The organism is Serratia sp. MF1(2023) (genome assembly GCF_030954545.1).
In the GTDB taxonomy this organism is placed as follows: Bacteria; Pseudomonadota; Gammaproteobacteria; order Enterobacterales; family Enterobacteriaceae; genus Serratia; species Serratia sarumanii.
Map to the genome: position 1 here is coordinate 287,418 of NZ_JAVHUX010000008.1, position 57,671 is coordinate 345,088.

Here is a 57,671-nt window from a genome sequence, read left to right on the forward strand (position 1 = left end):
TCGGCGTTATCAAAGTTGAACGAGGTATCCGGCATCACGTAGAAACCGCTCAGCTGTTTGCTGTTGGCCGACAACAGACGTTCGGTCGCCAGGAAGATCCAGGGCGCATCGGCCCAAATGCGATCCTGCGCGTCCTGATACAGCTTCTGCTTCTCGGCGCGATCGGTGGTCGCCAGCGCGTCGGTCAGATCCTTGTCCACCTGCGGGTTGCTGTAGAACGCGGTGTTGAACTGCTTCGGCGGCGCCGCCTGGGTGGAGAACAGCGGCGACAGCGCCCAGTCCGCTTCCCCGGTCGAGGCCGACCAGCCGGTGTAGAACAGCCGCACACCGGTGTCCTTCACCCCGACGCTCTCCACCTGCGCCGCACGCTGCCCGGCATCCATCGCCGTCACCGTCACTTTCACCCCCACCTGCGCCAGCTGCTGCTGGGTGAACTGCAGCACCTTCTGCGCGGTGCTGTGGTTGTGGGAAGACCACAGCGTGGTGGTGAAGCCGTTCGGGTAGCCGGCCTCTTTCAGCAGCTCGCGCGCCTTGGCCGGATCGTACGGCCACGGCTTATAGCGGGCAGCGAAGTCAATGGCCGGCGGCACCGGCCCTTCCGCCGGCACCGCGTACCCGGCGAACGCCACTTTGATCAGCGCGTCCTTGTTGATGGCATAGTTCAGCGCCTGGCGCACCTTCGGGTTGTCGAACGGCTTCTGAGTGACATTCATGCTGATGTAACGCTGCAGGATCGACGGCGCGGCCACCACGTCCAGCTTGGCGTTGCCTTCCAGCACCTTGGCCTGCTCGTAAGGGATCGGGAAGGCGAAGGTCGCCTCGCCGGTTTGCAGCATCGCCGCGCGGGTGTTGTTATCCACCACCGGGCGCCAGGTGATGCTGTCGAGCTTCGGCAGCCCCGTCTGCCAGTAGCCGTCGAACTTCTTCACCTTGACGAAATCGGTCTGGTTCCAGGTGACGAATTGATACGGCCCGGTGCCGACCGGGTGGAAACCGATCTCCTTGCCGTATTGCTTCAGCGCCGCCGGCGAGATGATCGCCGCCGCCGGGTGCGCCAGGTTGTTGACGAACGCCGAGAACGGCGCTTTCAGCACGATCTTCACCGTATTGGCGTCCACCGCTTCGGTTTTGTCGATCATCTTGAACAGGTTGTAGCGCTTGAGGTGGCTGTCCGGGTTGCTGGCGCGATCGAGGTTTACCTTCACCGCCTCGGCGTTGAACGCGGTACCGTCGTGGAATTTAATCCCCTGGCGCAGTTTGACGGTGTAGGTCAGGCCGTCTTTGCTGACCTCATAGCTGTCCGCCAGCACGTTCACCAGCTTCATGTCCTTGTCGAAGCCGAACAGCCCCTGATAGAAAGACTTGGCCACCGCCTGCGACAGCGTATCGTTGGCGTCGTAAGGATCGAGGGTGGTGAAGTTGGAGGCCACGGCGATCACCGCGTCCTTCGCCGCCCAGACCGGGCCGGTTCCCGCCGCCAGCAGTACGGCGGCCAACAGCGCATTGCGTTTGAATGTGTGCTTCATGTCGCTTGTCTCTCCTGAGGTCTTTAAAAAGCACCGGCGATCGGGTGGCGGGCGACAAAGTGCCCGGCGCCAACCTGCACCAGCGGTGCGGTAACGGGTTCATCGCCCAGCGCGCGCACCGGGCTCGGGATCTCATCGGCCGGCAGCGGCTGCCGTTTGTGGGCGTGGGCGGGATCGGCCACCGGCACCGCAGCCATCAATTTGCGGGTGTAAGGGTGCTGCGGGTTATCGAACACCGCCTGCCGTGGGCCGATCTCGACGATCTGCCCGAGGTACATCACCGCCACCCGGTGGCTGATGCGCTCCACCACCGCCATATCGTGTGAAATAAACAGAAAAGCGATGCCGAACTCGCGCTGCAGGTCGAGCAGCAGATTGACGATCTGCGCCTGAATCGACACGTCCAGCGCCGACACCGCCTCGTCGGCGATCACCACTTTCGGGTTCAGCGCCAGCGCGCGCGCGATGCAGATGCGCTGGCGCTGGCCGCCGGAAAATTCGTGCGGGTAGCGGCGCGCATGCTCCGGCAGCAGGCCGACGCGCTCCAGCAGCCAGGCCACCCGTTGCTCCGCCTCGCGGCCGTGCATCACGTTGTGCACCAGCAGCGGCTCCATGATGGAAAAACCGACCGTCAGACGCGGATCAAGCGAAGCGTATGGATCCTGAAAAATGAACTGAATATCGCGCCGCAGGTGCTGCAGGGCCGGCCCCTTCAACTGATCTATCCGCCGCCCGGCGAAGGTGATGGTGCCGCTCTGGCTGTCCACCAGCTTCAGCAAAGAGCGCCCGGTAGTGGACTTGCCGCAGCCGGACTCGCCCACCAGCCCCAGCGTCTCGCCGGGGTAAAGATCGAAACTGACGTTTTCCACCGCGTGCACCCGGCGAGTGACCCGATTGAACAACCCGCCGCGCAGATCAAAGCGCGTGACCAGATGCTCCACATGCAGGATAGGCGCGGCGCCGGGCGGCACGGTATCCTGCGGCGCCGTATCCCCCTCTCCGCCCGGCAACGGAAACTTCGCCGGCAGCGGCCGATCGGCCATCGCCCCCAGCTTCGGCACCGCCGCCAACAGCGCCCGGGTATAGGCCTGCTGCGGCGCGGCAAACAGCTCGCGCACCCGATTCTGTTCCACCTGCTCGCCGCGGCGCATCACCAGCACCCGATCGGCGATCTCTGCCACCACGCCCATGTCGTGAGTAATGAAGATCACCCCCATCTGCATCTCCCGTTGCAGCACGCGGATCAGCTGCAGGATCTGCGCCTGAATGGTGACGTCGAGGGCGGTGGTGGGCTCATCGGCGATCAGCAGCGCCGGCTTGCAGGAGAGCGCCATGGCGATCATCACCCGCTGGCGCATGCCGCCGGAAAGCTGGTGCGGGTAGCGCCCCAGCACCTCTTTGGCCTCCGGAATACGCACCAGATCGAGCATGCACAGCGCCTCCTGGCGCGCGCTGCGGCGATCCATGCCCTGATGCAGGCGCAGCGATTCGGCGATCTGCTCGCCAACCGGAAATACCGGGTTGAGCGAGGTCATCGGCTCCTGGAAGATCATCGCCATGTCGGCGCCGCGCACCGTGCGCAGCGTGCTCTGCGAGGCCTGCGCCAGATCGAGCAGCGCGCCGTCACGCCGGCGCAGCGTCATGACGCCGCCGACGATGCGCCCGCCGCCCTGCTCCACCAGCCGCATCAGCCCCAGCGAAGTGACCGATTTGCCGGAGCCGGACTCACCGACGATCGCCAGCGTCTCGCCGCGATCGAGATCGAACGACAGGTTGCGCACCGCTTCCACGGCGCCGTCCGGTTGAGGAAAGCTGATGCTCAGATCGCGCACCGTCAGCACCCGCTGCGGCGACAATGACGGCCCGCCGCTGGCGGCGGGTCGAAGTAAAACGTCGGTCATGCACCCTCCCGGTGAACGCTTAGCGGTAAATCCCGACGGACGGCGCATCGCCGACATAGCCAAAACCGCGATACATCCCCTCGCAGTTGAACGGCAGCGCGATATTGCCGTGGCGATCGACGGCGATCATGCCGCCGCTGCCGCCCAGTGCAGGCAGCTTCTCCATCACCACCCGATCGCTGGCCGCCTGCAGGCTCAGATCGCCGTATTCGATCAGGGCGGAGACGTCATAGGCAGCCACACCGCGCATGAACATTTCGCCGGTGCCGGTGCTGGAAACCGCCACGGTGGCGTTGTTGGCATAGCAGCCGGCGCCGATAATCGGCGTGTCGCCTACTCGCCCGGCCTGCTTGTTGGTCATGCCGCCGGTCGAAGTGGCGGCGGCGAGGTTGCCCAGCGCATCCAGCGCCACCGCGCCGACGGTGCCGAATTTGCGATCGGGATCGAGCGGATCGCCGGCCTGCGCCGCGCCGTCGTGATCGAGCAATACCCGGCCCTGCTCCGCCTGGGCGCGGTGCAGCTGATCGAAACGTTCCTGGGTAAAGAAGAAATCGGGAGCGACCATTTCCAGGCCGTGGGCTGCGGCAAACTTCTCGGCGCCTTCGGCGGCAAACAGCACGTGTTCGCTATTTTCCAGCACCGCGCGCGCCGCCAGCACCGGGTTGCGGATGCGGCTGACGCCGGCGACGGCGCCGGCATCGCAGGTGCGGCCGTCCATCACGCAGGCATCAAGCTCGTGGGTGCCCTGATGGGTAAACACCGAGCCTTTGCCGGCGTTGAACAGCGGGCACTCTTCGAGCAGCCGCACCGCTTCGGTCACCGCGTCCAGCGCGCTGCCGCCCTGCGCCAGTATCGCCTGCCCGGCGGCCACGATCTCGGACAGCGCCTGAATATACTGCCGTTCTTTTTCCGCACTCAGCGCCGCCCGGGTAATTGCGCCCGCGCCGCCATGAATGACAATCACTGGTTTGCTCATTTGCCTGACACCCTGTGTTAATCCCGCCGTTGCGCAGCGAATAAGCTGAGCGCGGTATCATTATTATTCAGTCTTTTTCGACTCTATTTAGTCCTACAGTGGAAGTACAGCATAACGTCCACGTCCCGCTTTTAGCGTAGTCCGCTTAGACCGTTTCGCACCTTGAAATAGCTTATTGGAATAAAAACAGCAGGTTATAAAAAGCCGTAAACCGCCGATCGTACGGCCGAGATTATTGGTAATTCCGCGTGCGGAAATAGCGGCATGGCGTAAGGAAATAAACGTTCGCGCTGAATAACGCTTATTGCGGCGCCCGGCCTGCTGTTTTTTCCCCGGCCGGGCGCAGATGATCCGAGATTAAAAACCCGATCCGGGCTGCTGTAAAAAAGCCTCTTCTTCCGGCGTGCTGGTGCGCCCCAATATCGCATTGCGATGCGGGTAGCGGCCGAAACGATCGATGATCGCCTTGTGCCGAAGCTCGAACTCCAGCTGGTCGCCGTTATTGAGCTCGGTGTACAACACCAGCGCCTGCTGGTGGATTAGCGGCGATTCCGAATGCATGAAGGGCAGATAAAGGAAACCGCGCTGCTCGCGACTCAGCCGCTCGCACTCGCCACTGCGGATCGCCTCCTGCGCCAGGATCAACGCCATGCCGTCGCAGGCGAACGACTGCGGCGTGCCGCGGAACAGGTTGCGGCTGAACTGATCGAGCACGATCACCTCCGCCAGCCGCCCCTCGATGGTGTCGCGCCAGTGCGCCAACTCCCCCGCCGCCGCCGCGTGCCAGATTTCGCCGAAACGGCTGTGCAGCAGACGATCGAAATCGTCGTCCTTTTTGAACCACATGATCGGTTCGATCTCGTCGAACCAGAAGTCGATAACCTGTTTATGCATCATGATTCTCCTCTGTTTTACGCAGTTTATACCCGATCGCCCCAGCGCCGCAGTGCGAAAGATGGCGGGCATAACCCGTTCTCCCCCCCGGCGTTCTCTGCCATAATACCCGCACTTTGTCGCTATTTTAGCGCACCCTGATTACGGAGTTCCCTTTATGGATCATTGCCATACTTCCGATCTCATTTCCCTGGAGCAAGCGCTGGAAAAAATGCTCGGGCAGATCGCCTCGCTGCAGCAGACCGAATCCGTTGCCCTGACCGCCGCCGCCGGCCGCATCACCGCCGCGCCGGTGGTCTCGCCGCTCGACGTGCCGCCGTTCGCCAACTCGGCGATGGACGGCTATGCTGTGCGCCTCGCCGATCTGGCGGCCAATGCGCCGCTGCCGGTCGCCGGTAAGGCCTTCGCCGGTGCGCCGTTCGACGGCCAATGGCCAGCCAACAGCTGCGTGCGCATCATGACCGGCGCGCCGATCCCGGCCGGGGCGGACGCGGTAGTGATGCAGGAGCTGGCCGAGGTGAGCGACCAAGGCGTGCGTTTTACCGCGCCGGTTGAAGCCGGCCAGAATATCCGTCTGGCGGGTGAAGACATTCGCCGCGGCGCGAGCGTGTTGCCGGCCGGCGTGAAGCTGGGCGCCGCGCAGCTGCCGCTGCTGGCTTCGCTTGGCGTCGCCGAGGTGCAGGTGATGCGTAAGCTGAAGGTTGCGGTGTTCTCCACCGGCGACGAACTGCAGCCGGTCGGCCAGCCGCTGCAGGCGGGCCAAATCTACGACACCAACCGCTTCGCGGTGCGCCTGATGCTGGAACAGCTGGGCTGCGAGGTGCTCGATCTCGGCATTATCCGCGACGATCGCGATGCGCTGCGCGCCGCTTTCGAACGGGCGGACAGCCAGGCCGACGTGGTCATCAGCAGCGGCGGCGTCTCGGTCGGCGAGGCCGACTACACCAAACAAATGCTCGACGAACTGGGCCAGGTCAGCTTCTGGAAGCTGGCGATCAAACCCGGCAAACCCTTCGCCTTCGGCAAACTGGGCCACGCCTGGTTCTGCGGCCTGCCGGGCAACCCGGTTTCCGCCGCCCTGACCTTCTACCAACTGGTGCAACCGCTGCTGGCGAAGCTGGCCGGCCACAGCGACTGGCGCCTGCCGCCGCGCCTGCGCGCACGGGCGCTGACCCCGTTGAAGAAATCGCCGGGCCGCCTCGATTTTCAGCGCGGCGTGTTCCGCAGCAACGCCGCGGGCGAACTGGAGGTCAGCACCACCGGCCACCAGGGCTCGCACGTCTTCAGCTCCTACAGCCAGGGCAACTGTTTCATCGTGCTGGAGCGCGAACGCGGTTCGGTGGCGGTAGGCGAAACGGTGGAGATCGAGCCGTTCAACGCCCTGCTGAGGAGCTGAGCATGCTGCCGGAATTGACCGACGCCGAAGCGCTGCGCTACAACCGTCAGATCGTGCTGCGCGGCTTTGACTTCGACGGCCAGGAGAAGCTGAAGGCCGCCCGCGTGCTGATCGCCGGGCTGGGCGGGCTGGGCTGCGCCGCCGCGCCATATCTGGCGGCGGCCGGCGTCGGCCATCTGGTGCTGGTGGATTTCGACACCGTCTCGCTCTCCAACCTGCAGCGCCAGATCCTGCACCGCGACGATCGCATCGGCCAGAGCAAGGTCGCTTCCGCCAAGCGGGAACTGAGCGCCATCAACCCGCATATCCGCATCGACGCGATCGACGGCCGTTTGGAAGATGACGCGGTCGCGGCAGAGATCGCCGCCTGCGATCTGGTGCTGGACTGCACCGACAACGTGGCGGCGCGCGATACCCTGAACCGCCTGTGCCACGCGCAGCAGAGGCCGCTGGTTTCCGGCGCGGCGATCCGCATGGAAGGCCAGCTCAGCGTGTTCACCTATCAGCCGGGCGAGCCCTGCTACCGCTGCCTGAGCCGGCTGTTCGGCGACAGCGCCCTCACCTGCGTCGAAGCGGGCGTGATGGCGCCGCTGGTCGGCACTATCGGCACCCTGCAGGCGATGGAGGCCATCAAGCTGCTGGCCGACTATGGTCAGCCGCTGCGCGGCAAGCTGTTGATGTTCGATGCGATGAGCATGCAGTTCCGCGAGATGAAACTGCCGAAGGATCCGCACTGCGAGGTGTGCGGCGGGGAATGACGAATAAAAAAGGGCGGGATACTTCCCGCCCTGATGCGTTGCCGCGAGGGTTAGACGATGCCCTGGCTGCGCAGATAGTCTTCGTAGTTGCCGGTAAAGTCGATCACCTTGTTCGGGGTGATTTCCAGAATGCGCGTCGCCAGCGAGCTGACGAACTCACGGTCGTGGGAGACGAAGATCAGCGTGCCTTCGTACATCTCCAGCGCCATGTTCAGCGATTCAATGGATTCCATATCCAGGTGGTTGGTCGGTTCGTCCATCACCAGAATATTCGGGCGCTGCATCATCAGCTTGCCGAACAACATGCGGCCCTTCTCACCGCCGGACAGCACCTTCACTTTCTTCTTGATGTCGTCCTGGCTGAACAGTAAACGGCCCAGCACGCTGCGCACCGCCTGCTCGTCGTCTTTTTCCTGCTTCCACTGGCTCATCCAGTCGAACACGGTCAGGGTATCGTCAAACTCGTATTCGTGATCCTGCGCGTAGTAACCGATACGGGCGTTTTCCGACCACTTCACGGTGCCGGTGTCCGGCTGCGCGTCGCCCACCAGCGTTTTCAACAGGGTGGTTTTACCGATGCCGTTGGCACCCAGCACCGCAACCTTCTCACCCACTTCCACCATCAGGTTCAGCTTGCTGAACAGCGGGCCGTTGTCAAAGCCCTTGGTGAGCGCTTCCACTTCCAGCGCGTTACGGAACAGCTTCTTGTCCTGATCGAAACGGATGAACGGGTTCTGGCGGCTGGAGGCCTTCACTTCTTCCAGCTGGATCTTGTCGATCTGGCGGGCGCGCGAGGTGGCCTGCTTGGATTTGGAGGCGTTGGCGCTGAAACGGCTGACGAACGATTGCAGCTCGTTGATCTGCGCCTTCTTCTTGGCGTTGTCGGCCAGCAGACGTTCACGCGCCTGGGTGGCGGCGGTCATGTATTCGTCGTAGTTGCCCGGATAAACGCGCAGTTCGCCGTAATCCAGATCCGCCATGTGGGTGCAGACCATGTTCAGGAAGTGACGGTCGTGCGAGATGATGATCATGGTGCTGTTGCGTTCGTTCAGCACCTGCTCCAGCCAGCGAATGGTATCGATGTCCAGGTTGTTGGTCGGTTCGTCGAGCAGCAGGATTTCCGGATCGGAGAACAGCGCCTGCGCCAGCAACACGCGCAGCTTCCAGCCCGGCGCGATTTCGCTCATCGGGCCATAGTGCTGTTCCACCGGAATGCCGACGCCAAGCAGCAGTTCGCCGGCGCGCGCTTCGGCGGTGTAACCGTCCATCTCGCCGTAGGCGACTTCCAGATCGGCCACTTTATAGCCGTCTTCTTCGCTCATCTCCGCCATGCCGTAGATGCGGTCGCGCTCTTCCTTCACCGCCCACAGCTCGGTGTGGCCCATGATCACGGTGTCCAGCACGCTGTACTGTTCGAAGGCGAACTGATCCTGACGCAGTTTACCCAGGCGCTCGTTCGGATCGAGGAACACGTTGCCGCCGGTCGGCGCCAAATCGCCGCCGAGGATTTTCATAAAGGTGGACTTGCCGCAGCCGTTGGCGCCGATCAGGCCATAACGGTTGCCGCCGCCGAATTTAACAGAGATGTTTTCAAACAACGGCTTGCTGCCGAACTGCATGGTGATGTTGTTGGTGCTTAACACAGCGCTCGCTCTTTATACATAGGGAATGTGATTTGGCGCGCATTATGCCACAACGGGGTTAAGAGATCGCGGGAAGTTTTGGTGACATTTTGAGCGGTGACGACGAATGAGTCATAGTTGGGTTGAATAACACCGATAAAATTCACGGCGAGATTTCACGCAGCAAGCCGTACAATATTTGAAACCAATTCGCCAAATATATTAATTAAACTTAAAAATGACATTTATTCTCCTCAGAACTGCCCCAGGCACGAATAAATCGTATCTGTTCATCTTATGAAAATCATTAATACAGCCAATACGTCTCTATTTAATTCTAGTTTTTTCCGACTATCGCCACACATTCTGCTATACGCGACATTTTGTGACCGCCTTCTTAATTACCAAGGTTTTTTAGAGGATTAATGCGTTACAGCTCACTAAACCGACATGGCACATTCGTTCAGATAACAGGAAAAACCAAATTAAAACAATTAAATACAGGAAGATTTGAAAATCAAACCAGCGTTATCCCGCTAACTACTCTCATATTGCATATGATTGTACATACAAGTATATGTAAACGTGACGTTGCCGTTTTGTTGGCGTTTCGGGGCTCGGTTATCGCCGCCCCGGATAACGCCACCCCGGCCAGAAAATAATAACAACACACCGTCCACCTATCGCGAGAGACAACGATGAACACTGCTGAAAACGCATTGCCCAAAAGCCAAACGGCGGAGAAGGGCGCGGTAAATTACAAAGTCATTGTCGGCGCCAGCCTGGGCAACGGCCTGGAGATTTTCGACTTCACCGTCTACAGCTTCTTTGCCGCCATTATCGGCAAACTCTATTTTCCCAGCGACAGCGCCTACGGCTCCTTGTTGATGTCGGTGGCGGTGTTCGGCGTCGGCTTTATCATGCGCCCGCTGGGCAGCATGGTGCTGGGTGCCTATGCCGATCGGGTCGGCCGCAAGGCCGCCATGCTGATGACCATCGTGCTGATGGGCGTCGGCACCGCGCTGATCGCCTTCGCGCCCACCCATGCGCAAATCGGCGTTCTGGCGCCGGTGCTGATCGTGATTGGCCGCCTGATTCAGGGGTTTGCCGCCGGCGGTGAAGTGGGCTCGGCCACCACGCTGCTGCTGGAGTCGGCAGGGGCCAACCAACGCGGCTTCTTCGTCAGCTGGCAGGCGATAAGCCAGGGCATCAGCGCCCTGCTTGGCGCTTCTTTAGGCCTGGCGCTCACCTATTTTCTGCCGGAGCAGGCACTGTATGCCTGGGGCTGGCGCGTGCCGTTCATCATCGGTTTGTTGATCATTCCCGTCGGCATCTATATTCGCAAACATCTGGAAGAGACCTACAGTGGAGAGGCGCCGGCTCACGCGCGGCCGCCGCTGAATCCGGTATGGGATCTGGTGAGCAATCATGCCAAAGATCTGTTGCTGGGCGTATTGATCATCATGTCCGGTACCGTGATGGTCTACGTGGTGCTGCTGTATATGCCGACCTACATGATGCAGACCTATCACATCGCCGGCCCGACCGCCTACCTGTTCAGCTGTATCGCCTCTGTGGTACAGATCATCGCGGTCTATTGCGCAGGCCGTTACGTCGATCGGGTGCAGAACTACAAAAGGCCGCTACTGTTCTCCATTTTTGCGGCATTGCTCCTGATTTACCCGACCTTCTGGTTCCTCAGCGCCACGCAAACCCTGTGGCTGGCGATCGTTTTCCGCATCCTGCTGATCTGCGCGCTGGGCATCAACATGCTGTCGAGCACCATGCTGATCGTTTCGGCGCTACCGCGCCACGTGCGCGCCACCGGAACCTCGATGATCTACGCCTTTGGCGTAACGCTGTTCGGCGGATCGGCGCAGTTGGTCGTCACCTGGCTGCTGGACGTCAGCGGCAATCCGATGGCGCCGGCGTGGTACGTCACCGGCATGTTGACCGTCAGCCTGATCGCCACTCTGCTGTTCCACGAACGTCATAAAGAATAGCGCCTGCTGCCGAGCCGTGCGGCTATCGGCTGCCCGGCGCCGGCGTAATGCCCTGTTCCTGCAAGAGGGCAATAAACGCCTGCGCGGCGGCGCTGCGGTAAGCGCCTTTGCGCTGCAGCCATACCGCCTGCCGCACCGGCATGGCGTTGGCCAAAGCCACTTTTTTCAACTGCCGGTTCTCGCGCGCAATGGCGGCCGGCAACAGCGTAGCGAGCTGCCCGCGCCGCACGATCTCGACGATGGCGCCCAGCGCATTGGCCTCCACCGCCACCTGCGGGCGGAAACCCAGCTGCGTGCAGTAGCGATCGATAAACTGACGCGTGGCGAAGTCGCCGCTCAGCAAGGCCAGCGGCAGATGTTGCCACTCCGCCAGCGTCAGCGGCCGGCGATGAGACGCCAAGGGATGATCGGCGCCGACCATCAGTTCCAGCGTCTCGCTGAACAACGGCGCCGCTTCCACCTCCGCCGACTGCGCCATCTCGAAGGCAATGCCCAGATCCAGCCTATCCTGCGCCAGCAGCGCCTCCATTCGCTCTTGCGCCATCTCTTCAATGCTCAGCGTAATCCCCGGATAGCGGCGGTAGAAGGCATCGACCGCCGGCCCCACCAGATAGGCGGTGAACGTGGGGGTCATCGCCAGCCGCAAATGGCCGCGTGCCAGCGTCGCCACGTCATGGATCGCCCGCGCGCCGGCATCCAGATCCTGCAGCGCCAAGCGCGCATAGCGCATCCACGCCTCACCGGCGTCGGTCAGGCGCACGGCTCTGCCGCTGCGATCGAACAGCGGCGCTCCCAATGTGTCTTCCAGCTGCTTGATCTGTTGCGAAAGCGTCGGTTGCGACACGTGCAGCGCTTCGGCGGCGCGGGTGAAGTTGCCCTGTTCGGCAACGGCCAGAAAATAACGGATGTGTCGCAGCAGCATAACGCCCCAGCTATTAGTAAAACCTATAGTTTGCATTATAAATGAGTCTTAGACCCTATAGCCAGAAGCGTTCATCATGCCGCCATCGCATAACGACACCCAATGGAGAAACGGATGAAAGAGGTGATTGAAGGCTTCCTGAAGTTCCAGCGCGAAGCCTTTGTTGAACGCACGGCGCTGTTTCAGCAGTTGGCGACCCGCCAAAACCCGCGCACCCTGTTTATCTCATGTTCCGACAGCCGCCTGGTGCCGGAGCTGGTCACCCAGCGCGAGCCGGGCGATCTGTTCGTGATCCGCAATGCCGGCAACATCGTGCCTTCTTTCGGCCCCGAACCCGGCGGGGTTACCGCCTCGGTCGAGTACGCCGTCGCCGCGCTGGGCGTGGAGGATATCGTGATCTGCGGCCATTCCGACTGCGGCGCAATGACCGCCATCGCCACCTGCCAGTGTCTGGATCACCTGCCCACGGTCGCCGGCTGGCTGCGTTACGCCGATTCCGCGAAGGCGGTCAATCAGGCTTATCCGCACGCTTCCAAAGAGGCGCGGGTCGCATCGATGGTGCGCGAAAACGTCATCGCCCAGCTCAACAACATCAAAACGCACCCTTCCGTCGCCCTGGCGCTGGATCAGAGCCGCCTGACGCTGCACGGCTGGGTCTATGACATCGCCAGCGGCGCTATCGAGGCGCTGGACGGCGAAACCCGCCGCTTCGTGCCGCTCGCCACCCATCCCGAGGTGACCGCCACCCCGGCGCTCGCCCGTTTTTAAGTCAACAAAAGGAGCTAACATGACACACTCTCTGCATAACGCCGCCCCGCGCGCAGCGCTCACCGACACCATCATGGCCGCCAAGATCCGCCATAACCTGACTTTCGACGCGCTGGCGGAGGGCACCGGACTCAGCCTGGCGTTCGTCACCGCCGCGCTGCTGGGGCAGCATGCGTTGCCGGAACAAGCGGCACGCACCGTGGCGGCCAAGCTCGGGCTGGACGAAGAGGCGGTACAGCTGCTGCAAACCATCCCGCTACGCGGCAGCATTCCCGGCGGCGTGCCGACCGATCCGACCATTTATCGCTTCTATGAAATGCTGCAGGTTTACGGTTCCACGCTGAAAGCGCTGGTGCACGAGCAGTTCGGCGACGGCATCATCAGCGCCATCAACTTCAAGCTGGATATCAAGAAGGTCGCCGATCCGGAAGGCGGCGAACGCGCGGTGATCACCCTGGACGGCAAATACCTGCCGACCAAGCCTTTCTAATCTACCTCTGCGCCATCGCCTTCCAGGCCGCGCTGCCGTGCGCGGAAGTCGCCTTCCACAACGCGTTTAACGCCGAAGCCTAACCGTTGCCGGTGCCGTCATGGCGCCGGTTTTCAGTCCTGTTCGCCATAACGCCAGACGGTCATCCCTTCCTCTTCCGCCGGGGGAAAAAAGTACTGCGCCAGGCGCTCAAACTCCGCTTCGCTCAGGGCAAATGGGTGCTCGCCGCGCGCATTTCTCAGCGTTATCCGGCTCAGGCATTGCGCATGGCTGACGTCGAGAAAATGCAGACAGTGCGCAACGCCGGCCTCCTCCGCCAACGCTTTGGCCCAGCGCCGCCTGTCCGGCGTATTCATCGGGAAATCGAGCGCCACGGACCAGCCGCCGCGCAGCAGCTGAACGAGGTGCCCGCCCAGCGCCCGCCGCAACCGGTCGGAACAGCGCGCATAGTCTTGCAGGCTGGTCATCTCCTGCTCATACAGCGTCGCCAGCCACGCATCTTCGACCAGCAACAGCGTTTGCGGTTGCTGCGCCAAACGCTGCGCCAGCGTCGATTTGCCTGCGCCGGCCTTGCCACACATCAGGTGTAAAACTGCAGGGTAGGTTTTCATGACGTTCTCCGGTCGTTGCCGGAAGGGGATAAAAAAACCCGCCTGCCGGCGGGTTTTTATTGGCGACACACGCGCTATCCCACCCTTTGGAGAAGGGTGATAATAATTTGCGCGAATGGGCGGTAGGATTTTTTCATAGCTAATGAATATGACAATCGTGCGCCGTTGTCAATTCGCCGTCATCAATCCCTGTTCTCGCACAAATTCGGTGAATAAACTCACTTTCTGCTGCACATGCCGGCGCGTCGGGTAAACCGCAAAAACCTGATGCACGTCGGCAATCTGTTCAGGGAACAGCCGCACCAGCCTGCCGGCGGCGATTTCGGGATCCGCCACGAACGACGGCAGCGAACCGATGCCCAGTCCCGCCACCAGCATATCCCGCAGCATCAGGCTGTTGTTGGCGATCAACCGGGGAGTGAACGTCACGCTCAGGCTCTCCTCGCCGGCGGTGAACTGCCACTGCCCCGGCCTTTCCGCCAGGGAATAGGCCAGACAGCTGTGTCGCTGCAATTCATTCGGCGTTTGCGGCACGCCGTGCTGCGCCAAATAGCCGGGCGCGGCGCAAATTCGCTGGTGCACTTCACCCAGCGCCCGGGCGCTGAGGGAAGAATCCGGCAGCCGTCGGCGAATGCGCAAGGAAATATCGAAACCGGCCGCCACCACGTCCAATACCCTGTCGTCCAACGTCAGCTCCACCTGCAGCTGCGGGTAACGTTGCATAAACGGCGGCAGCAGTGGCGACAACACCGTCAGGCCGAACGAAAGCGGCGCATTGACCCGCAGCGTGCCGGAGACCTGCTGCGCGCTGGCGGCAACCGTCTGCTCCAGCGCGTCGAACTCGCCGAGCAACCGACAGGCTTCCTGGTAATAGAGCTGCCCGGCTTCGGTCAGGCTCATGCTACGGGTAGTGCGCACCAGCAACAGCGTCCCCAACCGGTTTTCCAACTGCTTAATCTGCTTGCTCAACGCCGCCGGCGTGATCGCCAGATCCTCCGCCGCCTTATAAAAACTGTTGCGCTCAACCACGCGACGAAAGGCGCGCATCGTCAGTAGCACGTCCATATTATGTCCTGATGGTTAATTATAAATTCAATAAAACACAGATTATTAACTTCAACAACCTCAGTAGACTTTATTCAACCGCCTCCCTGAGTGAGAGGTGAATTTAATCTACTGATAATCATGGAGTTAATAATGAAAAAGACCCTGTTCGCCCTGATGCTCGGCCTGAGCGCCGCCGCCGCCCCCGTCGCCGTCGCCGCGCTGGCGCAATCCCCCGCCGCCGACAGCCGCCAAGCGGGTTATGTGCAGCCGCTGACCGCCGAGAACAGCCTGTTGCTGTTGGTCGATCTGCAGGACATGTTCGGCATGACCATTTCCTCTATCGATCAAACCAACCTGGTCAATAACGCCGCCGGCATCGCCAAGGCCGCCAAGGTGTTCAACGTGCCGACCATTCTGGCCTCGGCCAACGCCAAAAGCTTCGCCGGGCCGGTATTCCAGCAGGTGACGCAGGCACGCCCGGACCTGCAGGTGTACGACCGCACCGCCATCAACGTCTGGCAGGATCGGCGCGTGGTGGATCTGATCAAACAATCCGGCCGCAAGAAAATCATCATCGGCGGGCTGTGGACCGCCAGCTGCGTGATGCTGCCGGCGCTGTCCGCCCTGGGCGAGGGCTATGAGGTTTATATCCTGTCGGACGTCACCGGTGACATTACGCCAGACAGCCAAAACAACGCCATGCAGCGTCTGGTACAGGCGGGCGCCACGCCCATCAACTGGGTGGCGTTGATGCTGGAATGGCAGCAGGACTGGAGCCGCAAAGCCACGGCGGGAGGCGTATTGCAGATCGCCCGCGACCACGGCGCCGCCTGGGGGATGGGCGCCAGCTACGCCGGGGCAATGAAGGTGGGCAGCGAAGCGAAATAACGGACGAAAGCCCGCCGGCGGCGGGCTTTCTTCAGGTGCGGTGATAACAACGGCTATCTTGCGGCGCCTGTTCGCGTCTCTCCAGCCCGTAGTCCCGCACCACCTCCGCCACCCGCAGCCGATACTGCGCCAGCACCTCGCCACGGCCGCGCGCCTGCGCCGCCCGGTGCTGCTCGAGATTGCGCCACTGCTGCACCGCCGCTTCGTCGCGCCAGAAAGAGAGCGACAGCAGGCGTGCAGGATCGGCCAGGCTTTGAAAGCGCTCGATGGAAATGAATCCGTCGATCTGCGCCAACAGCGGCTTCAGCTCCGCCGCCAGCGTCAGATAGGTATCGCGCCGCCCATCGGCGGCCTGCAGTTCAAAAATCACGGCGATCATTATCGTCTCCTCTCAACGGTAAAATTCCGGTACGCGCGCATTGTAAGAATGGCGCCACCGCACCGATTTCAACGCCCGCTCATCAATATCCAGCGAACACAGATGCGCCACGCCACAGCGCGCGATAATCCTCGCCCAGCGTTCGCCCGGGCAGCGGTGTGCCCCCGCGCCGAAGGCCAGTTCGCCGTCCGCGCCGAGCAACAGCAAGACGGTCTGCCCCACGCGCAGCGTATAACCGCCAAGCTGCGTCTCGCGCAAGACAAAACGGCGCGTGTTTTGGATAGGTGGCGTTAGCGCCCGCACCCGATCCAGCGCGGTGTCCACTTCACCGTTCTGCCGCGCCAGCAAATACGCCTGCCCGATCCAGCCCGCCGTCGCCTCACAGGCCTGAAACAGCAGACCGAGCGCATTGGCCAACTCAAGCCGGATGTCGCCAATCTCCCGCGCTAATGCCTGGCGCAGCACGCCCTTTCCCGTCGCCAGCCGGGCACAGAGCCGCTGCGCCGCCACAATGCCGTGCGCCAACTGCTGCGGCGTGCCGCCGGGCGCGATACAGCGGACAAAGTCCAGGCTGTCGTCGATAAGATGTTGCCATTGCGCTTCGGGCACGCCCAGCAATGCGCCGAGGGTGCAGACCGGCAATCCGTAGTTAAAGCGGGTGATCGCTGCCGCCTCGGGCGCTTTTGGCGCTAAACGCACCGCGCACTGTGTCGCGGTTTGCTGAATCAGGATATCGTCGCAGGAAGCGAACGCCCGCTGCAGCGCCGCCTTAAGCGTGCGGTGCTCCTCGCCGTCGCGCATCCGCGCCAGCCCGGCGAACAGCGGCGCCATCGGCGTCTCCAGCAAGGCCGTCGGCACCGGCTCATCGGCCGGCCGCACGCCGAGATCGGCATTGAGCAGCGCTTCCCTCACCCACTGCGGCGCCGCGGCCACCCAACATTGCCATGCGCTATCCCAGCTTAGGGGCGGCAAGGCGCGATAGCGCATCTGCGGCTCGGCGGCCAGCGCGGCGGCATAAGGACATACGGACATGGTTTTCTCCCTCGGTACCAGATGGCGATAATCACAGGTTAGCAATGGACGCGCAGTCATACTTCGTCTAACCTCGAAGTATGCATAACATCGACATCGAAGATCGTTTAGCGGCGCTGAGCGCCGCCATCGCCGACCGCACCCGGGCGCGCATGCTGTGCCTGTTGATGGACGGGCGCGCCTACACCGCCACCGAGCTCAGCGCGGCGGTCGAGGTCGCCCCGTCCACCGCCAGCGCGCATCTGGCGAAACTGCTGGAGCAGCAGCTGATCGCCTGCGTCAAACAGGGGCGCTACCGCTATTTTCGGCTGGCCGGTCAGCCGGTGGCCGAAGCGCTGGAAGGCCTGATGGCGTTGGCAGGCGTACCGCGCCCGTCGGTGAAAAGCAGCACGCCCACCACGCTGCAATATGCCCGCACCTGCTACGACCATATGGCGGGCGAGGTGGCGGTGAAACTGCACGATCGGCTGCATGCGCTGAACTGGCTGAGCGGTGAGGAAGACTACCGCTTAAGCGACGCCGGTCAGGCCGCGCTGGCGCGGCTGGGCGTCGATTGCTCCCCCGCCCCCACCCGCCGCCGCTTCGCCTGCGGCTGCCTGGACTGGAGCGAACGCCGCTCTCACCTCGGCGGCGCGCTGGGCGCCGCGCTGTTGGCCGCCTTTATCCACCGCGGCTGGATCGTTCGCCGGCTCGACAGCCGCGAGTTGCAGCTGACCCCTGCCGGTAAAAAAGCGCTGGCAGCACATTTTGAACTCACGGTGTAACCCGGCGGCGGGGTAGTTTTACTGCAATACTCAAGGGGTACGCTTAGGCCACCCCGCCAACCCGAGGAGTTTCCATGCTCGATTCCACCCAATTCCCGATCGTCAAACGCTGGCCGGCTCAGCATCCTGAAAGGCTGCAGCTCTATTCCCTGCCGACGCCGAACGGCGTCAAAGTGTCCATCATGCTGGAAGAGATCGGCCTGCCCTATGAGGCGCACCTGATCGACATCGGTAACAACGAAACCTGGACGCCGGAATTCCTGGCGCTGAACCCGAACGGCAAGATCCCGTCGATCATCGATCCCGACGGCCCCGGCGGCCGGCCGCTGCCGCTGTTCGAATCCGGCGCCATTCTGCTCTACCTGGCGGAAAAGAGCGGCCGTTTCCTGCCGCAGGATCCGGCGCAGCGTTACGAAACCATTCAGTGGGTATTCTTCCAGATGGCCGCCGTCGGCCCGATGTTCGGCCAGCTCGGTTTCTTCCACAAATTCGCCGGGCGCGAGTATGAAGACAAACGGCCGCTGGAGCGCTACAAGAACGAATCGAAACGCCTGCTCGGCGTGCTGGAAACGCGCCTGGAGGGCCGCGACTGGATCATGGGCGCGGACTACACCATCGCCGATATCTCGCTGCTGGGCTGGGTGCGTAACCTGATCGGCTTTTATGAGGCCCGCGAGCTGGTGGAGTTCGACAGTTTCCCCCGCGTCGCGCAGTGGCTGGAGCGCGGTCTGGCGCGGCCGGCGGTGCAGCGTGGGCTGGCTATCCCGGCGCGCGCGGCCTGACGCCAAACGGGGTGGCCGCCGGGCCATCCCGTCTTTCGCTGTCATAAAATTGTCATCCCCCTGTTCTACTCTCCTTACGTAACAATTTGATGTTATTTACATTGTTGTATTACGACAAGGAGCTTACCTCATGCAACCTGCTGTATCCCTGATCGCCGGCGCCGTGCTGTCCGCCCTGCTCTGTTCCTCCGCCATCGCGGCGGAAACCTCGGCCAATGTCGATGGCCTGACCGAGCGCGCCGCGCGCGGCACCCTCACCGAGCCGGGCGGCGCCCGTCGCCTGGCCGGCGATCAGACCGCCGCGCTGAAGGCGTCACTGTCGGACAAAACGGTAAAAAACGTGATCCTGCTGATCGGCGACGGCATGGGGGATTCCGAGATCACCGCCGCGCGTAACTACGCCGAAGGCGCAGGCGGTTACTTCAAGGGCATCGACGCCCTGCCGCTGACCGGGCAATACACCCACTACTCGCTGGACAAGAAAACCCACAAACCGGATTACGTGACCGACTCAGCCGCCTCCGCCACCGCCTGGGCCACCGGGGTGAAAACCTATAACGGCGCGCTAGGCGTGGACGTGAACGGCAAAGACCAGCCAACGCTGCTGGAGATCGCCAAGGCGGCCGGCAAGGCCACCGGCAACGTCTCCACCGCCGAACTGCAGGACGCCACGCCGGCGGCGCTGGTGTCGCACGTCACCTCGCGCAAATGCTACGGCCCGGAGGAAACCAGCGAGAAATGCGCCGCTAACGCGCTGGAAAACGGCGGCCGCGGCTCCATCACCGAGCAGCTGCTGAAAACCCGCGCCGACGTCACGCTGGGCGGCGGCGCAAAGTCCTTCAACCAACTGGCGAAAAGCGGCGAATGGCAAGGAAAATCGCTGAAGGACCAGGCGGCAGCGCAGGGTTACCAGTGGGTGAGCAACGCGGATGAACTGCAGGCCGTTACCCTGGCCAATCAGCAAAAACCGCTGCTGGGCCTGTTCGCCGACGGCAACATGCCGGTGCGCTGGCTGGGGCCGAAAGCCAGCTATCACGGCAACCTCGACAAGCCGGCGGTAACCTGCGAAAACAACCCGGCGCGCACCGCGGCCACGCCAACGCTGGCGGCGATGACCGAAAAAGCGATCGCGCTGCTGAAAGACAACCCGAACGGTTTCTTCCTGCAGGTAGAGGGCGCGTCGATCGATAAGCAGGATCACGCCGCCAACCCGTGCGGGCAGATTGGTGAAACCGTCGATCTGGACGAAGCGGTGCAAAAAGCGCTGGCCTTCGCCCGCGCCGACGGTAACACGCTGGTGATCGTCACCGCCGACCACGCGCACTCCAGCCAGATTGTCGCCGCCGACGCCAAAGCGCCGGGCCTGACCCAGACACTGACCACCAAAGACGGCGCGCCAATGACCCTGAGCTACGGCAACTCGGAAGAGGAATCGCAGGGGCACACCGGCACCCAGCTGCGCGTCGCGGCCTACGGCCCGCACGCCGCCAACGTGGTGGGGTTGACCGATCAGACCGATCTGTTCTTCACCATGCGCGATGCGATGGGCATCAAGTAACCACCTTGTGAATCCTGGCCGCCCGCAACGGCGGCCGTTTATTATTGGTTACCGATGCGTATTTGCAATTTAACCGCAATTATTGTGTGATAACGAAATAACGTTTAATTACGCGACAATTAACCCCTGAAAATAACGCGGTTATATGGCCTTACTCCCCTCTCTGTTTATTCCTGCGACAGCAACCGGCCTATTTTTGCTTATATTCATTTTTTTTAGTTACAAAAGTAGTTTTTAACATTCTCGCAAACAATAATACCCCGCCAGTAACGTGAACCGATCAATTTGCATCCGGACGGCCTGCAATAGTTCACTTTTCGTTAAAAACCCTATTAACAAAAAGGCATTATCGCTGCCTATCGGCTCACGCCGGGCGGTCGGCTTCACTATTTTCCAGGGTAACTCCCGCTAAATTCTTTCACCTGCAATGAGTAGAATTTACACACAAGAGATTTAATTCAATGAGAAAATTACTCGTCCTGATTTTCAGTCTCAGCCTGTTTAGCGTTACGCAGCAGGCGGCGGCTGAAGAGAAGAATAAAACCGTCGACGTGGTGTTGATCGGCGGCGGCATCATGAGCGCCACCTTGGGCACCTATCTGCATGAGCTGGAGCCGACCTGGACCATCGACATGTACGAGCGCATGAACGGCGTGGCGGAAGAGAGCTCCAACGGCTGGAACAACGCCGGCACCGGCCACTCCGCCTTCAGCGAAATGAACTACACGCCGGAAAAAGCCGATGGCACCATCGACATCAGCAAGGCGGTGAAGGTCAACGAGTCTTTCGAAATCTCTCGCCAGTTCTGGTCTTATCAGGTGAAAAACAATGTCCTGAAAGATCCGAAATCCTTCATTAACAGCGTGCCGCACATGAGCTTCGTGTGGGGCGACGACAACGTCAACTTCCTGCGTAAACGCTACGCGGCGCTGCAGCACAGCACCCTGTTCCGCGGCATGGAATACTCCGAAGATCCTGCGCAAATCAAACAGTGGGCGCCGCTGGTGATGAACGGCCGCGATCCGGCGCAGAAAATCGCCGCGACCCGCATGCCGCTGGGTACCGACGTCAACTTCGGCGTGATCACCCATCAGCTGGTTGACGCGCTGAGCACCAGCGACAAGTTCAAGCTGAACCTGAGCCACGAAGTGCGCGACATCAAGCGCAACGCCGATCAGACCTGGAGCGTGACCGTTGCCGATCTGAACCGCGACGGTAAAGAAACCACCGTTAACGCCAAGTTCGTATTCATCGGCGCAGGCGGCGCCTCCCTGACCCTGCTGCAGAAATCCGGCATCCCTGAAGCCGACGGCTACGGCGGCTTCCCGGTCGGCGGCCAGTTCCTGGTCACCACCAACCCGGCGATCGCCAACCAGCACCTGGCCAAAGTGTATGGCCTGGCCAGCGTAGGTTCGCCGCCGATGTCCGTGCCGCACCTGGATACCCGCATGCTGGACGGCAAGCGCGTGCTGCTGTTCGGGCCGTTCGCCACCTTCTCCAGCAAGTTCCTGAAGAACGGTTCGCTGTTCGATCTGCTGCACTCGCTGAGCACCTCGAACCTGATGCCGATGACCCACGTCGGTCTGGATAACTTCGATCTGGTGAAATACCTGGTCGGCCAGCTGATGATGAACGACGACGATCGCTTCGCCGCGCTGAAAGAGTACTTCCCGGACGCCAAGCAGGAAGACTGGAAGCTGTGGACCGCAGGCCAGCGCGTGCAGATCATCAAGAAAGACGCGGATAAAGGCGGCGTGCTGCAGTTCGGCACCGAAGTCGTCAGCTCTGAAGACGGCAGCATCGCCGCTCTGCTGGGCGCGTCACCGGGCGCTTCCACCGCTGCGCCAATCATGCTGCACCTGATGGAAACCGTGTTCAAAGACAAAGTGGCGACGCCGGAATGGCAGAGCAAACTGAAAGAGATCATCCCGTCCTACGGCCACAAGCTGAACGGCGATATCGAGATGACCAACAAGATCCGCGGCTACACCAGCAGCGTGCTGGGTCTGAACTACATTGAAGTGAAACCGGAAACCAACTGATTTTCCACTCGTTTCCTGCTGGAAAGGCCGCTTTATGCGGCCTTTCTTTTATCCCCCTGCGATTCAAAGAGCATTTTTGGTCACCTTTTTCCCCCCGGTTTATCCTTGCGTAACGGCGCACTCGCGCCTATTATCAAAGTATATTCTTGGATAATTAAGCTAAGTCACTGTGACCTGAATGTCGTTTTTGCGGGAGAACTAAAACCATGGATCGCGTCAATATCATTCACGATTTACTAGACTGGATTGAAACTCATCTGGACCAGCCGCTGCTGCTGGATAACGTCGCCGCCAAGTCGGGCTACTCCAAATGGCACCTGCAGCGCATGTTCCGCAGCACCACCGGCCACGCGCTCGGCAGCTATATCCGCGAGCGGCGCCTGTCGCAGGCGGCGCAGGCGCTGCGCTCCACCCCGCGTCCGATCCTGGATATCGCCCTGCAATACCATTTCGATTCTCAGCCTTCGTTCTCACGCGCCTTCAAGAAACAGTTCGGCAAAACCCCGGCGGTGTATCGCCGCACCACCCGCTGGGACGTGGCGGAATGGCCGGCGCAGCCGGTGGAAGTGGAGGCCGAGCCACGCCACGATGCCCCCACGCTGCCTCGTTGGTATGCAGGCAAACCGCCGGAAGGCGTTTGCACCACCTGGATGGGGCTGCGCTAAGCGATAACGCAAAAAAGCCAATGGATAAACCCCACTGGCTTTTTCATCGGAACGCGACTTAGTTGTACTCGATGGTAAAGGTGGCGGTCGACTTGATATTGCCGCCTTTAATCGTCGAACCGGTGCGATAGTAGCGAGCCTTCAGCGGCAGCGTTAAGGTATTGGCCTGGTTGGGAATGGTACGTCCGGCATTGACCGCATCGCCATTCTTGATCGGCTGGGTCGTATTGCCGGTCAACAGCTGGACGGCAACACCGGATGCTGTGTTGGCGCCAGGCTCGGATTTGATCACCCCAGGTGCATTGGAACCATCCTGCGTATAGTCAAAACGCACATTGACGATCCCTTGTCCCGCACTGCCTGGCAACAGATCCTCGCCAACGCCGCCAACGCAATTGATATTGATATCAAATGCTTTTTCACCCTGCGTTGAACCTACGCCGCCAAACGAGGCTGCAGTGACGGTATCCAGATTAACCACCTTGTTCTTGGAACCGCTGTCCACGTTGCAAGTCGATGTCACGATCGTCAGGCTGTTGGCGTCGACGATGGATTCCAGCATCGGCAACCCCTGACCGGAACCATCCATATAGTAAGTCGTGTACTTGCCTAGAACCAGTTGGCCGGTGCCGGTTTGCGCGGCGGTTTTCACAATGTCGATCTTAAAGTAACCACCATTCAGGTTGACGCTTGTATTACCCCGTAATGCCAACGTGTGGGGATAATAAGTACTTATTGTCCCCGCTTCACGGTATAAACGAATCCCGATACCTGGAATGTTGGTGCTCCAGACATTGCTGAAGCTCGTCCGGCTGCCCTGGAGGATCTGCCCAATCGCGCTACCGCCGTTATAACAACGACCATAACCGGAGACCGGGTTAATCGCGAACTGACCGGTGACCAAGGTGTCTCCAACCTGGCTGCTTGGCGTAACCAGCACGCGCCCAAGCTTCATGTTGATCACCTGCGCCTTGTAGCCATTATTAACGTAACAGGCGGCGTAAGCGCTCTGGCCGCCCGCCATCAGCAGTCCGAGCAGCATCAGGCATTTCGCTGGCGCTTTATTCAGCGGTGGAACACGCGTAAACTTTATCATTTGCAACTCGCTTCAATAATTTCGTAGTCAGTATTATTGCTTTGCGCCTTGGCGCTATAGCTGACAGAGCACTGCTGCGTTGGCTGTGTGCCCCACTTAATCTGCAACAAACCTTTCTTAGCTTCGGTACGCAAGTAGATACGACTGCCCTGCCCAACAATGCCGACCACCTGATTACGGGTATCCAGCACTTCAGCGCCAAACGGCAGCGCGTTGCCATCAGGGCCGAGCGCATGAATGATCAATGCCTGGCCTTTCGTTGTTTTGAATTCCAGCCGGGCAACCGCGCCGGCATATGGCGCAACCTGTTGGCTGCTGCTTTCCAATTCAACATCGCGCGACATGCCGCTCGGATCGAGCGTTACGCTCGTCATGCGATATGGTGCAACATAAGGAACCACGGCATAACCGTTGTCATCGATACGAACGCCTGGCGAGTTGGTCACAATCGCGCCGGCGGCGTCTGGCGCTTCCACCAGCACCATGGTCTGTCCGCGTTGCGGTGTCAGCGTGACGCCGCCGCTATGGGCAACCACGCTGCCCGATGCGCCGATCGACGACTGACGGTAATCTTTACCATAGCTGTAGGACCCGTTCATCGTGGCGAAACGGCTACGGTATTCACCGCTCACGCTGCTGTTGGTGCCGCCAGAGCGATCGTTGGCTAACGTAGCGCTATAGCTGATGTTGTTGTCTTCGCCGGTTGAACCATTCATGCCCACACGGCTGCTGTCGTAACCGTTGTCGGTGTAGCCCAGTGAACTGTTCAGGCTCAGGGTTTGCGAACCGACGCTGAATGGAATCGACAGTGTCAGGTAATAACGAGTCTCATCTCGGTTATACATATCCGAGGTACGCATGGCGGAAAGGCCATAGGTCACGCGACCATAATAGTTGTTATAGCCCACCTGGTACTGCTTGGTGCTCCCGCCACGGTTCCAGTAATCGCGTACCGAACCGGTGATGTACAAGGAACCGTAATTGTCGCCCAGCCCTTGGTTCAGCGTCAGTTGGTATTCGCTACGCTGGCGGTTAACCGCATCTGCGCTCAAACCCTTGCGCTCATTGTCACGGGAGTAGACGGCATCCTGCAAAGAGAGGTAGCCGGAAGTCGAATAGCGATAAGCGGCGATCGTGAAGTTGGTGTTGGTTTCGGTCATCAACTTGCTATAGCTGAGCTTATAACTCTGGCCTGATTGGTCGCCCTGCTTCAAGCGGGTATTGGACTGCGTGACATCCAGCGCAAATGCGCCAACCGGTGTCGCGACCGCGCTGCCCACCAGCACTGCGCCATAGCCATCGCTGACGATCCCGCCTGTGTATCCCGTAAGAATGTTGGTAAAACCGCGCTGATAAGTCGCCTGGAACATGTCGGGTTCCTTGCTTAAATTATCATCGCGTACTCGACCCGCAGTGATGGCATAACGCTGAATACCTGGACGAAGCATCTGCGCTACCGAAGCATAGGGAACGCTGAACTGGCGTTTGCTGCCGTCGGCCTCGTTAATGGTGACATTCAGATCGCCGCCGTAACCCGTAGGGTAGAGATCGTTGATGATGAACTCGCCCGGAGCGACGGTAGTTTGGTAGATCAGCTGGTTATTCTGACGCACTTCCACCAGGGCGTTGCTTTGCGCGACGCCACGCACAACCGGCGCATACCCGTTCAATGAATCAGGCAGCATGCGATCGTCCGTGGCGATCTGCACGCCGCGAAAACCGATGGAGTTGAAGAAATCACCGCTGGTGTAACTGTCGCCCAACGTCAGCATGCCGCGGATAGACGGCATTGCCCGCTGCGCGTAAGTTGCGGTGTTTTGCCAATGGGTGCTGTCGTTAGAACGCCAGTTCACGTTGGAATCGTGACGCAGCTGCCAACCCGCCACGTTCAACCCGGCATTCAACGTTAAATATGCATTAGTTGAATCGGAGTTGCTGCCGTTGGCAGAGCTGTGGGTATTGAACGCATTGAAGTTATACGACAGGCTGCCGGCGGTAATACCGCGATCCCAGAAGCGCGGATCGACATAACCGCGAGCGCTGCGGCGCAGCGCCGCCTGAGGGATGCTGATATCCATGCGCAGCGTACTGGTGTCCAAGCGGTAATAGGCTTCCGGCACCCATTGAGCCAGCGTTTTGCACGTCTCGGTATTAACGGCAGGATCCCCGCTCATTGTGGCGGTATCCACACCGAACTCATCCAACGACAGTAAGCTAAAACAGGTATCGGCGCTGTTTTTCCCCGGCACGTTTTTAAAGTCGATACTTTTTTTGCCTTTCCACTCGCCGTTCACATACACGTCGAGCGAATATTTTCCCGCCAAGATCGGGTTACCATCACGGAAGCGTGAAAGATCCACGCCCTGCGCTTCCCCAATCAGGAAGCTGCTGTTAAAAGTCGCTTCAACCGGTGCTGCCGGCTTTTTGCTATCGGCAACCCCCTCCGCCCAGGACGCCGCAGGGGCCGCCAGACAGAGCGCGCTACCGGTTAACAGCAGAATCGATTTATAATTGGACAGCGCCATTTTAACAGCTGCAGAGATAGGTAACTCTTTCATATAAAGCATTCCTTTACCAAATTAAGCTCGCCCTCTGAAATAAATTGCTCTGGGCCTGAGGCTCTGTTCCAAGAGTTACTTTTGCTTATTCTTAGTACGGGACACGCGTCCGCCAAAATCATTAATAGTGGTGTAGGCAATGTCAGCAATGCGCGTGCTGTCGCCGGAGAACGACAATGTCTTTTCCTGTCCGGGTGCCAGCATGTCGCCGTGCGGGGCCAACGGCACACGTTTTTGGTTTACGACGGCATTAATCTCGGTAAATGACACATAGTACGGCGTTGGGTTTTTCACGCTGACGCCCGCAGCGCTGAAGCGCCACTGCAGTTTTTCCGGCGCATCATTCGCTTCTCCCGCCAGACCGGTCGGTCGATACAGCAGTTTTACGCGGGTACGGAATGCCACCTGTAAAAAGTTTTCAGGTGCGCCATTGTTTGCCCCGGTTGGTGCTGGCGGGATCTCCAGTACGTTCAACCAGAACAAGGATTCTTTGTCTTGCGGCAAACTCGCCGTGGTCAATGAAACGCGCAGCGCTTGGCCGGTAGCCGGTTCAACACGGCTGATTGGCGGTGAAACGATAAATGGCGCTTTGCTGTTTTCTGGTGTGGTTTTTGCGTCGCCTTCATCAATCCAAGACTGAATAAGTGCCGGTGAAGCACCATTATTTGATAATTGGACGGTAACTTCCCGTTGCTTTCCCGGATAAATAATACGAGTACCGTTAATAATGACACTGGAAAAAACGCTGCTACTGAAAAGCATGGCGCTCAGCAATATGCTGTATTTTTTAAATGAGTTCTTCATTATCTTATCGCTACGGTAAGGGAAAACGGTGGGGGGCATAACTCCCCCACCCGAATAAGAATATTACTTAAAGAAATATTACTTACTGGTAAATGATGGTGTACTGAACGCTAGAAGTCACATCACCAGCGCCGGCAGCGTTGGTAGCGTAATATTCAGCGTAGTAGTTCAGGTCAGCAGAGTCGCCTTCGTTAGCAACGGTAACCCACTGGGAGTTATTCTGCGCACCATTAGCACCAGCAGCCAGGATAGGCAGGAATTGGTTGTTGCTGCCCAGCAGCTGGATCTGCACGTTAGTTGCAGCATCAGTCTGCGCCTGGTTGTTCAGACGGCCAGTATTGAAATCAACAGTAGCGCCCGGTTCGAAATAAGTAGCTACCTGGCCTTTAGAGCATTTGGTCAGGTTGATCGCGAACGGAGTACGGCCAGCAGTTGCGCTCTGAGTTGCCAGAGTAGAAGCAGAAACAGTTGGCAGAGTTACGGTGAAATCTTTACCGCCTGGGGTGCTGATAGTACAAGTTTGGTCAGTCACTTTACCGTTGAAAGTAATAGTACCGTCAGCAGCTTGAGCAGAGAAAGAAGAAATAGCAGCGGTGCTTACAGCCAATGCCAATACAGCAGACAGTTTAGAGATTTTCATATTTAGACTCTCGATGAATTAATACGCTTATAAAGTACATTCAGCGATGCTACTCCTTGTCAGGAATGAAGCCCGATGAATCCATTGCCGGACGAAATATAAACTAAGCATATTCTTAATGTTAAATCGTTTAAAACATTCATAAGGCCCCTCTTGATAGGAATAAACTATCGGCGAATACCTATCGATCGATGTTGACGATTCATATGAATAGGAATAATCTGTGTTTGGGAAAGCTGCAGAGTTCAAGATTTTGCATTAAGGCCTGAAAATCAGCATATTATCCCGAATATTTACATTTAGTAACAGATTGCGACATTTGGACTTTGGCACGAATTACGCGTTAAATGGTCTGTCGACACGCTTCGGCCATTCTGGCGCTTTAAATAAGAAATTTACCAATAAACCTGGAGTAACTTTCTTTTTAATCATTTAAAATCAACAAGTTAAATATCAATCCAAGGATTGGGAAATGAGCAGTTCTTTCAGAGAGAAAAATAACGGCATTAATTATGTTTTTCAGCCAATGTTCGCGAAATCGGGACAATTGCTGGCCGTTGAATGTCTGTCTCGCTTTACGTTTAATAGCGAATACGCTCATTTTTCTCCTGAACAGTTCTTTCGCCACGCCGATAGCGCCACCCGGATTGAGATTTTGATGGATCAGATCAATCTGATCGATAAATACAAACACTGGTTTCATGAAAACCAAGTGATAGCCACTTTGAATGTTGACGATTATTCTCTGCAATCGCTGGCGAATACTCACTTTGCCGAAAGAATTAATGCCATGCGCTGTATTCATTTCGAGATCAGCGAGAATTCAACCCGGCTGGTGAAAGATCGCGTGCACGGCGATCCGTCATTGAATAGTTATTCATTTTGGCTCGATGATTTTGGTTCTGGCTATGCGGGTTTTTCCGCGTTGTACAACAGCCAGTTCCGCTTCGTTAAGCTCGACCGTTTTCTGCTCTGGGACTTCATGAAAAAGTCCGGCGGCGAGGGCTTGATGCGCGCATTACTGCGCTTCTTTTACCTTAATCATTACAAGGTAATTATCGAAGGAGTTGAAACTCCCGAACACAAGAAATGGCTGGATGAAATGCCATATTACGCACTGCAGGGAAAGCTGTGGAAGGAATCCAGCATCAAGGATTTGAACTCGCTTCTTACAGCTGAATACTTTTAACTCGGTATTGGTGTTTGCCCTATGTCTAAAAACAACGTTCTTGTGATTAGTGAGTGTAAGTACAGCTATGTTGGCCTGTCGGTGCTGCTGAAGAAACACTACGGCGCGTACGATATCCGCCTGTTTTCCGATTTCATGCACGGCGGCGCCAAAGCAGAGAAGATCACCAAGCACGATATCGCGCTGATTTTCACCTCGCAAAACCTGGAGCAGAGCGTTAACGTGATCGAAAGCCTGGTGTCCCTGCACCAGCAGTACAACAGCAAAACGCGCCTGTTGGTGTTCTACGACGACGAGCGCGTGGTGAAACTGCTGTCGATCCTGGGAATTTCCGTTGAGTTGGTCTCTACCCGCATTCCGCTTTATTCGCTGCAGGAAAAAATCCAGCGGCTGTTGGAAAGCAAAGAACCGGGCGGCATCAGAGTGCAGAAAACCCGCGAGCTCAGCCCGGCGGAAAGCGACGTGATCTTCAATCTGCTGCGCGGCGACAGCCTGCTGCACATTGCGGAAAAGCGCGGCACGCACCCAAAAACCATCTTTTCGCAGAAATACAGCGCGATGAAAAAGCTGCGGCTGCGCAGCATGAGCACCATCTTCGTCGCCGGCAAATAAACATCCTGGCTTGTTGCGCGGTACGCCGCGCGGCAACCCGTCTCCCCTGCCGCTGCGTTAAATTAATGTAACAACCGGCGACAAAGCAGCAACAGACACACAACATCTCCTCCTGTTGGCTACGATTCGCACACGGATTATCCGTGAGTCATGTCGTGTGGATTAAAATAAACATCAGGAGATGTTATGAAGTCGTCCTTATTCAGCCGCTATACCTGCTTTGTACTGAGCATCTTGCTCACCCTGGCTTTCTTGATCATGATGCACAACTATCCGTGGTTCTGGCTGCCGGCCCTGGCCTGCGGTTGCCTGATGGTGTTGGGTATCTACGATCTCACCCAGCAGCGCCACGCCATCTGCCGCAACTACCCGATCATCGGCCGCATGCGCTTCTTTTTCGAGTTCATCCGCCCGGAACTGCGCCAGTATTTCCTCGAGCAGGATAATGAAGAGATCCCGTTTTCGCGCACCCAGCGCACGCTGGTGTATCGCCGGGCGAAAAACGAGATGGGCGACAAACCGTTCGGCACCCTGCTGGACGTCTACCAAACCGGCTATGAGTGCATCGGCCACTCCATGCGGCCGGTGGAAGCCGCCGACCCGACCAGTTTCCGCATCACCATCGGCGGCGCCGACTGCCGCCAGCCCTACTCCGCGTCGATCTTCAACATTTCTGCCATGAGCTTCGGCGCGCTCTCCGCCAACGCCATTCGCGCGCTCAACCTCGGCGCGGCCAAGGGCAATTTCTACCACGACACCGGCGAGGGCAGCATCAGCCGCTATCACCGTGAAAACAACGGCGATCTGGTGTGGGAGCTGGGCAGCGGCTATTTCGGCTGCCGCACCGCCGACGGCCATTTCGATCCACGGCGCTTTGCCGAACAGGCGCACAGCCCGCAGGTGAAAATGATTGAAATCAAGCTCAGCCAGGGCGCCAAACCCGGCCACGGCGGCATTCTGCCGGCGAAAAAGGTGGATGCGGAAATCGCCGCCACCCGCGGCGTGCCGGAAGGGGTCGATTGCATCTCGCCGGCGTCGCACAGCGCCTTCACCACCCCGCTGGAAATGATGCATTTCATCCAACAGCTGCGCGAGCTGTCAGGCGGCAAACCGGTCGGTTTCAAGCTGTGCATCGGCCACCCGTGGGAGTTCGTCGCCATCGTCAAGGCGATGCTGCACACCCGCATCCTGCCGGATTTCATCGTGGTGGACGGCAAGGAAGGCGGTACCGGCGCCGCGCCGCTTGAGCTTTCCAACTATATGGGCATGCCGCTGCGCGAAGGGCTGCTGTTCGTGCATAACACGCTGGTAGGCTGCGGCCTGCGCGACCAGATCAAGATAGGCGCCAGCGGCAAGATCATCAGCGCCTTCGATATCGCCAGCGTGCTGGTGCTCGGCGCCGATTGGGTGAACTCGGCGCGCGGCTTTATGTTCGCCGTCGGCTGCATCCAGTCGCAAAGCTGCCACACCAACCACTGCCCGACCGGCGTAGCAACGCAAGATCCGCTGCGGCAAAAGGCGCTGGTGGTGCCGAACAAGGCGGAACGCGTCTACCACTTCCATCAAAATACGGTGAAAGCGCTGGCGGACATGCTGGCGGCGGCCGGCGTCAGCCGCCCGGAGCAGCTGACCTCGCACCATATGCTGCGCCGCATCACGCCGACCGAGATCAAGGTGTACGCCGATATCTATTACTACCTGGAGCCGGGCGCGCTGCTGCAGCCGGAGATCAAAAGCGAGTTCTACGCCCGCATGTGGCGCATGGCGACGCCCACCAGTTTCGATCAGGCGATCTCGCTGCCGGCGGCATGATGGGATAAGGAATAAAAAGAGAGTTGCCCCCTCGCCTTGGGGAAGAGCATATGGAGAGGGGTTGCTTGCTACGGCGGCCCTCCCCCTCAACGGCGAGAGGGCATGTCGGTTACTGTTTGCGCACCGGCGCATCGCCGGCGACGTAATAGTCGGCGGTGCTGCGCGGCAGCGGCGCGCGCTGGCGAATGCGATCGGCTAACTTCTCGGCGATCATGATGGTGGTGGCGTTCAGGTTGCCGGTGATGATCAGCGGCATGATTGACGCATCCACCACCCGCAATCCTTCCATGCCGTGCACCCGGCCCTGCCCATCGACCACCGCCATCTCATCCTCGCCCATCTTGCACGAGCAGGACGGGTGGAAGGCGGTTTCGGCGTGCTCGCGCACGAAGGCGTCCAGCTGCTCGTCGGTCTGCACCTCCGGCCCCGGGCTTATCTCGCGGCCACGGTATTCGTCCAAAGCCGGCTGCGCCATGATCTCGCGCGTGATGCGAATAGCGTCGCGGAACTCCTGCCAATCCTGTTCGGTCGACATGTAGTTGAACAGAATGCTCGGGTGCTGGCGCGGATCTTTCGACTTCACCTGCACCCGGCCGCGGCTCGGCGAACGCATCGAGCCGACGTGCGCCTGGAAGCCGTGCTCTTTCACCGCGTTGCTGCCGTTGTAGTTAATCGCCACCGGCAGGAAGTGATACTGAATGTTCGGCCAGGCGAATTCTGCGCGGCTGCGGATGAAGCCGCCGGCCTCGAACTGGTTGCTGGCGCCAACGCCGGTACCGTTGAACAACCATTCCGCGCCGATCTTCGGCTGGTTGAACCATTGCAGCGCCGGGTACAGCGACACCGGTTTCTTACAGGCGTACTGCAGGTACATCTCCAGGTGATCCTGCAGGTTTTCCCCGACGCCCGGCAGATCGTGCACCACCTTGATATCCAGGCTGTTCAGCAGTGCCGCCGGGCCGACGCCCGAACGCTGCAGGATCTGCGGCGAGGCGATGGCGCCGGCGCACAGCAGCACTTCGCGCCGCGCTTTGGCGTGGGTCAGCTGATTGCTGTCGCCCTGCAAATAGTTGACGCCCACCGCACGCTTGCCGTCGAACACAATGTGGTCGGTCAGCGCATGGGTGACGATCTTCAGGTTCGGCCGCGAACGCGCCTGATCCAGATAGCCGCGGGCGGTGCTGGCGCGGCGCCCTTTCGGCGTCACGGTGCGATCCATCGGGCCGAAGCCTTCTTGTTGGTAACCGTTCAGATCGTCGGTGCGCGGGTAGCCCGCCTGCACGCCGGCTTCCACCATGGCGTGGAACAATTCGTTGTTACCGGCTTTCGGCGTGGTGACGCTCACCGGGCCCTCGCCGCCGTGATAGTCGTTCGGGCCGATATCGCGGGTTTCCGCCTTGCGGAAATACGGCAGGCAGTCCAGATAGGTCCAGTCTTCCAGACCCGGCGCCTTAGCCCAGTTATCGAAGTCCATCGCGTTGCCGCGAATGTAACACATACCGTTGATCAGGGACGAACCGCCCAGCCCTTTGCCGCGGCCGCATTCCATCCGGCGATTGTTCATGTGCGGCTCAGGATCGGTTTCATACGCCCAGTTATAGCGGCGGCCCTGCAGCGGAAACGCCAGCGCGGCCGGCATCTGGGTACGGAAATCCATCCGGTAATCCGGGCCACCGGCTTCCAGCAGCAAGACGCTGACGTCGGCGTCTTCGGTCAATCGGGTGGCTAACACGTTGCCGGCGGAACCGGCACCGATAATGATGTAGTCAAATTCCATTCATTATCTCCTTACTTTTATAGGCCTGCACGATGCGAAAACGCGAGGCGCGGCTCCGCAACAGGCGGTGTATTTTGGCTCTCTAGAGATTGTCGGCCGCAGCCAACGCGGCTGCGGCTCGAAAGACGACGGGGATAGTTAAAATACCGAGGCGTATTCGCCCAGCTCAACCTGCACCGATTTGATCTGGGTGTAGTGTTCCAGCGTAGTCAGGCCGTTCTCGCGGCCAACGCCGGACTGCTTGTAGCCGCCGACCGGCATTTCCGCCGCCGACTCGCCCCAGGTGTTGATCCAGCAAATGCCGGCTTCCAGCTGGTGGATCACGCGGTGCGCGCGCGCCAGATCGTTGGTCACCACGCCCGCGGCCAGGCCGAAGGTGGTATCGTTGGCGCGGCGCACCACTTCCTCTTCGCTCTGGTAGCTGAGAATGCTCATCACCGGCCCGAAGATCTCCTCGCGCACGATTTCCATGTCGTCGCGGCAGTCGCTGAATACCGTCGGCGCCACGTAAGCGCCCTTGCCGAATTCGCCGTGGGTGACGCGTTCGCCGCCGCACAGCAGACGCGCGCCGCTGTTCTTGCCGCTTTCGATAAAGCGCAGCACCGATTCCATGTGCGCGAAGCTGACCAGCGGCCCGAAGTTGGTCTGCGGATCGGTCGGATCGCCGAGGCGAATGCGCTTCACCCGCTCGAGGATTTTCGCCTCAAACTGCGCCTGCAGCGCCGCCGGCACGAAGACGCGGGTGCCGTTGGTGCACACCTGGCCGGAGCTGTAGAAGTTGGCCATCATGGCGATATCGGCGGCGCGATCCAGATCGGCGTCGTCGAAGATAATCAGCGGCGACTTGCCGCCCAGCTCCATGGTGACTTCTTTCAGCGTCGACCCCGACGCGTTGGCCATCACCTTCTTGCCGGTTTTCACCCCGCCGGTGAAAGAGACTTTGGCGATGCCCGGATGGTCAGTCAGGTACTGCCCAACTTCCGCGCCGCTGCCAGTCACCACGTTGAAGACACCGTCCGGCAGGCCGGCTTCGGTGTAAATTTCCGCCAGCTTCAGCGCCGTCAACGAGGTGACTTCGCTCGGTTTGAAGATCATCGCGTTGCCCGCCGCCAGCGCCGGCGCGGACTTCCACAGCGCGATTTGAATCGGGTAGTTCCAGGCGCCGATGCCGGCCACCACGCCCAGCGGTTCGCGGCGGGTATAGACGAACGAGGTATCACGCAGCGGGATCTGTTCGCCTTCAATGGCCGGGATCAGGCCGGCGTAATACTCCAGCACGTCGGCGCCGGTGACGATGTCCACCGCGGTGGTTTCCGACATCGCTTTGCCGGTATCCAGCGTTTCCAACGCCGCCAGCTCATCGTTGCGCTCGCGCAGAATATCCACCGCGCGGCGCAGGATGCGCGAACGCGCCATCGCCGTCATCGCCGCCCACACCTTCTGCCCGCTGGCCGCGCTGGCCACCGCACGATCGACGTCTTCAGCGCCGGCGGCCTGGACTTCCGCCAGAACTTCGCCGTTCGCCGGGTTAATGGCGTTGAAGGTTTTTCCAGCGGTGCTGTCTACATAGGCGCCATGAATATAGAGCTTCTGCAAGCCAAAACGGGACATAGGATCTCCTTGAGTTATCCTCCGGGCAGCGTCTGCCCCCGGAGTTGGAACGTAATGTATTCGGTCGTGAGCGCCAGCGCCTGCGCCTGATTGAACGCCGAGCCGCGCAGCGCGCTGCGCAGCCACAGTCCGTCGATCAGCGCCGCCAGCCCCTTGGCCGCCAACCGCGCCTGCGGCTGCGGCATGACGCGGCGAAACTCGGCGCACAGGTTGGAATAGAGCCGGCGGCCGTTCACCTGCTGCAGCCGGTTGAGCTGCGGTTGGTGCAGACTGCTGGCCCAAAAGGCCAGCCAGGTCTTCATCGCCGCGCTGTTGATCTGGCTGTCGTCGAAGTTGCCGGCGACGATCGCCTGCAGCCGCGCCGCCGGGCTGTTATCGGTCAGCGCCTGCAAACGCAGCTTCACCGCCTCGCCCAGATGGCTGATCAGATAGCGCATCGTGGCTTCCAGCAGGCCGTTCTTGTCCTTGAAATAATGGCTGATGATGCCGTTGGAAACGCCGGCCCGCCGCGCGATCTGCGCGATGGTGGCGTCATGCATTCCCACTTCGTTTACCGCGGCGAGCGTGGCATCAATCAACTGCTGCCTTCTGATTGGCTGCATTCCTACCTTTGGCATATTTCGACTCTCACAAAACCGACTTCGGCCTTATCTCAGCGGGCAAATTTCACTGCCGTTTCGCCCGTGATTCAGGTCATCATGGGGACTATTAAACTTTTTTTTGATTGAACGTTCAATAAAAATTGCATATATTTTATTGCCGCCTGGTTAAAAATTTGTACTATCTGGTTGTGGAACTGGCTGATTTTTGTGAGGTAATTAACGAATCTGACCAAAATCAGTGGCTGTAAGCGGTTCCCGCCGCGAAGCGCGCCGGCGCTTCGTTGACAGGCGAAAGCGGCGTCACTCAGGCCCTCCTGATGAGGTGGCCGCCGCCTTCATTCGCCCGTTTTCCGGCGGCGCCAACGCGCCCCGAAATGCGGAGCGGCACGATTTTACTCAGTTCAGAGGATGACGATGACAACACGCGAAACCTCCTCCAAACCGCAGCAGGACCGCCTCAACCCTGTGGTTTTCTTCACCTCGGCGGGGCTGATCCTGGCCTTCTCGCTGATGACCATCTTTTTCACCGACTTCTCCGGGCAGTGGATCACCCGCACGCTGAATTGGGTGTCGACCACCTTCGGTTGGTACTACCTGCTGGCGGCGACGCTGTACATCGTGTTCGTAGTGTTTATCGCCGCTTCGCGCTTCGGTTCGATCAAGCTCGGGCCGGAGCAGTCCAAGCCGGAGTTCAGCCTGATGAGCTGGGCGGCGATGCTGTTCGCCGCCGGCATCGGCATCGACCTGATGTTCTTCTCGGTCGCCGAGCCGGTGACCCAGTACATGATGCCGCCGGAAGGCGACGCGCAAACGCTGGAGGCCGCGCGCCAGGCGATGGTCTGGACGCTGTTCCACTACGGCCTGACCGGCTGGTCGATGTATGCGCTGATGGGCATCGCCCTCGGCTACTTCAGCTATCGCTACAATCTGCCGCTGACCATCCGCTCGGCGCTGTACCCGATCTTCGGTAAGCGCATCAATGGCCCGATCGGCCACAGCGTGGACATCGCCGCGGTGCTCGGCACCATCTTCGGCATCGCCACCACGCTGGGCATCGGCGTGGTGCAGCTCAACTACGGCCTCAAGGTGCTGTTCGAGATCCCGGAAAACCTGACGGTGCAGGGCTCGCTGATCCTGCTGTCGGTGATCATGGCCACCATCTCGGTCACCTCGGGCGTCAACAAGGGCATCCGCATCCTGTCCGAGCTGAACGTGCTGCTGGCGCTGGGCCTGATCCTGTTCGTGCTGTTCTTCGGCGACACCGAGTTCCTGCTCAATGCGCTGGTGCTCAACGTCGGCGATTACATCAACCGCTTTATGGGCATGACGCTCAACAGCTTCGCCTTCGATCGGCCGGTGGAGTGGATGAACAACTGGACGCTGTTCTTCTGGGCCTGGTGGGTGGCGTGGTCGCCGTTCGTCGGCCTGTTCCTGGCGCGCATCTCGCGCGGGCGCACCATTCGCCAGTTCGTGGTCGGCACGCTGATCATTCCGTTCGTGTTCACCCTGCTGTGGCTGTCAATCTTCGGCAACAGCGCGCTGTACCAGATCATTCACGGCAACGCCGAGTTTGCGCAGGAAGTGATGCAATTCCCGGAGCGCGGCTTCTACAGCCTGCTGGCGCAATACCCCGGCTTCACCTTCAGCGCCTCGGTGGCCACCATCACCGGCCTGTTGTTCTACGTCACCTCGGCGGACTCCGGCTCGCTGGTGCTGGGCAACTTCACCTCGCGCCTGGCCGACATCAATAATGATGCGCCAAACTGGCTGCGGATTTTCTGGTCGGTGGCCATCGGCCTGCTGACCATCGGCATGCTGATGACCGACGGCGTGCCGGCGCTGCAGAAAACCACGGTGATCATGGGCCTGCCGTTCAGCTTCGTGATCTTCTTCGTGATGGCCGGGCTGTATAAATCGCTGCGGGTGGAAGACTACCGCAAGGCTAGCGCGCTCAGCACCCTGGCGCCGGTGCCGGTCTCCAGCCACGACGTGCTCAACTGGAAACAGCGCCTGTCGCGGGTGATGAACTACCCGGGCACCCAGTACACGCAGAAAATGTTGGATAAAGTCTGCCGCCCGGCAATGCAGGACGTGGCGCGCGAGCTGGAGCTGCGCGGCGCGAAAGTGGAGTTCAGTGAAGTGCCGCCGACCGAAGACGAGCGCCTGAACCACCTGGAGCTGCTGGTGCACCTGGGCGAGGAACAGAACTTCATCTATCAGATCTGGCCGATGCGCTACTCGGTGCCGGGCTTCACCTACCGCGCCCGCTCCGGCAAGTCGCACTACTACCGGCTGGAAACCTTCCTGATGGAAGGCACCCAGGGCAACGACCTGATGGACTACAGCAAGGAACAGGTGATTGGCGATATCCTCGACCAGTACGAGAAGCACCTGAACTTCCTGCACATTCATCGCGAAGCGCCGGGGGGCACCCTGACCTTCCCGGATATGTGACGGTCGATCAATAACCAGAGGGCGTAGCCAGGCTACGCCCTTTTTTATGCCTGCTCGGCCGGCAAATCGGCTTTCAGCAGCACCAGGGAACCGGCCAGCAACACCAGATCCTTGATCAAAAAGCTGGTGGCGCCGGCCATGGCCGGAAAACCGCCGGCGGAAGGCTCCCAGGCACCCGGCGTGGAAAATATCAGCGTCAGCGTGGTCAGGTAGGTCACCGTCGAACCGATCGCCCCCAGCAACCCCAGCCGCCGCGACCAGAATCCCGCCAGCAGCAGCAAACCGAAGCTCCACTCAGCGACGCCCAACGCATAGCTGGCGCCGCGGATGCCGAACGCCTGATGCATCCAGCTCAGCAGCGGGCTGTTGCCGATCAGCGGCACCAGCCCCTGCGCCTCGTAATCAAACCATTTGGCGTAGCCGAAGGCGGCGAAGATCACCACCAGCGCCGCGCGCATAAAGATAACGTCCCCGTTCGAGCGCTGAAAGCGCCGCAGCCATGTCGCCAGCATCATCCTCTCTCCTTATGTTGCCCACGGCCGCCGCGGATCGCCCGCTGGTGGCCGCGGAGTGCGGCGGCTTAGTGCCCCATCGCGTCCTTCTTCATTTCGTCTTTCTTCATGCCGTCTTTGGCCATACCGTCTTTCGCCATGCCATCCTTTTTCATCGCGTCTTTGCCCATCTTGTCTTTCTTCATGCAGTCCTTGCCCATGCACTCTTTCTTCATCCCATCTTTCGCCATGCCGTCGTGCGACATCTGGCTCATGCCGTCCTTTTTCATCGCGTCTTTGCTCATGCCATCAGCGGCGTTGGCGCCGGCTACGCCCAGCATCAGCGCGCTGCACATCATCATTGCGAATAACTTTTTCATGGTATTTCCTTCCGTCATGTCAAAGGCACCGGAGTGCCGGAGAATGGCCGGCGGCCGCCTCAGCTGCCGCCAAACCAGTTGTAGCCCTGGTCTTCCCAGTAACCGCCCGGGAAGCGGTTGGTGACCTCGATCACCTGAATGTGTTTCGGGTTCTTGTAGCCCAGCTTGGTCGGCATGCGCAGCTTCATCGGGTAGCCGTACTTGCGCGGCAAGATCTGGCCGTCATAAGTCAGCGCGATAATCGTCTGCGGATGCAGCGCGGTGGCCATGTCGATGCTGGTGTAGTAGTCGTCGGCGCATTTGAAGCTGACGTAGCGGGCGCTCAGATCCGCGCCAATCGCCTTGAGGAAGGTCGCGAACGGTACGCCGCCCCACTTGCCGATGGCGCTCCAGCCCTCGACACAGATATGGCGCGTCACCTGGCTGACCTGCGCCATCCGGTGCAGCTGCGGCAGGCTCCAGGCGCGTTTGTCCTGCACCAGTCCCGCCACCTCCAGCCGGTAGCCGTCGCCGTTGATGTCCGGCGCGTCCTCCTCGGCGTAGAAAGCGTTGAACGGAAACGGCCGGGTGATCATCGATTCCGGGTAGACCGGCGCCAGGCGATCGCCGTTGAACAGCCAGCCCTGCACCCGATCGTTGAAGCGCGACATGCGGCTCAGCGCCTGTTCGACGTTGGCGTTGTCGCTGAGATCGCAGCCGGTGAGCATGGCGATGCCGCCCAGCGTCAGGCCATTGCGCAGAAAGCGGCGGCGGGATGACGCGCTCAACAGCCGCTGCGCTTCTTTGACGATCGCCTGCCCTTCATCGATCGTCATGATCTGTTTATCCTTTTCCATTATTCACTCCTTAGCGTCCGCGCAGCATGGCCAGCAGCGTGCGCGGCACCAGCGCCACCATCACCAGGTGAATCGCGACGAAGGCCACCAGCGCCGACATGGCAAAAAAGTGGATATAGCGCGCCGCCTCATAGCCGCCGAGCAGCGTGCGCAGCAGCGGAAACTGCACCGATTTCCACAGCACCAGCCCGGACAGCGCGCTCATCACGCCGAGGATCATCACCGACAGATAGGCCACGCGCTGCACCATGTTGTAGTGGCGCAGGTCGGCGTGTTGCAGCCTGCCGCGCAGCGCGGCGCCTATATCGGCGAGAAACTGCCGTGGGCTGAGCGGCCAATATTTGCGTTTGAAACGCCCGCTGGCCAGGTTGATCAGCAGGTAGCACAGCCCGTTGACGCCGAACAGCCACATGCCGGCGAAGTGCCACTGCAGCGCGCCGCCCAGCCAGCCGCCGAGCGTCAGCTCATTGAGAAAGCTGAAGTTGAACAGCGGCGAGGCGTTGTAGATGCGCCAGCCGCTGGTCACCATGATCAGCATCGCCAGCGCATTCAGCCAGTGCGTCAACCGCAGCCACAGCGGATGCACCGTCTGTCGTTGTTCCGGGGTGAGAGTGAGGTTCATGCGAACTCCTGGCGACCAATGAGGCGATGAGCCGAGTATTCCCCGGATTTGTTCCCCAAGACCTCACGCAAAGTTAAATAAAATGTGATAACTCCGCCGGTGGGGGTTGTGTAGACTTCAGAGAGAAACGGGCAATCAGCGGTAATGAGAATGGACAAGCCAAAACGAATTTTGATCGTCGAGGACGACGGCGACATCGCCGAACTGCTGCAGCTGCATCTGCGCGACGAGGGTTACGCCATCAGCCACGCCGCCGACGGCAACCGGGGCATGGCGATGCTGGAACAGGGCGGCTGGGACACCCTCATCCTCGATCTGATGCTGCCGGGCGTGGACGGATTGGAAATTTGCCGCCGGGCGCGCACCATGACGCGCTACACGCCGATCATCATCATCAGCGCGCGCTCCAGCGAGGTACACCGCGTGCTGGGGCTGGAACTGGGCGCCGACGACTATCTGGCCAAGCCCTTCTCCATGCTGGAGCTGGTGGCGCGGGTCAAGGCGCTGTTCCGCCGCCAGGAAGCGATGAGCCGCAACCTGCGCATGGACGCCGGCGTGCTCAGTTTCAACGATCTGACCATCGATCCCATCGCCCGCGAAGTGCACCTGCACCAGCAGCCGGTCGAGCTGACGCCGCGCGAATTCGACCTGCTGTACTTTTTCGCCCGCCACCCGGGCCAGGTGTTCTCGCGCCTGAGCCTGTTGAATCAGGTTTGGGGCTATCAGCACGAGGGGTATGAGCACACCGTCAACACCCATATCAACCGGCTGCGCATCAAGATCGAGCGCAACCCGGCGGAACCCGAGCGCATCCTCACGGTGTGGGGCATGGGCTATAAATTCGCGGCCGCGCCGCAAGAGTGAGCCATGAAAAACCTTACGTTAGCGCAACGCCTCACGCTGATCTTCGCGCTGCTGATCGTCATCGGCTGCGCCTTTTCCGGCTGGATGCAGGTGCGCAGCAGCACCCAGTACAGCCAGGCGGTGATCCAGCGCCTGTCCGGCAACCTGGCGCAGCATATTGCCGACAGCAACCCGCTGCTGGGGGTGAACGGGCCGGATCCGCAGGCGGTGCATACCCTGTTCGATCAGCTGATGGCGGTGAATCCCAGCGTTGAGGTTTACCTGCTTGACAAACAGGGCACGATTATCGGCAACGCCGCGCCGGCCGGGCATCTGAAGCGGCAGCGGGTCGCGCTGCCACCGCTGCAGGCGCTGCTCGGTGGCGCGCCGATGCCGGTGTATGGCGACGATCCGCGCAGCGCGGACGGGCGCAAGGTGTTCAGCGTCGCGCAGCTAAAGGTCGATGGCCGGATCGAAGGCTATCTGTACGTGGTGCTGCTCGGCGAAGAGTACACGGCGCTGGCCAGCAACGCCCAGTTTAACTCGGCGGTCAGGATGGCGCTGTGGACCTCCGGGCTGATGGTGCTGTTCAGCCTGCTGGCCGGCGGTTTGGCGTTTTATTGGGTGACGCGCCCTATCCGTCGCCTGACCCGGCAGGTCAGCGCGCTGGACAGCGGCGGCATCGAGGCGGTGCAGGCCTACGCATCGCTGCCGGCGGTACGGGCCGGGCGCGACGAAGTCAGCCAGCTGCAGCAGGCCTTCCACCACATGGCGCAGCGCCTTGCCGAACAGTGGCAAACGCTGGCGCAGCAGGATCGGCTGCGGCGCGAGTTCATCGCCAACGTCTCGCACGATCTGCGCACCCCGCTCACCTCGCTGCACGGCTATCTGGAGACGCTGTCGGTCAAAGCCGCCACCCTGAGCGAAGCCGATCGGCAGCGCTACCTGGAGATCGCGCTGGCGCAGAGCCGCAAGGTGGGCAAGCTGGCGCAGGAGCTGTTCGAGCTGGCGCGGCTGGAGTACGGCGTGGTGAAACCGCAGAAAGAGCCCTTCTCCCTCAGCGAGCTGTTGCAGGACGTGTTCCAAAAGTTCGAACTGGCGGCGGAGGCGCGCAACCAGCGGCTGCACGCCGACATTCCCCCCGGCATTCCGCCGGTGTTCGCCGATCTCAGCATGATTGAGCGGGTGCTGACCAACCTGCTGGACAACGCCATTCGCCATACGCCGCCCGGCGGCGACATCGGCGTGCGGCTGTGGCGGCAGGACGATCGGGTGATGGTGCAGGTCAGCGACAGCGGCCCCGGTATTCCGCAGACGCTGCGCGCCGATCTGTTCGTGCGCCCGTCTGTCCTGAGCAGCGCCCGGCGCCCTTCCGGCGGGCTGGGGTTGATGATCGTGCGGCGCATTTTGCAGCTGCACGACAGCGATATTCAGCTGATCGAACAAGCGCAAAGCGGCGCCTGCTTCCGCTTCGCCATTCCGCCGCGTTAATCGAGGCAGCTGCGATCGACGCTAATAAACTTGTCGTTATAGATAATGAATTTCTGCCCCTTCAGCCGAATACCGGCATGGGTCAGCGTATCGCCGGGGCGCAGGTATTCGGTGACGCCCTCTTCATCCGTGCTGTTGCAGCCCGGCTTGAGCAGGAACTTGAAGTAGGTGTTGCCGGTGTTGGTGAGCGTACCGCGCTGGGTATCGAGCCGATAGGCAAAGTTTACCTGACGCGGGCGCACCACCAGAATGGTGTCCATCACCACGATCGGCTCCAGGTTGACGCCGGCGCCCCGACGCGGCCCCGGCTCGAACAATCGGGTCGGCACTTCGCGAAATGACACCCGGTAATAACGCTCGCGATTATCCTGCGGCCCGCGGTAGAAAAACTTGTAGTACTCCGCCTGCCCGGCCTGCAGCGTCAGCTGGCGCGGTGCGAACAGCAGCTCGCCGTCCGCCGGCCGGCTGCGTACCTCGCGCTCTCCCGGTCGATCGATGGCGCGAATGCTCACCTGATACAGACGCGCGCTGCGGTTGTTATTCAACACCCGCTTGGCGGTGAATGAGCGATCCTGATCCATGGCAAACGTCAGGGTACCGACATTGATCGCGGTGGCAGTAAAGGGGAAGGAGAAACACAGCAACCCTATTAGCATAAGTTTCACGCTCTGCCCTCAATTGATGTTGCGCCAGGTGGCTTCGACATGAATTTCACCGGCGGCGCTGACGTCGCCGTACCAACCGTTGCCGTCGACGGTTCTCAGCGAGATCGGATTATTCATCGGAATACTAAAGGTCACGCGAGTCTTGTTCAGCACCCCCACTTCGCCGGAAATATCATTCCACGGGGTGCTGCTCCAGAGCGCATTGGTCATGTCGTGCCACTGGCCATCGCAGCCGGCGGCGAAGCTCTGCTGGCCGTTGGTGCTGGTGGTGATGCCGAGGGTGGCGGGAAACGGCACCTGGGTACTGTTATCCGCGGAAGAAAAGAGGCAATAGTTCACCCCGTTGATCGCCCGAGTCGGCCCGGTCGCCATCACCCTCACCTGATCGGCGGCGGTTTTGCCGCTGGTAGTCACCAGGTAGCCGAACTCCAGCGCCGGCTCCGCCGGGCCGACATAACCTTCACGATGAGGGCTGTTGTCGTAATCATCGGAAATAATGCTGATGCTGAAATCGCGCGGCTTGATAATCAGCTGGTTTGAGGTGGAAAACTCATACCATCCCGACTCCGGCGAGGTGGTGTTCTGAAAACGGAAATTGATCAGATCGCGAGTGCCGCTGTCAGAAATCCCCAGCGCAACCATCTGTTTGAAGAAATTACTGGAGAAGAACACATAGACGGCATTGCTGCTCTTCAGTTCGTTAAAGGTATAGTAGCTGCCGGTGCCCGACGTGTTTTTCCAGGTGTTGCCGTTCAGACTGAACTGCAGGTCGGCGGCGTTCACCGCGGATGACAGCGCCGCATGGTTAATCGCCGGGAAAACATGAATCGAGGTATTGCTGACGCTGCCGTCGGTCTGCAAATCATAGCTGACCATCTTGCACATGATGCCCGAGCGGGCGCCGATAGTCTGGTTCTTGCAATCGGCATTGCCCTCGCCGATGATCGGCACCCCATCGCTGTTGACGAACACCTCCGATACGGCGTTGGTATTGATAAAGCGCAGGTGGGCGGCCTTGCTGTGCGTGACGGTGCGCTTGTACCAGCTGCCGCTGGCCTGATCCTGGCAACGGCCGCCGGCCGCGGCGTCGTAAGCCACCGACGTTTGGCAACCGTTGATCTGCATGCTGAAAGCGTCACCCGCAGCCATCTGCTTCAGATACTGATAGAAGCTCGGCGACATCATGCCGTGCATCCATTTTGCGCCGCCTGGCGTGACCACGGCGCCATAAAATCCCTTTTCGTCGGTGGTCTGCGGCAGAATCAAGCTGGTATCCATATTGCAACCGGCATACCAGTTGATGCAACGCAAGCCGAGGAACGGATTCTTTATCGGCGCATTTTCCAGCCACATGTCATAGCGCCAGTTGGCATTCAGCCCCGTGTTGTAACCATTGTCCACGTACCCCAGGCTCTGCTGATAGATAGTGCCGGAACCGCCGTATTTCAGCCCGGTCCACTTGTTGGCGCCGGTCATGCGCGGATCCAGCCCGCCGGCCGGCGTAACGAAAAAGTTGTCGTCGGCGTTGTTCTCCACGAAGACAAATTTCATTACCGCCGCATCCGGCCAGTTGGTCTGGCTGACCGCCGCCTGCAGCGCGGGTGCGACCAGCGCCAACAACAACAGCGCAACGTTAGCTCTCATGGTCAGACTCCCCGGATGACAGATTGCCCGCATAGGTTTTCAGCCCGGTGCAGATCACGTCGCCGACCCACACCGCGCCTTGCGCCTTGCTGAGATCCAAATCCACTTCGCACGTCTGATTGCCGCTGTGGGTAAAATCGATAACCGGGAATTTCTTGTCGACGTCCATGATAAATTCGCCTTTCTCATCGGTGCGGGTGCGGCCGATATGGTTCTTGATATAGGCGTTGGCCAGCAGCGTGCCGTCCTCCGCCTTGATGCGGCCGAACACCGTCACCATCTGTTTTATCTCCGGCGAGATCACCGCCACGTTGCCCGGATACAGGGTGAGCCTGCTCTTACGCCTGGTGACGATGTCGAAGCTCTCCGCCGAGTTTTTGTTGTTCATCAGCTCAACATCGTACTGACCGTAAGGCGACAACGGCAGGTAATTCTTATTGCCGCTCAGCTTCACCATCCGGCCGTCAACCCGTGCGGTCAGCAGGCCGTCGTTTTCAATGCCGGTATTGAAGATAATCCCGGCGTTGCCTTCGTTGCGGCCGCTGATGGCAATATCACGCCCTTGCCAGCCCATGCTGCCGCTCGCGGTCAGGCTGCTGTTAACATAGCCGTCGGCGGAGCTGCTGACGTTGAGCGTGCCGGCAGAATACTTGGTGTCGAAGCGCGCATAGCCACCGCCGTTGAAGCGGTTGTCGCCGCGGGTATCACCGGAAATCGCCCGCGACAGGTTGGCGCCCAGGGTGCGGATCGGCCCGTCCTTGATGTCCTTGCGCGCCGCTAGGTTGGCGGTGGTGTAGCCGTTCTGGTTGGAAACGCCGGCGCTGAGCCAGTTGCCCATCGGCAGCGAAAAATCGAGCGCGATGTACTTGCCGGTATTGACGTTGCTGCTGCCGTTGTTGTAGCGTTGCACGCCCGCCCGCACGCCCAGCGTGCCGAAGCGGCCGGTAAAGATGTTCTGGTAATAATCGGCGTTGTAATAGTGACTGTCGTTCTTCTTATCGTCGTTGTAGCTGGCGCTCAGAGTGCCCAGCGGAGACCACAGCGCCCCCAGATTAAGGCTGCCGCCAACGGCGCGGTTATAGGCGTCATTTTGCAACAGACGATCGCCAATCTGCGTTTTCTCCTGATTGATCCATACGCTGCTGAAGCCGCCGGGCAACGCGGCGCTGACGCTATTGACCAGGCTCCAGGAGCGATCGGAGGCCGCCATGTTTTGCAGGTTGATCTGAATCGACTCGGTCACCGGCAGGCTGACGCGGCTCTCGCCGACGGCGTTGCCGTCAAACGAATACCCCGACAGCGCCCAATTCAGCGTGTGCAGATTGCCGGTAGCCGAAGCGCCAAGCAAATAAGAGTCCTTTGCCGGGCGGTGGCGCTCTCGCTCGCCGCGCCAGTCGTCCATGCGCAGCATCCCGCCCCAAAATTGCCAGGCCAGCGGCGCATTGGCGCCGCGATTGGGGCTGAACAGTTTATTCACTCGCTGCATGCGTTTATCCACCACTTTGCCGTTGACCACGATCTCCACCTCGACGTCATAAATGCCGTAGGGCAGGCTGCCGGTGTCCACTTCATGGTTGCCCATCGTGAAGTTTTGCACGCTGAGCAGCCGCCCATCGCGCGACAAATGGACCTCGCCGGCCGAGGGGAAAAAAACCACGATCGGCGTCAGCGATTGGGAATTATCGAATACCGTCGAGTTGGCGCGGTTGCCGTAGGACAGACCATAAATCTTGCTCGAGTTGATGGTGGTAACCGGCCCCAGCGACTGCAGATTCCAGCTGTCCAGCATGCCGGCGGCGAAACGGCGGCCGGCGAAATCACGCTCGTACATTGCTTTGTACAGCGTGGCGTTTTCATCGCCGCTGCCGATACCGTAGATGGAACCGTTCAACTCCACGTGGTGTTCACGCAACGCCGTGACGCTGTTGAGCGATAAATAACTGGAGGTATTGCCTTCGCTGGCGCGGGCCCGGTTATCGTAGACCCCGAGGTTATAATCCAGCGTGCTGCTTACGGCATCCACGCTGGACGCGCCGATGTCGCTGGAGCGGGCGCGCAGCACCGTTCCGAGCGCGGATTCCTTCACCACCAGCTGCAGGTTGAGCTGCCGGAAATCCAGCGCCAGCCAGGCGTCGTCCGCGATCCGGATATGCTGCTGCCGATCGAATGGCGCATCCTGCAAAGCCTGCAGCTGGCCGGCTATCGCCGCCGTCAGCCGGGCGCCATCGTCGTTATCCTCCAGCGTCACCCGACGAATCGTTAGCCTGTCCTGATCCAGGTAGAGAAAGGCATGGCCGATGCGGCTGTCGTCTTTGACGCCATCGCTCTTTTCATAATGCAACAACAGCGGAATACTCATCCCCTCGCGCAACGCCAGGCTGAAGGTTTGCGGGATCAGCACGCCGTTAATCTGCGTCAAACCGGCCGCCATCGCCATACGGCCAGGCAACAGCGTCGGCAGCGCCAGCGCACCGGCAGCCAAAAGCGTTTTCAACAGCACAGCGTTCACATGCCACTCCTTGCGTGATTGTTTTGCATCCATCGTGGATAACGCGCGCATTACTTCACCGGGATAAACTGTTCGCCGTGCCACAGCGCGACGCGCCCTTTTTTATCGTTGACGTCAACCTTGCTGAAAGCGCGATCCTTGCCCGGCATCACGAAATAGTTCTCCTTGCAGTCGCTGCCGTCTTGCTTGTTCCTGCAATTGCCGTAGGCCACCACTTTGAACGTGGCGTTGCCGGTGTTTTTGATCCGTCCGTTGGCGAACTGATAGGCGAAGCGATCCTGCCGAGGCGCCACCACCAAAATGGTGCCGATGCGCGCCGACGTGGTGGCCACGGCATTACGCCGATCCGAGTTTTGCCCCGCCTCGCTCAGCGCCTGATCGAACCAAACGATGCGGTAGTAGCGCTCCTGAGCATCGTTCGGCCCCTTGTAGTAAAAGCGGATCACGTCGCTGGCGTTGGCCGGCAAGATCAGGCTGGCGGGCGACAGCAGCATTTCATCCCGGCTGCTCATCGGGATCGCCGTACCGGAGGCCAGGGGGCTGGAAATGCGTTCGATCTTGATATTCACCAGCCGGCCGCTGTCGGTGGTGTTTTTGATTTCCTTGCTCAGGCGCGCGCTGTCGCCAGGCATGAAGGAGCTGATCTCACCCACATCGAGAGCCAAAGCCGGCCGCAGCAGCATTAACATCAGGGTGACGGCGAGAGAAAAGCGTGTCATTGCGGTATTCCACTGGCGTTGATGAGCGATAAATAGCAGGAGGTCTCCCCCCTGCCAGGTGCAGATCGTTCGGGGGATTAGGAAGTCCAGGTCGCGTTGAACTCGACGCTGACGTCGCCGCTCCAGATACCTTCCGGCAACGTGCTGAAATCCGTGACGGCGGTGGTGCCGTTTGACGTCGCGCCGATGATGCTGAAGGTGAACTGATCCTGCGCGCTGGTGCGGCCGGCCTGGTTATAGGCGTTGGACAGGGCGCTCAGATTACCGCCCAAAATGCCGGCGGTGGTGTCGATCATGGTGGTTTCAGCCGTTTTCTCTACCGCCGCACCGTTGTAGTTCACCCCGACTTCCAGCGTAGAACCGGAAGTATCCAGCTGAGTCAGCGTATTGGAGACCAGTTTTGAGGTCAGTTTGAAAGCGGTGGCCGTGGTATCGCCTTCCACGGTGACGTCAAACAGGCCTTTCTGACTGTTGAAACCCTTAATGCCTTCTGCATAGTTGAAGGTCAGGCTGCCAATCGGCGTCACAACCAGTTTGCTGGTGGTGTCTTTCTTGGCGGTCGCAGACCAGGTTGCCAACGCCTGAGCGGTAACGTCGGCGGCTTGAGCAGTGCTGACCGCTGCAAAGGCGGAAACGATCGCCAGAGCCAGTGTCATTTTCTTCATGGTATAACTCCCTTCAATGTTGAATATGTTTTCTTTCTTTCGTCCATTCTCAGCCAGCCGTTTGCATCACTGCGTTTAGCCAGTCTGCTTGACGCCACAAGAATATCCCCAGCCGTTCAAAAAAGAATCATTAACTATTAAAGTTCAAATATTTAGATTTAAATGCCGCAATTAAGATTGCGGCCCCCGACAATCACGTTAAAACACGGATTAAGCCTTTGATGAAAGCACAATCATATTGTGGTTTAACCCCATCAAAGCGGTTGTTGTTTAACCACAAAGCAGCCCTGTTTATCCTTGCCATGTCCGTACAGAATTTCAGCCCGCGTCATTCGTTGCGGAGAGAAGATTGATTGGATTAACTCAGGAGAGCAGCAGCCAATGAAGATCGACTGCTGCAGAGAAGAGGTGACTCTTGCCACATTTCAGGAAGGATAGCGGGTTCTCAGGGAAAGAATAAGCCGCATAAAACCGGCCTGATTGAGGCCCAGTTTTCGCATAATATTCAGTTTATGGGAGCTGATGGTTTTGTAACTTCGCCGGGTCAGGTTGGCAATGCTTCGTGGAGATGCGCCGGCAGCCATCATGGCCAAAACTCGCCATTCACCGTCAGATAATGCGACAGGCGAATGGGCCAACCGGGCGCGAATATGCGGGGAACGATAGCCGGAGAACTCACCCGCAGCCGCAATGGCATCACGCAGGCAATGCAAAGGTTCCTCCTTTGCCACTATAGCTATGCGCGCATCCGTCGCTAACAGCGCTAATATACCGGGGTGTTCTACCGCGGTGAAAATCACCAAGGGAATTTCCGGCCAGACATTTTTTGCTGTCAGAACGAACCGCAATACATCATACAAATATTCGTTCTGATGATATAACTCCATAATAAGCGCGCGCGGCTTCCCCCCTTTCAATGCTCCCTCCAGCTCGCTCAAGGTATCGATAAAATACCTGTCACTTGATCGGGTAACGAGAAATGCTTCCATTCCTGCTCTCACTAAATAGCTGGGTTCAAAAAATAGCAGCGCATCACCGAGATCGGCTTTAACCATACATAATCACCATAATGAGGTAGAAAGCGGTAGAGAAAGGGAAATACCTCTCGATAAACGCCACACGGCCCCCCGCCAAATGAAAATCAAACGTTCAATTTCAATGCTGTAATATTTTTGTCATATCCACCGTCCTTTCAATCGCGTTGGGCCGACGGCTATCGATGGTCAATTAATAAACTCGGCATTGTCGCTTTCCAAACCGGAACAGATCTCCATTTTATGTTCACGCAAAATCTTGCAGCGCAGCAGGAATAAGCGGGAAATGCCGGAAATGTAAGCCCTGACCTGATTGCTGCGCACCACCAGCAAAAACTCATCGCCGCTGCATTCTCCCGTTTGGTGAGCGGCGTAAGCCAGAATGTCCCGATTCAGGCTGGCGTTGACCGACGCCGAGGCGGCAGGCAAGGACATGAAAACCTTACAATTGCCGGACTTTCCCAAGTAGCTCTCCTGCCGGGCCTCCGAGCCGCTGAAATAGGCGGTGACAGCAATGGCCATGAGGATGCCCCCCAGGACCAATGCACAGATCATCAGCCAGCCGCGGCGGGAATCACCGAAAAAAGAGGTGGCCCGGTTGATGACGGTTGCGGATGGCGGGTTTATCGCCGCTTCGGGCGCAGGCTCCGGCAAAGAGGCGGCGGGTTCTGCATCGTGTCTATCTTCCGCTTCCTCATAAGACTCGATGGTAATCTCATCACGCAGCATAAAACCCACTTTAGGGACAGTGACAATAACCTCTTCTTCGACGCCCAGATTTTTAATCACCCGGCGTAATTTGCTGACGCACTGATTAAGATTATTATTGCTGGAAACCATGCCGTAATCGTCCCAGACCTTCTTGAATATCAATTCACGCCCCACGGCCTCGCCATGGTGGGCAATCAGCAGCAGCAACAACCGCTTGGAAGGACTGGATATGGATATGGGATCGTCAGAAAAATCAGTTGGGCTAAGGGTTCTGGTGTCTGCGTCAAAGAGAATATGGTCATTAAATCTATATTTCATTTTATTCACATGTTTTCACTATAGCGATAATTTATAGTTTGGCGTCAAATGTTAATGAAATATTAAATCGGGTTAATTCGCAAAAACACCCAAATGCAGGCAAGAAAAACCACGCAATCAACGCCACGAAATACGCTTTTTCACCTCACCACCGTTTATATAGGATTTTTCTTGCAAACCATAACCAAAGGTTAACCAATCACCACGCCCATTGATATATTGACGTGATAAAAACCACAAAGTTAGTTTTTTATATCGCAAATTACAAACTTTAAGGAAAATCATCTCAAAAAATGGTCGCAGAACTAAATTTTAATAAAAAAATAATAACACGTGAATGTTGAGCGCAATCACATATAGCCGGCATACGCATTAGCCTGATGAATTAACACGCTTGCCGCGACGCAAATGTTAAAATTTAGGTTCAGCCAAGGCGCTGGGGAAATAATAATGAAAGGAAAAGCTTACGAATGACGCCTGTCGCATTATTCGAACAGGCGAAAACATTCGCGCAGTTCATTGAACTGATGAAGGGAATATCAGGCTAAAGGTCAAGCAAGCAGCATCCTGGCCAGCGGAACACTGCGCGCGCACCTCACCGCCGTGCAGCGTCATGATGGCGCGCACGATAGACAGCCCCAGCCCACTGGCATGATTGCCGGCGCTGCGCGCGGGATCGGCGCGGTAGAAACGATCGAACAGTTTTTCCAGCTGTGCCGGCGCGATCGGCGGCCCCTGATTGATAACCTGCACCCACCAGGCATCGGCGCGCCGTTCAGCCCGCAACGCGATCAGGCTGTTTTCATCGGCATAGCGCACCGCGTTGGCCACCAGGTTGCTCAGCGCCCGCTGGAACAACATCGCGTCCGCCTTCAGCTCGCCTTCCCCTTCGCAGCTCAGCGCGATGCCGCGTTCTTCCGCCAGCCCTTCGAAGTAATCCGCCACCCGCCGCAGTTCCAGCGCCACATCCAGACGGCCGTAGTTCAGCGCAGACTGCGCCTCCCCGGCGCGCGCCAGGAACAGGATGTTTTCCACCATGCGGGAAATGCGCTCCAGCTCATCCATATTGTTCGACAGCAGGGTTTCGTACTCCTCCACGCTGCGGGGCTGGTAAAGCGCCACCTGGCACTGGCCCATCAGCGCCCCTACCGGGGTGCGGATCTCATGGGCCAGATCGGCGGAAAACTGCGTCAGGCGCTGATAGCCTTCATTCAACCGATCGAGCATCGCATTGAACGAACGGGTCAGCTGCTGCAATTCCTTCGGCGCTCCCTGCTCGCTGAGGCGCGTCGACAGCGTATTGGGCGCAATCTGCGACGCCTGCGCCGCCATGCGCCATAACGGCTTCAATCCCCGGCGCATGACCCCATACCCCAGCAGCGCAATCAGCAGGAAAGCCACCGCCACCGCCGCGACGATGCGCCACAGGTAACGCGCCAGCATCTTCTGCTCGTTGACCATCACGTGCGCGGCGGAGATCTGCAACAGGCTGCCGTCTTCCAGGCGCACCATCGCCGACGCCGCGCGCAGCGGCACCCCCTGCGCCGTTTCCCCGCCGCGCACGGCGGCCAACGTCTGCGCCTGGCCGGCCGGCGTCGGCGCGATCGGCGGCAATGCCACCCCGGCCGGGTTCACGTTGATGAGCGGTTTTTGCCCCGGAATTTGGAAAATCAGCACGTCCTGTTCATTGCCCAGCATGTTTTCAAACAGGCCGTTATTGGCGGTCAGGCGCGCCAAAGGAAAGCGCTGTCCCAGCAAATGGCGGAAATACTCTACGCGCCCGGTCACCTGCAGATCGCTGCGCAGCGTCATTTCCTGGCGCATGGCGCTATACAGATACCCGCCCGTCCCGCTCACCACCAAAGCGGCCACCAGCGCGAACAGCGTGGCGGTGCGCAGCGTCAGCGATACCGGCCGACGTGAAGTGCGCCCGTTCACGAGCGTGGCTCGCAGATATAGCCGATGCCGCGCACGCTGTGGATCAGCTTGACGTCGAACGGCCGGTCTATTTTGGCGCGCAGGCGTTTGATCGCCACGTCAACCACATTGGTGTCGCTGTCGAAATTCATGTCCCACACCTGAGAGGCGATCTGCGTGCGCGACAGCACTTCGCCCTCGCGCCGCACCAGCAGGTGCAGCAGCATGAACTCCTTGTTGGTCAACGGGATCACCTGTTCCTGACGCACCGCCCGGCGGCGCAGCACGTCCAGCTGCAGATCGGCGATGGCATAATGATCGGCTTCGCGCGCCGGCCCACGGCGCAGCAAGGTGCGTAAACGCAGCACCAGTTCGGTGAACGAAAACGGTTTAATCAGATAATCGTCCGCGCCCAGCTCCAGACCGTGGATACGATCCTGCACGCCGTCGCGAGCGGTGAGAAACAGAATCGGCACGTCGCTTTTCTTGCGCAGCACCTCGATGATCTGCCAACCGTCCAGCCCCGGCAGCATCACGTCGAGCACGATCGCATCGTAATCCTGCTCCAACGCGCGAAACAACCCGTCGGTGCCGGTGCGCGCCAAATCGACGCCGTACCCCGCCTCGCTCAGCCCTTTCTTCAGGTAATCCCCTGTGCCGATATCGTCTTCAACTACCAGTATTCGCATGCTCGCCACCTCGTTACGTCTGCAAAAATACTAGCAGCTTCGGCGGACAAACTTGATGACATTAATGTCATCAAACGGCCATGGCGCTGACCCAATGGCTCAACCATGCTTACCCGGCAAACTCATTTCAGGAGAACGTTATGATTACCCGTCATCGTATAGCCGGTTTACTGTTGTCCACCTTGCTGCTGTCCAGCGGCCTGGCCGCCGCCGCTCAAACGCCGGGCAAGGTTATCGCGCCGCTGCGCGGCACCATCAGCCAGGTGGCCGACGGCAATCTGCAGCTGACCGATCGCAAGGGCGAGACGCTCAGCGTCAAGCTGAACGATCAGACCAAAGTGCTCAGCGTGTCCAAGGCCACGCTGGACGACATCAAACCGGACAGCTTTATCGGCACCGCCGCCGTGCCGCAGCCGGACGGCACGCTCAAAGCGCTGGAGGTGCACGTGTTCGCCGCCAGCCTGCGCGGCACCGGCGAAGGGCACTCGGCCTGGGAATCCGCCGACGGCAAAGTGGACACCATGACCAACGGCACCGTCGGCAAACTGGTGAAATCCAACGGCCGCACCCTGACCGTCACCTACGGCAACCAGCAGAAAACCGTCGTCGTGCCGGAAGACGTGCCGATCGTGACGCTGGATCCGGGCGATCTGAGCCTGCTGAAGCCGGGCGTGCACATCGTCCTGTTCTCCGCCGTCAACGATAAGGGCGAGCGCGTCGCCACCCGCATATCCGCCGGCAAAGACGGCACCGTACCGCCGATGTAACCGGAGAAAGCCATGAAAACCAACGCGTCGCGGCCGGTGCATCGCTGGCCGGTTCGAATCACTCATTGGATCAACCTGTTCGCCATGGTGTGCATGTTTATGAGCGGCTGGGAGATCTATAACGCCTCGCCGCTGTTCGATTTCCGCTTTCCGCCGCAGATGACGCTGGGCGGTTGGCTGGGCGGCGCGATTGGTTGGCATTTGGCGGTGATGTGGCTATTGGCGCTCAACGCCGCCTGCTATCTGCTGTGGAGCCTGTTCAGCGGCCATTTTCGCCGCGATCTGTTGCCGCTTCGCGTCGGCGCGCTGCGGCAGGATATCTGGCTGGCGTTGACGCTGCGCCTGCGCCACCGGCATGGCCACTACAACGCCATTCAAAAGCTGATGTACCTCGGCGTGCTGACGCTGGGCCTATTGCTGGTGCTGTCCGGCCTGGCGATTTGGAAGCCGGTTCAGCTGCAGGGATTAGTCGCCCTGTTTGGCGGCTTCGATTTCGCGCGCTACGTGCATTTCTTCGCCATGGTCGGCATTGGCCTGTTCGTGGCGATCCACGTCTTTATGGTGATCGTCGTGCCCAAAACGCTGTGGGCGATGATAACGGGTGGCAAACATGAATGAGAAAAAGCCGCGGGCAACCGCGCCAAAACTGGAACCGGACCAAAAAAAGCAGCTGGTCAATCTGCAGCGCCGCCTGATGCTGCGCTCCGGCCTGACGCTGGGCGGCATCGCCATGCTCACCGGTTGCAACCTGCAAGACGGCGATCGGGTGGATAAGGTGCTGTGGGCCATGTCGCGCTGGAACGACCGGGTGCAGGCCTGGCTGTTCAGCGGCCAGCGGCTGGCGCAAACTTACCGGCCCGATCAGATTACCCAGCCTTTCCCCTTCAACGCGTTTTACCCGGAATACAACGTCCCCGAGATCGATCTGGCCGGCTACCGGCTTGAGGTCGCGGGGAAAGTGGAGAAAAAAGCGCCCTGGACGCTGGAACAGCTGCAACGGCTACCGCAGCAAAGCCAGATCACGCGTCTGATCTGCATTGAGGGCTGGAGCGCCATCGGCCAATGGGGCGGCGTGCCGCTGCGCACCTTTCTGCAGCACGTCGGGGCGGATCTGAATGCCGGTTACGTCGGCTTCAAATGCGCCGATCGCTACTACTCCAGCCTCGACATGGCCACCGCACTGCACCCGCAGACCATTCTGGCGCTGGATTTCGGCGGCAAGGCGCTGCCGGCGGACTATGGCTACCCGCTGCGGCTGCGGGTGCCCACCAAGCTGGGGTTCAAAAACGCCAAACATATCGCCGCCATCTTCGTCAGCGACGTCAATCCGGGCGGCTATTGGGAAGATCAGGGCTACAACTGGTTCAGCGGCATTTAGTTTTGCGCGGCGCTGCGCATAAGCTCCATCGGCGGCTGGAGGATCTTCTCCGCCGCAGTTAATAATCGGTTCGTCACAAAGGGGATAACTATAGGAAAAATAATAGTAAAAAGGATTTCATCATGGAGATTGATGTGAGGGAGATCAATGCGCGACCGGCCACAGAGTATAGATACCGAATAACGGTTTATAAAAATGCAGGCGCTGCTGCTGCGTATTACCTTGATTTTAAAAAAGCGACGTTAAGGATGCGTCAATGGCTTATTGGGGCTTATCCCACCTCGGAAATATTGGACAATGCGTATGCCATGGAACTGTATGATGTAAAAGCATTGGAAGTCCGCGCCGAAGTAGCCAGATCCTTATTTGATACCTATACCAGGATGGCGTACACCCGATATGAACGAGAACAACTCTTCATTAATGGCATTGGTCTGGCGATCGTCACCTTTGTTGCGCAATACCAAGCGAGATTGGTTTTCAGCGTACCGCTCAGGCCGGCATTAGCCAGAATTTATGACTCGCTCTTGAAAAAACACGCGCGTCGCGTACATTATTTGTACAACCAGGAGCTTATTGAGGACGGATTATATGTCATCGAAATCCCGCCTGTTAACGGCAGAATCCCACCCAACCCCTATGAGCATGAAGGAACGGCACCAAAAAGAGATGCAAGCTTTCCACGAAGAATGGGCGGAACAAAGGCGCCGCGAATGGCGTGAACGCGGCGGCGTTGAAGCAAGTGAACCGCCCGCATGTGGCATCGATACCGAACTTTCATCCTGACTCCGGTTCGTTCTTACTCTTCTTCCCCTGCCGTCAGCAACGCAAGCCCCGCTTGCTCGATTGCCTCCCGCGCGGCGGCGGGCAGCCCCTCGTCGGTAATGACGGCGTCAAAGGCGGCGATCGGCAGCGCCAGGTAGGTCGCGATCTTGCCGTATTTCGAGGTGTCGCTGAGCAGAATGCAGCGGCGGCTGGCCTCGACGATGGCCTTCTTTACCATCACCTTGTCTTCGTTCGGCGTCGACAGGCCGCGCATGCTCCACGAAGAGGCGGAGATAAACGCCAGATCGATAAACAGACCGCGCAGCGCCTGCGCCGCCGCTTCGCCGACGCAGGAGCGGTTTTCCCGGCACACGGTGCCGCCGGTGTGGATGATTCTGCACTGGCTGTGTTCGATCAGGAAGCCGGCGATGACAAAGTCGTTGGTCACCACCGTCAAATCGTCACGTTCACCGATCTGCTTCGCCAGCGCCAGCGTGGTGGTGCCGGCATCCAGATAAATACAGCTATTGGCGGGAATTTGCCGCGCCGCCAGCCGGCCGATGGCGATTTTCTGCCGGCTGAACATCCCCTCTTTGGCCTGATGCGAAGGTTCGCTCGCCACCCGCTCGGGCGCCTGCACGCCGCCCGAGACCGACTGCACCGCGCCCTGTTCCTCCAGCTTTTGCAAATCGCGGCGGATCGTCATATGCGACACCCCCAGCCGTTCGGTCAGCTCGGCAATGCTGACGACGCCGCGTTCGGATACCAGCGCAAGAATTTGTTGATGGCGTTCTACAGGTATCACGGTTCCCTCTCGTTGCTGCGGTGATAATAATTGTGATTTTACGTCAATTTTCGTTCGCCGATAGCCCTAATTTTTCGCGGCGTGACGGCGCGCGCAGTGACGCCAGAAAAACATAAACTTATTTAAAAACATAACAATAATGTTGATACAGGCCAGAAACCGTACGAAGAATTCGTCTCACACATTGTTAATTATTGTGATATCGATCGCGGATAAACGGCCGTCAAGCGCTTACATTTAACA

The 57,671-nt window shown here is 59.4% G+C and carries 52 protein-coding genes (1 of these 52 only partly in view); 21 read left to right on the top strand and 31 right to left on the bottom strand.

Going from position 1 to position 57,671, the window contains the following annotated elements:
• From gsiB to REA38_RS04220, 4 genes are all read right to left on the bottom strand, one after another.
• Positions 1-1,526 carry the 5' portion of a glutathione ABC transporter substrate-binding protein GsiB gene (gene gsiB, locus REA38_RS04205; RefSeq protein WP_041034181.1) on the bottom strand. Its footprint begins 10 nt before the window's first position, so only the first 1,526 of its 1,536 coding nucleotides appear in the window; its start codon is at positions 1,524-1,526; the stop codon falls past the left edge of the window.
• Positions 1,527-1,549: 23 nt separating this feature from the next.
• Positions 1,550-3,427 (bottom strand): dipeptide ABC transporter ATP-binding protein, encoded by a 1,878-nt coding sequence (locus REA38_RS04210; protein WP_308885097.1) that lies wholly within the window; start codon positions 3,425-3,427, stop codon positions 1,550-1,552.
• Between the two features lie 19 nt (positions 3,428-3,446).
• Complete coding sequence (locus REA38_RS04215; protein WP_308885098.1) at positions 3,447-4,403, bottom strand: isoaspartyl peptidase/L-asparaginase; 957 nt, start codon at positions 4,401-4,403, stop codon at positions 3,447-3,449.
• A 357-nt stretch (positions 4,404-4,760) separates the two neighbouring features.
• Positions 4,761-5,297 carry a DUF924 family protein gene (locus tag REA38_RS04220; RefSeq protein ID WP_103798777.1) on the bottom strand — a complete coding sequence of 179 codons (537 nt, stop codon included), beginning with the start codon at positions 5,295-5,297 and terminating at the stop codon, positions 4,761-4,763.
• Positions 5,298-5,454: 157 nt separating this feature from the next.
• Between REA38_RS04220 and moeA the strand changes: the two genes are divergently transcribed.
• Positions 5,455-6,693, top strand: coding sequence for a molybdopterin molybdotransferase MoeA (moeA, locus tag REA38_RS04225; RefSeq protein ID WP_308885100.1), 1,239 nt, complete (start codon positions 5,455-5,457; stop codon positions 6,691-6,693).
• A gap of 2 nt (positions 6,694-6,695) precedes the next feature.
• On the top strand, positions 6,696-7,451 hold the full coding sequence (moeB, locus tag REA38_RS04230; protein ID WP_308885102.1) for a molybdopterin-synthase adenylyltransferase MoeB: 756 nt from the start codon (positions 6,696-6,698) through the stop codon (positions 7,449-7,451).
• 50 nt (positions 7,452-7,501) lie between these two features.
• Here the strand turns inward: moeB and REA38_RS04235 are convergent, their stop codons facing one another.
• A complete protein-coding gene (locus REA38_RS04235; RefSeq protein WP_308885103.1) occupies positions 7,502-9,094 on the bottom strand; it encodes an ABC-F family ATPase in 1,593 nt (530 codons plus the stop codon).
• Positions 9,095-9,771: 677 nt separating this feature from the next.
• On the opposite strand from REA38_RS04235, the gene REA38_RS04240 reads away from it, so the two are divergent.
• A complete protein-coding gene (locus REA38_RS04240; RefSeq protein ID WP_308885105.1) occupies positions 9,772-11,076 on the top strand; it encodes an MFS transporter in 1,305 nt (434 codons plus the stop codon).
• 22 nt (positions 11,077-11,098) lie between these two features.
• On the opposite strand, the gene cynR is transcribed toward REA38_RS04240, so the two are convergent.
• A complete protein-coding gene (gene cynR / locus REA38_RS04245; RefSeq protein WP_308885106.1) occupies positions 11,099-11,998 on the bottom strand; it encodes a transcriptional regulator CynR in 900 nt (299 codons plus the stop codon).
• A 114-nt stretch (positions 11,999-12,112) separates the two neighbouring features.
• On the opposite strand from cynR, the gene REA38_RS04250 reads away from it, so the two are divergent.
• Together REA38_RS04250 and cynS are read left to right on the top strand one after the other, a co-directional pair.
• Positions 12,113-12,766 (top strand): carbonic anhydrase, encoded by a 654-nt coding sequence (locus REA38_RS04250; RefSeq protein WP_308885107.1) that lies wholly within the window; start codon positions 12,113-12,115, stop codon positions 12,764-12,766.
• Positions 12,767-12,785: 19 nt separating this feature from the next.
• Positions 12,786-13,256, top strand: coding sequence for a cyanase (gene cynS, locus REA38_RS04255; protein WP_033637703.1), 471 nt, complete (start codon positions 12,786-12,788; stop codon positions 13,254-13,256).
• Between the two features lie 113 nt (positions 13,257-13,369).
• Here cynS and REA38_RS04260 read toward each other — a convergent pair whose 3' ends face one another.
• Both REA38_RS04260 and REA38_RS04265 read right to left on the bottom strand, forming a co-directional pair.
• Positions 13,370-13,867: an ATP-binding protein gene (locus REA38_RS04260; RefSeq protein WP_308885110.1), complete on the bottom strand. Its 498-nt coding sequence runs from the start codon at positions 13,865-13,867 to the stop codon at positions 13,370-13,372.
• A 168-nt stretch (positions 13,868-14,035) separates the two neighbouring features.
• On the bottom strand, positions 14,036-14,932 hold the full coding sequence (locus REA38_RS04265; protein ID WP_033637701.1) for a LysR family transcriptional regulator: 897 nt from the start codon (positions 14,930-14,932) through the stop codon (positions 14,036-14,038).
• Between the two features lie 132 nt (positions 14,933-15,064).
• Between REA38_RS04265 and REA38_RS04270 the strand changes: the two genes are divergently transcribed.
• Positions 15,065-15,802, top strand: coding sequence for an isochorismatase family protein (locus REA38_RS04270; RefSeq protein ID WP_308885111.1), 738 nt, complete (start codon positions 15,065-15,067; stop codon positions 15,800-15,802).
• Positions 15,803-15,833: 31 nt separating this feature from the next.
• Here the strand turns inward: REA38_RS04270 and REA38_RS04275 are convergent, their stop codons facing one another.
• Entirely contained in the window at positions 15,834-16,181 is a 348-nt protein-coding gene (locus REA38_RS04275; RefSeq protein WP_308885113.1) for an antibiotic biosynthesis monooxygenase, read from the bottom strand.
• Between the two features lie 12 nt (positions 16,182-16,193).
• Positions 16,194-17,213: a cytochrome P450 gene (locus REA38_RS04280; protein ID WP_308885115.1), complete on the bottom strand. Its 1,020-nt coding sequence runs from the start codon at positions 17,211-17,213 to the stop codon at positions 16,194-16,196.
• Between the two features lie 80 nt (positions 17,214-17,293).
• On the opposite strand from REA38_RS04280, the gene REA38_RS04285 reads away from it, so the two are divergent.
• From REA38_RS04285 to REA38_RS04305, 5 genes are all read left to right on the top strand, one after another.
• The gene (locus REA38_RS04285) at positions 17,294-17,977 is read left to right on the top strand and encodes a metalloregulator ArsR/SmtB family transcription factor (protein WP_308885117.1); all 684 of its coding nucleotides are present in this window, start codon (positions 17,294-17,296) and stop codon (positions 17,975-17,977) included.
• 74 nt (positions 17,978-18,051) lie between these two features.
• The gene (locus tag REA38_RS04290) at positions 18,052-18,759 is read left to right on the top strand and encodes a glutathione S-transferase N-terminal domain-containing protein (protein ID WP_308885118.1); all 708 of its coding nucleotides are present in this window, start codon (positions 18,052-18,054) and stop codon (positions 18,757-18,759) included.
• Positions 18,760-18,889: 130 nt separating this feature from the next.
• A complete protein-coding gene (gene phoA / locus REA38_RS04295) occupies positions 18,890-20,317 on the top strand; it encodes an alkaline phosphatase (RefSeq protein ID WP_060429775.1) in 1,428 nt (475 codons plus the stop codon).
• 461 nt (positions 20,318-20,778) lie between these two features.
• Positions 20,779-22,359 carry a malate:quinone oxidoreductase gene (locus tag REA38_RS04300; protein ID WP_033637693.1) on the top strand — a complete coding sequence of 527 codons (1,581 nt, stop codon included), beginning with the start codon at positions 20,779-20,781 and terminating at the stop codon, positions 22,357-22,359.
• 206 nt (positions 22,360-22,565) lie between these two features.
• Positions 22,566-23,024, top strand: a complete 459-nt coding sequence (locus REA38_RS04305; protein ID WP_033646824.1) for a helix-turn-helix domain-containing protein — start codon at positions 22,566-22,568, stop codon at positions 23,022-23,024.
• 58 nt (positions 23,025-23,082) lie between these two features.
• Here REA38_RS04305 and REA38_RS04310 read toward each other — a convergent pair whose 3' ends face one another.
• The 4 genes from REA38_RS04310 to REA38_RS04325 form a co-directional block, all read right to left on the bottom strand.
• Positions 23,083-24,120, bottom strand: coding sequence for a fimbrial protein (locus tag REA38_RS04310; RefSeq protein WP_308885121.1), 1,038 nt, complete (start codon positions 24,118-24,120; stop codon positions 23,083-23,085).
• On the bottom strand, positions 24,117-26,678 hold the full coding sequence (locus REA38_RS04315) for a fimbria/pilus outer membrane usher protein (protein WP_041034154.1): 2,562 nt from the start codon (positions 26,676-26,678) through the stop codon (positions 24,117-24,119). The genes REA38_RS04310 and REA38_RS04315 overlap by 4 nt, the downstream gene beginning before the upstream one ends.
• A 75-nt stretch (positions 26,679-26,753) precedes the next feature.
• Entirely contained in the window at positions 26,754-27,482 is a 729-nt protein-coding gene (locus REA38_RS04320; RefSeq protein WP_041037933.1) for a molecular chaperone, read from the bottom strand.
• An 82-nt stretch (positions 27,483-27,564) separates the two neighbouring features.
• Positions 27,565-28,122, bottom strand: coding sequence for a fimbrial protein (locus REA38_RS04325; protein ID WP_041034152.1), 558 nt, complete (start codon positions 28,120-28,122; stop codon positions 27,565-27,567).
• Between the two features lie 472 nt (positions 28,123-28,594).
• On the opposite strand from REA38_RS04325, the gene REA38_RS04330 reads away from it, so the two are divergent.
• The 3 genes from REA38_RS04330 (at position 28,595) to REA38_RS04340 (ending at position 31,735) form a co-directional block, all read left to right on the top strand.
• Complete coding sequence (locus REA38_RS04330; protein WP_079656351.1) at positions 28,595-29,311, top strand: EAL domain-containing protein; 717 nt, start codon at positions 28,595-28,597, stop codon at positions 29,309-29,311.
• A gap of 21 nt (positions 29,312-29,332) precedes the next feature.
• A complete protein-coding gene (locus REA38_RS04335; RefSeq protein ID WP_004939094.1) occupies positions 29,333-29,923 on the top strand; it encodes a LuxR family transcriptional regulator in 591 nt (196 codons plus the stop codon).
• Positions 29,924-30,109: 186 nt separating this feature from the next.
• Positions 30,110-31,735, top strand: a complete 1,626-nt coding sequence (locus REA38_RS04340) for an FMN-binding glutamate synthase family protein (RefSeq protein ID WP_060426553.1) — start codon at positions 30,110-30,112, stop codon at positions 31,733-31,735.
• A gap of 109 nt (positions 31,736-31,844) precedes the next feature.
• On the opposite strand, the gene betA is transcribed toward REA38_RS04340, so the two are convergent.
• From betA to betI, 3 genes are all read right to left on the bottom strand, one after another.
• Positions 31,845-33,512, bottom strand: a complete 1,668-nt coding sequence (gene betA / locus REA38_RS04345; RefSeq protein ID WP_033646828.1) for a choline dehydrogenase — start codon at positions 33,510-33,512, stop codon at positions 31,845-31,847.
• A 138-nt stretch (positions 33,513-33,650) separates the two neighbouring features.
• Positions 33,651-35,123 carry a betaine-aldehyde dehydrogenase gene (betB, locus tag REA38_RS04350; RefSeq protein WP_033646830.1) on the bottom strand — a complete coding sequence of 491 codons (1,473 nt, stop codon included), beginning with the start codon at positions 35,121-35,123 and terminating at the stop codon, positions 33,651-33,653.
• Positions 35,124-35,137: 14 nt separating this feature from the next.
• Positions 35,138-35,740 carry a transcriptional regulator BetI gene (betI, locus tag REA38_RS04355; protein WP_033633738.1) on the bottom strand — a complete coding sequence of 201 codons (603 nt, stop codon included), beginning with the start codon at positions 35,738-35,740 and terminating at the stop codon, positions 35,138-35,140.
• A gap of 399 nt (positions 35,741-36,139) precedes the next feature.
• On the opposite strand from betI, the gene REA38_RS04360 reads away from it, so the two are divergent.
• Positions 36,140-38,179, top strand: a complete 2,040-nt coding sequence (locus REA38_RS04360; protein WP_033653535.1) for a choline transporter — start codon at positions 36,140-36,142, stop codon at positions 38,177-38,179.
• 44 nt (positions 38,180-38,223) lie between these two features.
• Here REA38_RS04360 and REA38_RS04365 read toward each other — a convergent pair whose 3' ends face one another.
• The 4 genes from REA38_RS04365 to REA38_RS04380 form a co-directional block, all read right to left on the bottom strand.
• Positions 38,224-38,694, bottom strand: a complete 471-nt coding sequence (locus REA38_RS04365; protein WP_033637683.1) for a YkgB family protein — start codon at positions 38,692-38,694, stop codon at positions 38,224-38,226.
• 65 nt (positions 38,695-38,759) lie between these two features.
• A complete protein-coding gene (locus REA38_RS04370; RefSeq protein ID WP_033637682.1) occupies positions 38,760-39,050 on the bottom strand; it encodes a pentapeptide MXKDX repeat protein in 291 nt (96 codons plus the stop codon).
• Positions 39,051-39,109: 59 nt separating this feature from the next.
• On the bottom strand, positions 39,110-39,886 hold the full coding sequence (locus REA38_RS04375) for a molybdopterin-dependent oxidoreductase (protein ID WP_308885125.1): 777 nt from the start codon (positions 39,884-39,886) through the stop codon (positions 39,110-39,112).
• Positions 39,887-39,896: 10 nt separating this feature from the next.
• Positions 39,897-40,508, bottom strand: a complete 612-nt coding sequence (locus tag REA38_RS04380; protein WP_041034142.1) for a cytochrome b/b6 domain-containing protein — start codon at positions 40,506-40,508, stop codon at positions 39,897-39,899.
• Positions 40,509-40,658: 150 nt separating this feature from the next.
• Between REA38_RS04380 and REA38_RS04385 the strand changes: the two genes are divergently transcribed.
• Positions 40,659-41,372 (top strand): response regulator transcription factor, encoded by a 714-nt coding sequence (locus REA38_RS04385; RefSeq protein WP_033653386.1) that lies wholly within the window; start codon positions 40,659-40,661, stop codon positions 41,370-41,372.
• A gap of 3 nt (positions 41,373-41,375) precedes the next feature.
• Positions 41,376-42,842 carry an ATP-binding protein gene (locus tag REA38_RS04390; RefSeq protein ID WP_308885127.1) on the top strand — a complete coding sequence of 489 codons (1,467 nt, stop codon included), beginning with the start codon at positions 41,376-41,378 and terminating at the stop codon, positions 42,840-42,842.
• Here the strand turns inward: REA38_RS04390 and REA38_RS04395 are convergent.
• The 9 genes from REA38_RS04395 to REA38_RS04435 form a co-directional block, all read right to left on the bottom strand.
• A complete protein-coding gene (locus REA38_RS04395; RefSeq protein WP_308885275.1) occupies positions 42,839-43,498 on the bottom strand; it encodes a fimbria/pilus periplasmic chaperone in 660 nt (219 codons plus the stop codon). The genes REA38_RS04390 and REA38_RS04395 overlap by 4 nt on opposite strands.
• A gap of 18 nt (positions 43,499-43,516) precedes the next feature.
• Positions 43,517-45,151, bottom strand: coding sequence for a hypothetical protein (locus REA38_RS04400; RefSeq protein WP_041034136.1), 1,635 nt, complete (start codon positions 45,149-45,151; stop codon positions 43,517-43,519).
• A complete protein-coding gene (locus REA38_RS04405) occupies positions 45,141-47,660 on the bottom strand; it encodes a CS1-pili formation C-terminal domain-containing protein (protein ID WP_308885128.1) in 2,520 nt (839 codons plus the stop codon). Before REA38_RS04405 ends, REA38_RS04400 begins: the two co-directional genes overlap by 11 nt.
• Before the next feature lie 50 nt (positions 47,661-47,710).
• Entirely contained in the window at positions 47,711-48,379 is a 669-nt protein-coding gene (locus REA38_RS04410; protein WP_033646845.1) for a hypothetical protein, read from the bottom strand.
• A gap of 77 nt (positions 48,380-48,456) precedes the next feature.
• Positions 48,457-49,044 (bottom strand): common pilus major fimbrillin subunit EcpA, encoded by a 588-nt coding sequence (locus REA38_RS04415; RefSeq protein WP_033646847.1) that lies wholly within the window; start codon positions 49,042-49,044, stop codon positions 48,457-48,459.
• Positions 49,045-49,469: 425 nt separating this feature from the next.
• Entirely contained in the window at positions 49,470-50,099 is a 630-nt protein-coding gene (locus tag REA38_RS04420; RefSeq protein WP_308333106.1) for a LuxR C-terminal-related transcriptional regulator, read from the bottom strand.
• A gap of 168 nt (positions 50,100-50,267) precedes the next feature.
• The gene (locus tag REA38_RS04425) at positions 50,268-51,107 is read right to left on the bottom strand and encodes a winged helix-turn-helix domain-containing protein (RefSeq protein WP_033646852.1); all 840 of its coding nucleotides are present in this window, start codon (positions 51,105-51,107) and stop codon (positions 50,268-50,270) included.
• Positions 51,108-51,623: 516 nt separating this feature from the next.
• Positions 51,624-53,045, bottom strand: a complete 1,422-nt coding sequence (locus REA38_RS04430; protein ID WP_039566880.1) for a heavy metal sensor histidine kinase — start codon at positions 53,043-53,045, stop codon at positions 51,624-51,626.
• The gene (locus REA38_RS04435) at positions 53,042-53,713 is read right to left on the bottom strand and encodes a heavy metal response regulator transcription factor (RefSeq protein WP_308885131.1); all 672 of its coding nucleotides are present in this window, start codon (positions 53,711-53,713) and stop codon (positions 53,042-53,044) included. The genes REA38_RS04430 and REA38_RS04435 overlap by 4 nt, the downstream gene beginning before the upstream one ends.
• 140 nt (positions 53,714-53,853) lie before the next feature.
• On the opposite strand from REA38_RS04435, the gene REA38_RS04440 reads away from it, so the two are divergent.
• The 4 genes from REA38_RS04440 (at position 53,854) to REA38_RS04455 (ending at position 56,580) form a co-directional block, all read left to right on the top strand.
• Positions 53,854-54,480 (top strand): hypothetical protein, encoded by a 627-nt coding sequence (locus tag REA38_RS04440; protein ID WP_033653393.1) that lies wholly within the window; start codon positions 53,854-53,856, stop codon positions 54,478-54,480.
• 12 nt (positions 54,481-54,492) lie between these two features.
• Positions 54,493-55,098, top strand: coding sequence for a cytochrome b/b6 domain-containing protein (locus tag REA38_RS04445; protein ID WP_308885132.1), 606 nt, complete (start codon positions 54,493-54,495; stop codon positions 55,096-55,098).
• A complete protein-coding gene (locus REA38_RS04450) occupies positions 55,091-55,858 on the top strand; it encodes a molybdopterin-dependent oxidoreductase (protein ID WP_033637672.1) in 768 nt (255 codons plus the stop codon). The genes REA38_RS04445 and REA38_RS04450 overlap by 8 nt, the downstream gene beginning before the upstream one ends.
• A 122-nt stretch (positions 55,859-55,980) precedes the next feature.
• Positions 55,981-56,580, top strand: coding sequence for a hypothetical protein (locus REA38_RS04455; protein WP_041034124.1), 600 nt, complete (start codon positions 55,981-55,983; stop codon positions 56,578-56,580).
• Positions 56,581-56,657: 77 nt separating this feature from the next.
• On the opposite strand, the gene ygbI is transcribed toward REA38_RS04455, so the two are convergent.
• Positions 56,658-57,428, bottom strand: coding sequence for a DNA-binding transcriptional repressor YgbI (gene ygbI, locus REA38_RS04460; protein WP_033637671.1), 771 nt, complete (start codon positions 57,426-57,428; stop codon positions 56,658-56,660).
• Between the last annotated feature and the right edge of the window lie 243 nt (positions 57,429-57,671).

Bases quoted from the DNA above. Each gene is read 5' to 3' on its own strand.
- REA38_RS04265 (WP_033637701.1), bottom strand. From the start codon at position 14,932: ATGGACGTGCTACTGACGATGCGCGCCTTTCGTCGCGTGGTTGAGCGC.
- REA38_RS04330 (WP_079656351.1), top strand. From the start codon at position 28,595: ATGAGCAGTTCTTTCAGAGAGAAAAATAACGGCATTAATTATGTTTTT.
- REA38_RS04320 (WP_041037933.1), bottom strand. From the start codon at position 27,482: ATGAAGAACTCATTTAAAAAATACAGCATATTGCTGAGCGCCATGCTT.
- REA38_RS04385 (WP_033653386.1), top strand. From the start codon at position 40,659: ATGGACAAGCCAAAACGAATTTTGATCGTCGAGGACGACGGCGACATC.
- REA38_RS04445 (WP_308885132.1), top strand. From the start codon at position 54,493: ATGAAAACCAACGCGTCGCGGCCGGTGCATCGCTGGCCGGTTCGAATC.
- REA38_RS04415 (WP_033646847.1), bottom strand. From the start codon at position 49,044: ATGAAGAAAATGACACTGGCTCTGGCGATCGTTTCCGCCTTTGCAGCG.
- REA38_RS04410 (WP_033646845.1), bottom strand. From the start codon at position 48,379: ATGACACGCTTTTCTCTCGCCGTCACCCTGATGTTAATGCTGCTGCGG.
- REA38_RS04435 (WP_308885131.1), bottom strand. From the start codon at position 53,713: ATGCGAATACTGGTAGTTGAAGACGATATCGGCACAGGGGATTACCTG.
- REA38_RS04300 (WP_033637693.1), top strand. From the start codon at position 20,779: ATGAGAAAATTACTCGTCCTGATTTTCAGTCTCAGCCTGTTTAGCGTT.
- REA38_RS04315 (WP_041034154.1), bottom strand. From the start codon at position 26,678: ATGAAAGAGTTACCTATCTCTGCAGCTGTTAAAATGGCGCTGTCCAAT.
- REA38_RS04270 (WP_308885111.1), top strand. From the start codon at position 15,065: ATGAAAAAGACCCTGTTCGCCCTGATGCTCGGCCTGAGCGCCGCCGCC.
- REA38_RS04420 (WP_308333106.1), bottom strand. From the start codon at position 50,099: ATGGTTAAAGCCGATCTCGGTGATGCGCTGCTATTTTTTGAACCCAGC.
- REA38_RS04280 (WP_308885115.1), bottom strand. From the start codon at position 17,213: ATGTCCGTATGTCCTTATGCCGCCGCGCTGGCCGCCGAGCCGCAGATG.
- REA38_RS04215 (WP_308885098.1), bottom strand. From the start codon at position 4,403: ATGAGCAAACCAGTGATTGTCATTCATGGCGGCGCGGGCGCAATTACC.
- REA38_RS04425 (WP_033646852.1), bottom strand. From the start codon at position 51,107: ATGAAATATAGATTTAATGACCATATTCTCTTTGACGCAGACACCAGA.
- REA38_RS04250 (WP_308885107.1), top strand. From the start codon at position 12,113: ATGAAAGAGGTGATTGAAGGCTTCCTGAAGTTCCAGCGCGAAGCCTTT.
- betI (WP_033633738.1), bottom strand. From the start codon at position 35,740: ATGCCAAAGGTAGGAATGCAGCCAATCAGAAGGCAGCAGTTGATTGAT.
- REA38_RS04400 (WP_041034136.1), bottom strand. From the start codon at position 45,151: ATGAGAGCTAACGTTGCGCTGTTGTTGTTGGCGCTGGTCGCACCCGCG.
- REA38_RS04395 (WP_308885275.1), bottom strand. From the start codon at position 43,498: ATGCTAATAGGGTTGCTGTGTTTCTCCTTCCCCTTTACTGCCACCGCG.
- betA (WP_033646828.1), bottom strand. From the start codon at position 33,512: ATGGAATTTGACTACATCATTATCGGTGCCGGTTCCGCCGGCAACGTG.
- cynS (WP_033637703.1), top strand. From the start codon at position 12,786: ATGACACACTCTCTGCATAACGCCGCCCCGCGCGCAGCGCTCACCGAC.
- REA38_RS04440 (WP_033653393.1), top strand. From the start codon at position 53,854: ATGATTACCCGTCATCGTATAGCCGGTTTACTGTTGTCCACCTTGCTG.
- REA38_RS04240 (WP_308885105.1), top strand. From the start codon at position 9,772: ATGAACACTGCTGAAAACGCATTGCCCAAAAGCCAAACGGCGGAGAAG.
- betB (WP_033646830.1), bottom strand. From the start codon at position 35,123: ATGTCCCGTTTTGGCTTGCAGAAGCTCTATATTCATGGCGCCTATGTA.
- REA38_RS04275 (WP_308885113.1), bottom strand. From the start codon at position 16,181: ATGATCGCCGTGATTTTTGAACTGCAGGCCGCCGATGGGCGGCGCGAT.
- moeB (WP_308885102.1), top strand. From the start codon at position 6,696: ATGCTGCCGGAATTGACCGACGCCGAAGCGCTGCGCTACAACCGTCAG.
- REA38_RS04380 (WP_041034142.1), bottom strand. From the start codon at position 40,508: ATGAACCTCACTCTCACCCCGGAACAACGACAGACGGTGCATCCGCTG.
- REA38_RS04390 (WP_308885127.1), top strand. From the start codon at position 41,376: ATGAAAAACCTTACGTTAGCGCAACGCCTCACGCTGATCTTCGCGCTG.
- cynR (WP_308885106.1), bottom strand. From the start codon at position 11,998: ATGCTGCTGCGACACATCCGTTATTTTCTGGCCGTTGCCGAACAGGGC.
- REA38_RS04310 (WP_308885121.1), bottom strand. From the start codon at position 24,120: ATGATAAAGTTTACGCGTGTTCCACCGCTGAATAAAGCGCCAGCGAAA.
- REA38_RS04210 (WP_308885097.1), bottom strand. From the start codon at position 3,427: ATGACCGACGTTTTACTTCGACCCGCCGCCAGCGGCGGGCCGTCATTG.
- REA38_RS04340 (WP_060426553.1), top strand. From the start codon at position 30,110: ATGAAGTCGTCCTTATTCAGCCGCTATACCTGCTTTGTACTGAGCATC.
- REA38_RS04365 (WP_033637683.1), bottom strand. From the start codon at position 38,694: ATGATGCTGGCGACATGGCTGCGGCGCTTTCAGCGCTCGAACGGGGAC.
- phoA (WP_060429775.1), top strand. From the start codon at position 18,890: ATGCAACCTGCTGTATCCCTGATCGCCGGCGCCGTGCTGTCCGCCCTG.
- REA38_RS04285 (WP_308885117.1), top strand. From the start codon at position 17,294: ATGCATAACATCGACATCGAAGATCGTTTAGCGGCGCTGAGCGCCGCC.
- REA38_RS04305 (WP_033646824.1), top strand. From the start codon at position 22,566: ATGGATCGCGTCAATATCATTCACGATTTACTAGACTGGATTGAAACT.
- REA38_RS04325 (WP_041034152.1), bottom strand. From the start codon at position 28,122: ATGAAAATCTCTAAACTGTCTGCTGTATTGGCATTGGCTGTAAGCACC.
- REA38_RS04375 (WP_308885125.1), bottom strand. From the start codon at position 39,886: ATGGAAAAGGATAAACAGATCATGACGATCGATGAAGGGCAGGCGATC.
- REA38_RS04290 (WP_308885118.1), top strand. From the start codon at position 18,052: ATGCTCGATTCCACCCAATTCCCGATCGTCAAACGCTGGCCGGCTCAG.
- REA38_RS04360 (WP_033653535.1), top strand. From the start codon at position 36,140: ATGACAACACGCGAAACCTCCTCCAAACCGCAGCAGGACCGCCTCAAC.
- REA38_RS04335 (WP_004939094.1), top strand. From the start codon at position 29,333: ATGTCTAAAAACAACGTTCTTGTGATTAGTGAGTGTAAGTACAGCTAT.
- REA38_RS04450 (WP_033637672.1), top strand. From the start codon at position 55,091: ATGAATGAGAAAAAGCCGCGGGCAACCGCGCCAAAACTGGAACCGGAC.
- REA38_RS04260 (WP_308885110.1), bottom strand. From the start codon at position 13,867: ATGAAAACCTACCCTGCAGTTTTACACCTGATGTGTGGCAAGGCCGGC.
- REA38_RS04455 (WP_041034124.1), top strand. From the start codon at position 55,981: ATGGAGATTGATGTGAGGGAGATCAATGCGCGACCGGCCACAGAGTAT.
- REA38_RS04220 (WP_103798777.1), bottom strand. From the start codon at position 5,297: ATGCATAAACAGGTTATCGACTTCTGGTTCGACGAGATCGAACCGATC.
- REA38_RS04370 (WP_033637682.1), bottom strand. From the start codon at position 39,050: ATGAAAAAGTTATTCGCAATGATGATGTGCAGCGCGCTGATGCTGGGC.
- moeA (WP_308885100.1), top strand. From the start codon at position 5,455: ATGGATCATTGCCATACTTCCGATCTCATTTCCCTGGAGCAAGCGCTG.